At 72.7% G+C, this 55,505-nt stretch carries 56 protein-coding genes (1 of these 56 only partly in view); 35 read left to right on the top strand and 21 right to left on the bottom strand.

The window, feature by feature from the left end; genetic code table 11:
* Nucleotides 1-1,691, top strand: partial view of a mechanosensitive ion channel family protein gene (locus Aiant_RS45595; RefSeq protein WP_229830679.1) — the 3' portion only. It extends 502 nt beyond the left edge of the window; the window shows 1,691 of its 2,193 coding nt (coding positions 503-2,193); its start codon lies beyond the left edge, outside the window; it ends in the stop codon at nt 1,689-1,691.
* A 177-nt stretch (nt 1,692-1,868) separates the two neighbouring features.
* Here Aiant_RS45595 and Aiant_RS11350 read toward each other — a convergent pair whose 3' ends face one another.
* Nucleotides 1,869-2,225 (bottom strand): DUF6401 family natural product biosynthesis protein, encoded by a 357-nt coding sequence (locus Aiant_RS11350; RefSeq protein ID WP_189333244.1) that lies wholly within the window; start codon nt 2,223-2,225, stop codon nt 1,869-1,871.
* 372 nt (nt 2,226-2,597) lie between these two features.
* Here Aiant_RS11350 and Aiant_RS11345 point away from each other — a divergent pair, with 372 nt between their 5' ends.
* On the top strand, nt 2,598-2,963 hold the full coding sequence (locus Aiant_RS11345; RefSeq protein ID WP_229830681.1) for a hypothetical protein: 366 nt from the start codon (nt 2,598-2,600) through the stop codon (nt 2,961-2,963).
* Nucleotides 2,964-3,057: 94 nt separating this feature from the next.
* Here the strand turns inward: Aiant_RS11345 and Aiant_RS11340 are convergent, their stop codons facing one another.
* Nucleotides 3,058-3,267 carry a hypothetical protein gene (locus Aiant_RS11340; protein WP_189333245.1) on the bottom strand — a complete coding sequence of 70 codons (210 nt, stop codon included), beginning with the start codon at nt 3,265-3,267 and terminating at the stop codon, nt 3,058-3,060.
* A gap of 127 nt (nt 3,268-3,394) precedes the next feature.
* On the opposite strand from Aiant_RS11340, the gene Aiant_RS11335 reads away from it, so the two are divergent.
* Nucleotides 3,395-4,186 (top strand): hypothetical protein, encoded by a 792-nt coding sequence (locus Aiant_RS11335; RefSeq protein WP_229830683.1) that lies wholly within the window; start codon nt 3,395-3,397, stop codon nt 4,184-4,186.
* Between the two features lie 144 nt (nt 4,187-4,330).
* Here the strand turns inward: Aiant_RS11335 and Aiant_RS11330 are convergent, their stop codons facing one another.
* From Aiant_RS11330 to Aiant_RS11320, 3 genes are all read right to left on the bottom strand, one after another.
* Nucleotides 4,331-4,513 carry a hypothetical protein gene (locus Aiant_RS11330; RefSeq protein WP_189333246.1) on the bottom strand — a complete coding sequence of 61 codons (183 nt, stop codon included), beginning with the start codon at nt 4,511-4,513 and terminating at the stop codon, nt 4,331-4,333.
* A gap of 125 nt (nt 4,514-4,638) precedes the next feature.
* Nucleotides 4,639-5,103 carry an SRPBCC family protein gene (locus Aiant_RS11325; protein WP_189333247.1) on the bottom strand — a complete coding sequence of 155 codons (465 nt, stop codon included), beginning with the start codon at nt 5,101-5,103 and terminating at the stop codon, nt 4,639-4,641.
* On the bottom strand, nt 5,100-5,498 hold the full coding sequence (locus Aiant_RS11320; protein WP_189333248.1) for a DUF2795 domain-containing protein: 399 nt from the start codon (nt 5,496-5,498) through the stop codon (nt 5,100-5,102). The genes Aiant_RS11325 and Aiant_RS11320 overlap by 4 nt, the downstream gene beginning before the upstream one ends.
* A gap of 52 nt (nt 5,499-5,550) precedes the next feature.
* Between Aiant_RS11320 and Aiant_RS11315 the strand changes: the two genes are divergently transcribed.
* Complete coding sequence (locus Aiant_RS11315) at nt 5,551-7,140, top strand: phytoene desaturase family protein (RefSeq protein WP_229830685.1); 1,590 nt, start codon at nt 5,551-5,553, stop codon at nt 7,138-7,140.
* Here Aiant_RS11315 and Aiant_RS11310 read toward each other — a convergent pair.
* Together Aiant_RS11310 and Aiant_RS11305 are read right to left on the bottom strand one after the other, a co-directional pair.
* Nucleotides 7,131-7,559, bottom strand: coding sequence for an SRPBCC family protein (locus tag Aiant_RS11310; protein ID WP_306415837.1), 429 nt, complete (start codon nt 7,557-7,559; stop codon nt 7,131-7,133). The two genes, Aiant_RS11315 and Aiant_RS11310, sit on opposite strands and share 10 nt — an antisense overlap.
* A 50-nt stretch (nt 7,560-7,609) precedes the next feature.
* Nucleotides 7,610-7,792, bottom strand: coding sequence for a hypothetical protein (locus Aiant_RS11305; RefSeq protein WP_189333251.1), 183 nt, complete (start codon nt 7,790-7,792; stop codon nt 7,610-7,612).
* Nucleotides 7,793-8,042: 250 nt separating this feature from the next.
* Here Aiant_RS11305 and Aiant_RS11300 point away from each other — a divergent pair, with 250 nt between their 5' ends.
* The 7 genes from Aiant_RS11300 (at nt 8,043) to Aiant_RS11270 (ending at nt 14,098) form a co-directional block, all read left to right on the top strand.
* Nucleotides 8,043-8,264: a hypothetical protein gene (locus Aiant_RS11300; RefSeq protein ID WP_229830687.1), complete on the top strand. Its 222-nt coding sequence runs from the start codon at nt 8,043-8,045 to the stop codon at nt 8,262-8,264.
* Between the two features lie 14 nt (nt 8,265-8,278).
* Nucleotides 8,279-9,157: a helix-turn-helix domain-containing protein gene (locus Aiant_RS11295; RefSeq protein ID WP_189333252.1), complete on the top strand. Its 879-nt coding sequence runs from the start codon at nt 8,279-8,281 to the stop codon at nt 9,155-9,157.
* 83 nt (nt 9,158-9,240) lie between these two features.
* Complete coding sequence (locus Aiant_RS11290) at nt 9,241-10,431, top strand: glycosyltransferase (RefSeq protein ID WP_189333253.1); 1,191 nt, start codon at nt 9,241-9,243, stop codon at nt 10,429-10,431.
* Nucleotides 10,432-10,519: 88 nt separating this feature from the next.
* Nucleotides 10,520-11,422: an ABC transporter ATP-binding protein gene (locus tag Aiant_RS11285; RefSeq protein ID WP_189333254.1), complete on the top strand. Its 903-nt coding sequence runs from the start codon at nt 10,520-10,522 to the stop codon at nt 11,420-11,422.
* 2 nt (nt 11,423-11,424) lie between these two features.
* Entirely contained in the window at nt 11,425-12,165 is a 741-nt protein-coding gene (locus Aiant_RS11280; protein ID WP_189333255.1) for an ABC transporter permease, read from the top strand.
* 32 nt (nt 12,166-12,197) lie between these two features.
* Entirely contained in the window at nt 12,198-13,460 is a 1,263-nt protein-coding gene (locus tag Aiant_RS11275; RefSeq protein ID WP_189333256.1) for a sensor histidine kinase, read from the top strand.
* Nucleotides 13,457-14,098, top strand: coding sequence for a response regulator (locus Aiant_RS11270; RefSeq protein WP_189333257.1), 642 nt, complete (start codon nt 13,457-13,459; stop codon nt 14,096-14,098). The genes Aiant_RS11275 and Aiant_RS11270 overlap by 4 nt, the downstream gene beginning before the upstream one ends.
* On the opposite strand, the gene Aiant_RS11265 is transcribed toward Aiant_RS11270, so the two are convergent.
* The 3 genes from Aiant_RS11265 to Aiant_RS11255 all read right to left on the bottom strand — a co-directional run bounded on the left by Aiant_RS11265 (nt 14,095) and on the right by Aiant_RS11255 (nt 17,722).
* A complete protein-coding gene (locus Aiant_RS11265) occupies nt 14,095-14,433 on the bottom strand; it encodes a hypothetical protein (RefSeq protein ID WP_189333258.1) in 339 nt (112 codons plus the stop codon). The two genes, Aiant_RS11270 and Aiant_RS11265, sit on opposite strands and share 4 nt — an antisense overlap.
* 69 nt (nt 14,434-14,502) lie before the next feature.
* On the bottom strand, nt 14,503-15,165 hold the full coding sequence (locus Aiant_RS11260; protein WP_229830690.1) for an MBL fold metallo-hydrolase: 663 nt from the start codon (nt 15,163-15,165) through the stop codon (nt 14,503-14,505).
* 13 nt (nt 15,166-15,178) lie between these two features.
* Nucleotides 15,179-17,722, bottom strand: coding sequence for an ATP-binding protein (locus tag Aiant_RS11255; RefSeq protein WP_189333259.1), 2,544 nt, complete (start codon nt 17,720-17,722; stop codon nt 15,179-15,181).
* Between the two features lie 97 nt (nt 17,723-17,819).
* On the opposite strand from Aiant_RS11255, the gene Aiant_RS11250 reads away from it, so the two are divergent.
* The 4 genes from Aiant_RS11250 (at nt 17,820) to Aiant_RS11235 (ending at nt 23,902) form a co-directional block, all read left to right on the top strand.
* The gene (locus Aiant_RS11250) at nt 17,820-18,869 is read left to right on the top strand and encodes a class I SAM-dependent methyltransferase (protein ID WP_189333260.1); all 1,050 of its coding nucleotides are present in this window, start codon (nt 17,820-17,822) and stop codon (nt 18,867-18,869) included.
* Nucleotides 18,870-18,978: 109 nt separating this feature from the next.
* A complete protein-coding gene (locus Aiant_RS11245; protein WP_189333261.1) occupies nt 18,979-19,482 on the top strand; it encodes a hypothetical protein in 504 nt (167 codons plus the stop codon).
* A 77-nt stretch (nt 19,483-19,559) separates the two neighbouring features.
* The gene (locus Aiant_RS11240) at nt 19,560-19,859 is read left to right on the top strand and encodes a CU044_2847 family protein (protein ID WP_189333262.1); all 300 of its coding nucleotides are present in this window, start codon (nt 19,560-19,562) and stop codon (nt 19,857-19,859) included.
* On the top strand, nt 19,856-23,902 hold the full coding sequence (locus Aiant_RS11235; RefSeq protein WP_189333263.1) for an AAA family ATPase: 4,047 nt from the start codon (nt 19,856-19,858) through the stop codon (nt 23,900-23,902). Before Aiant_RS11240 ends, Aiant_RS11235 begins: the two co-directional genes overlap by 4 nt.
* Here the strand turns inward: Aiant_RS11235 and Aiant_RS11230 are convergent.
* Nucleotides 23,893-25,014, bottom strand: a complete 1,122-nt coding sequence (locus tag Aiant_RS11230) for an FAD-dependent monooxygenase (RefSeq protein ID WP_189333264.1) — start codon at nt 25,012-25,014, stop codon at nt 23,893-23,895. The two genes, Aiant_RS11235 and Aiant_RS11230, sit on opposite strands and share 10 nt — an antisense overlap.
* Nucleotides 25,015-25,040: 26 nt before the next feature.
* Between Aiant_RS11230 and Aiant_RS11225 the strand changes: the two genes are divergently transcribed.
* Both Aiant_RS11225 and Aiant_RS11220 read left to right on the top strand, forming a co-directional pair.
* Nucleotides 25,041-25,937: an AraC family transcriptional regulator gene (locus tag Aiant_RS11225; RefSeq protein ID WP_229830692.1), complete on the top strand. Its 897-nt coding sequence runs from the start codon at nt 25,041-25,043 to the stop codon at nt 25,935-25,937.
* On the top strand, nt 25,930-26,337 hold the full coding sequence (locus Aiant_RS11220; RefSeq protein ID WP_189333265.1) for a VOC family protein: 408 nt from the start codon (nt 25,930-25,932) through the stop codon (nt 26,335-26,337). Before Aiant_RS11225 ends, Aiant_RS11220 begins: the two co-directional genes overlap by 8 nt.
* A gap of 89 nt (nt 26,338-26,426) precedes the next feature.
* Here the strand turns inward: Aiant_RS11220 and Aiant_RS11215 are convergent, their stop codons facing one another.
* Together Aiant_RS11215 and Aiant_RS46470 are read right to left on the bottom strand one after the other, a co-directional pair.
* Nucleotides 26,427-28,064, bottom strand: a complete 1,638-nt coding sequence (locus Aiant_RS11215) for a RecQ family ATP-dependent DNA helicase (RefSeq protein ID WP_189333266.1) — start codon at nt 28,062-28,064, stop codon at nt 26,427-26,429.
* An 18-nt stretch (nt 28,065-28,082) separates the two neighbouring features.
* A complete protein-coding gene (locus Aiant_RS46470) occupies nt 28,083-28,211 on the bottom strand; it encodes a hypothetical protein (RefSeq protein WP_268248820.1) in 129 nt (42 codons plus the stop codon).
* Nucleotides 28,212-28,352: 141 nt separating this feature from the next.
* Here Aiant_RS46470 and Aiant_RS11210 point away from each other — a divergent pair, with 141 nt between their 5' ends.
* On the top strand, nt 28,353-29,894 hold the full coding sequence (locus tag Aiant_RS11210) for a glycoside hydrolase family 3 protein (protein WP_189333267.1): 1,542 nt from the start codon (nt 28,353-28,355) through the stop codon (nt 29,892-29,894).
* Nucleotides 29,895-30,045: 151 nt separating this feature from the next.
* On the opposite strand, the gene Aiant_RS11205 is transcribed toward Aiant_RS11210, so the two are convergent.
* Nucleotides 30,046-30,333 (bottom strand): GNAT family N-acetyltransferase, encoded by a 288-nt coding sequence (locus Aiant_RS11205; RefSeq protein ID WP_189333268.1) that lies wholly within the window; start codon nt 30,331-30,333, stop codon nt 30,046-30,048.
* A 53-nt stretch (nt 30,334-30,386) separates the two neighbouring features.
* On the opposite strand from Aiant_RS11205, the gene Aiant_RS11200 reads away from it, so the two are divergent.
* The 7 genes from Aiant_RS11200 to Aiant_RS11170 all read left to right on the top strand — a co-directional run bounded on the left by Aiant_RS11200 (nt 30,387) and on the right by Aiant_RS11170 (nt 34,447).
* Nucleotides 30,387-30,722 carry a hypothetical protein gene (locus tag Aiant_RS11200; RefSeq protein WP_425322666.1) on the top strand — a complete coding sequence of 112 codons (336 nt, stop codon included), beginning with the start codon at nt 30,387-30,389 and terminating at the stop codon, nt 30,720-30,722.
* Between the two features lie 43 nt (nt 30,723-30,765).
* The gene (locus Aiant_RS11195) at nt 30,766-31,590 is read left to right on the top strand and encodes a DUF1206 domain-containing protein (RefSeq protein WP_189333269.1); all 825 of its coding nucleotides are present in this window, start codon (nt 30,766-30,768) and stop codon (nt 31,588-31,590) included.
* Between the two features lie 122 nt (nt 31,591-31,712).
* The gene (locus Aiant_RS11190; RefSeq protein ID WP_229830694.1) at nt 31,713-32,909 is read left to right on the top strand and encodes a mechanosensitive ion channel family protein; all 1,197 of its coding nucleotides are present in this window, start codon (nt 31,713-31,715) and stop codon (nt 32,907-32,909) included.
* A gap of 34 nt (nt 32,910-32,943) precedes the next feature.
* On the top strand, nt 32,944-33,375 hold the full coding sequence (locus Aiant_RS11185) for a phage holin family protein (protein WP_189333270.1): 432 nt from the start codon (nt 32,944-32,946) through the stop codon (nt 33,373-33,375).
* Nucleotides 33,372-33,626: a DUF3618 domain-containing protein gene (locus Aiant_RS11180; RefSeq protein ID WP_189333271.1), complete on the top strand. Its 255-nt coding sequence runs from the start codon at nt 33,372-33,374 to the stop codon at nt 33,624-33,626. Before Aiant_RS11185 ends, Aiant_RS11180 begins: the two co-directional genes overlap by 4 nt.
* The gene (locus tag Aiant_RS11175) at nt 33,626-33,898 is read left to right on the top strand and encodes a DUF4235 domain-containing protein (protein WP_189333272.1); all 273 of its coding nucleotides are present in this window, start codon (nt 33,626-33,628) and stop codon (nt 33,896-33,898) included. The genes Aiant_RS11180 and Aiant_RS11175 overlap by 1 nt, the downstream gene beginning before the upstream one ends.
* A 345-nt stretch (nt 33,899-34,243) precedes the next feature.
* Nucleotides 34,244-34,447: a cold-shock protein gene (locus Aiant_RS11170; RefSeq protein WP_011905669.1), complete on the top strand. Its 204-nt coding sequence runs from the start codon at nt 34,244-34,246 to the stop codon at nt 34,445-34,447.
* Between the two features lie 260 nt (nt 34,448-34,707).
* On the opposite strand, the gene Aiant_RS11165 is transcribed toward Aiant_RS11170, so the two are convergent.
* Nucleotides 34,708-34,956 carry a hypothetical protein gene (locus tag Aiant_RS11165; protein WP_189333273.1) on the bottom strand — a complete coding sequence of 83 codons (249 nt, stop codon included), beginning with the start codon at nt 34,954-34,956 and terminating at the stop codon, nt 34,708-34,710.
* Nucleotides 34,950-35,927 carry an aldo/keto reductase gene (locus tag Aiant_RS11160; protein WP_189333274.1) on the bottom strand — a complete coding sequence of 326 codons (978 nt, stop codon included), beginning with the start codon at nt 35,925-35,927 and terminating at the stop codon, nt 34,950-34,952. Before Aiant_RS11160 ends, Aiant_RS11165 begins: the two co-directional genes overlap by 7 nt.
* Nucleotides 35,928-36,014: 87 nt before the next feature.
* Between Aiant_RS11160 and Aiant_RS11155 the strand changes: the two genes are divergently transcribed.
* Both Aiant_RS11155 and Aiant_RS11150 read left to right on the top strand, forming a co-directional pair.
* Nucleotides 36,015-36,776 carry a trans-aconitate 2-methyltransferase gene (locus Aiant_RS11155; RefSeq protein ID WP_189333275.1) on the top strand — a complete coding sequence of 254 codons (762 nt, stop codon included), beginning with the start codon at nt 36,015-36,017 and terminating at the stop codon, nt 36,774-36,776.
* Nucleotides 36,777-37,277: 501 nt separating this feature from the next.
* A complete protein-coding gene (locus tag Aiant_RS11150) occupies nt 37,278-38,303 on the top strand; it encodes an adenosine deaminase (RefSeq protein ID WP_189333276.1) in 1,026 nt (341 codons plus the stop codon).
* A 786-nt stretch (nt 38,304-39,089) separates the two neighbouring features.
* On the opposite strand, the gene Aiant_RS11145 is transcribed toward Aiant_RS11150, so the two are convergent.
* From Aiant_RS11145 to Aiant_RS11130, 4 genes are all read right to left on the bottom strand, one after another.
* Nucleotides 39,090-39,233, bottom strand: a complete 144-nt coding sequence (locus tag Aiant_RS11145; RefSeq protein ID WP_189333277.1) for a hypothetical protein — start codon at nt 39,231-39,233, stop codon at nt 39,090-39,092.
* A 61-nt stretch (nt 39,234-39,294) separates the two neighbouring features.
* On the bottom strand, nt 39,295-41,445 hold the full coding sequence (locus Aiant_RS11140) for an RICIN domain-containing protein (RefSeq protein WP_229830697.1): 2,151 nt from the start codon (nt 41,443-41,445) through the stop codon (nt 39,295-39,297).
* 322 nt (nt 41,446-41,767) lie between these two features.
* Complete coding sequence (locus Aiant_RS11135) at nt 41,768-43,153, bottom strand: HAMP domain-containing sensor histidine kinase (protein WP_189333279.1); 1,386 nt, start codon at nt 43,151-43,153, stop codon at nt 41,768-41,770.
* 2 nt (nt 43,154-43,155) lie between these two features.
* On the bottom strand, nt 43,156-43,845 hold the full coding sequence (locus Aiant_RS11130) for a response regulator transcription factor (protein ID WP_189333280.1): 690 nt from the start codon (nt 43,843-43,845) through the stop codon (nt 43,156-43,158).
* A gap of 96 nt (nt 43,846-43,941) precedes the next feature.
* Between Aiant_RS11130 and Aiant_RS11125 the strand changes: the two genes are divergently transcribed.
* From Aiant_RS11125 to Aiant_RS11110, 4 genes are all read left to right on the top strand, one after another.
* Nucleotides 43,942-44,856 (top strand): ADP-ribosylglycohydrolase family protein, encoded by a 915-nt coding sequence (locus tag Aiant_RS11125; protein WP_189333281.1) that lies wholly within the window; start codon nt 43,942-43,944, stop codon nt 44,854-44,856.
* Nucleotides 44,857-44,910: 54 nt separating this feature from the next.
* A complete protein-coding gene (gene thrS, locus Aiant_RS11120; RefSeq protein WP_189333282.1) occupies nt 44,911-46,908 on the top strand; it encodes a threonine--tRNA ligase in 1,998 nt (665 codons plus the stop codon).
* A 79-nt stretch (nt 46,909-46,987) separates the two neighbouring features.
* Nucleotides 46,988-48,976 (top strand): GGDEF domain-containing protein, encoded by a 1,989-nt coding sequence (locus Aiant_RS11115; protein ID WP_189333283.1) that lies wholly within the window; start codon nt 46,988-46,990, stop codon nt 48,974-48,976.
* A 41-nt stretch (nt 48,977-49,017) separates the two neighbouring features.
* Complete coding sequence (locus tag Aiant_RS11110; protein ID WP_189333492.1) at nt 49,018-49,482, top strand: HIT family protein; 465 nt, start codon at nt 49,018-49,020, stop codon at nt 49,480-49,482.
* Here the strand turns inward: Aiant_RS11110 and Aiant_RS11105 are convergent.
* Nucleotides 49,463-51,616: an elongation factor G-like protein EF-G2 gene (locus Aiant_RS11105; RefSeq protein WP_189333284.1), complete on the bottom strand. Its 2,154-nt coding sequence runs from the start codon at nt 51,614-51,616 to the stop codon at nt 49,463-49,465. The two genes, Aiant_RS11110 and Aiant_RS11105, sit on opposite strands and share 20 nt — an antisense overlap.
* A 176-nt stretch (nt 51,617-51,792) precedes the next feature.
* Between Aiant_RS11105 and pgsA the strand changes: the two genes are divergently transcribed.
* Genes pgsA through Aiant_RS11085 form a run of 4 tightly spaced genes read left to right on the top strand, consistent with a single transcriptional unit; the run spans nt 51,793 to nt 55,005 of the window.
* A complete protein-coding gene (pgsA, locus tag Aiant_RS11100; protein WP_189333285.1) occupies nt 51,793-52,413 on the top strand; it encodes a phosphatidylinositol phosphate synthase in 621 nt (206 codons plus the stop codon).
* On the top strand, nt 52,410-53,276 hold the full coding sequence (locus tag Aiant_RS11095; RefSeq protein ID WP_189333286.1) for a phosphatidylinositol mannoside acyltransferase: 867 nt from the start codon (nt 52,410-52,412) through the stop codon (nt 53,274-53,276). Before pgsA ends, Aiant_RS11095 begins: the two co-directional genes overlap by 4 nt.
* 9 nt (nt 53,277-53,285) lie before the next feature.
* A complete protein-coding gene (locus Aiant_RS11090) occupies nt 53,286-54,422 on the top strand; it encodes a glycosyltransferase family 4 protein (protein ID WP_189333287.1) in 1,137 nt (378 codons plus the stop codon).
* 43 nt (nt 54,423-54,465) lie between these two features.
* Entirely contained in the window at nt 54,466-55,005 is a 540-nt protein-coding gene (locus Aiant_RS11085; RefSeq protein WP_189333288.1) for a hypothetical protein, read from the top strand.
* Nucleotides 55,006-55,505 lie beyond the last annotated feature (500 nt).

Genomic DNA, 55,505 nt, shown 5'->3' with positions numbered 1-55,505 from the left:
AGGTCGGCATCGCGACCACGGTCACCCGCCCGTTGCTGATCACGGTGCTGGTCACCGTGGCCGGCGTGATCATCGTGGGGGTGGGCGGCGGTCTCGTCCGGCCGATGCAGCAGCGCTGGGAGGGGTGGCTGGACCGGGCGGCGGTGGAGTCGGCGGCGATCCGGGAGCAGGCGCGGGCGTTCGCCGAGGAGCGTGCCCGGCAGGCGGAGGCGCGGGCCGAGGCGGAGCGCCGGGCCGAGGAGGCGCGGAAGGCGGAGGAGGCACGCCGGGCCGAGGAGGCGCGGAAGGCGGAGGAGGCACGGCGGGCCGAGGAGGACCGGAAAGCGGAGGAAGCGCGTCGCGCCGAGCAGGAGCGGAAGGCGGAGGAGGCGCGTCGTCTCGCGGAGGCCAAGCAGGCCGAGGAGGCACGCCAGGCTGCGGCGGCTCGGCGGGCCGAGGAGGAGCGGCGCGCGGAGGAGACCCGGCAGGCCGAGGAGCGGCGGCGGGCCGAGGAGGCTCGGCGGGCGGAGATCGAGCGGCGGCAGCGGGAGGCCTGGGCCGCTGACCAGCGCCGGGCGGCTGCGGCGCAGGGCTATGCGGCACGACCCGATGACGAGACCCAGGTGATCCCGTCGCCGGGCGAGGACGGGCTGCATTTCATTCCGGGCTTCGGCCGGACGGCGGGTTACGGCGGGTCCGCGGGCACGCCCTCCGCTTCCCCGGGGTCTCCGGATGTGTCGCGCGCTGAGGAGTCGACGGATCCCGGGCCGCTCGGGACGCCCGGCGAGACCGCGGTGATCACGCCGGGGGTGCGGCCGGTGTGGTCGGACTACCACGGTGGTGAGCCGGCGTCGGATTCCACCGGCCAGCCGCGTGGCGAGACTCCGGAGGGCCGGGGCGACGGCGAGCCGCCGACGACATCGTTCGGACAGGTGTCCGGAGGCGGTGGACGGCTGGCGGGGACGCCGCTTGACGCGGACGCCGAGCCCGGGTCGGCGTCCGCGGGAAGTGGCGGGTCCGCCGTCCCACCGAACGACGACACGACGGTGCCGACTGTCCTGCTGGGTGGTGCCGCGGCTGGGGCTGGCGAGGCGGCGAAGACAGTGCCGGCCGGCGATGCGGAGGGGGCGGCGGGTGCGGATTCGACCGGCTCCGGGAGTGTGCGCGATCAGGGTGGCGCTGAGCAGGAGGAGACCGCGGGGATCACGGAGGGTTCGCAGCACGGCGAGGCTGCGGTGATCACGCAGGACGAGGCCGTGGTGCTTCCGCAGGGCTCGGAGCAGGAGGAGAGCGCGGTGCTTCCGCAGGGCTCGGAGCAGGAGGAGGGCGCGGTGCTTCCACAGGGTTCGGGGCAGGGGGAGGCGGTGGTGCTTCCGCCGGACTCGGGGCAGGAGGAGGCGGTGGCGCTTCCGCCGGACTCGGAGCAGGAGGAGGCCGCGGTGATGGGGCGGGGCTCGGAGGAGACGACGACGGTGATTCCGCCGGGCCTGGCGCAGGAGGAGACTGCGGTGATCACGCAGGGCTCGGAGGAGACGACCACGGTGATTCCGTCGCCGGGCCCGGACCGGGCGCTGGTGATCGACGAGACCGGGGACGGTGATCGCACCCAGGTGGTCTCGTTGCCCGGGCAGGACCAGACGACTCAGGAGGTTCCGGGGCATCCCGGCGACGACGATCCGACGATCCCGTCGTCCCGCCCGGCCGGCGGATGACGCGGACTGCCGGGGAACGCGAGGGGCCGGCACCGCGGTGCGGTGCCGGCCCTGTGGGCTTCGGGCTGGTCGTGGCTGATCAGACCGGTGGTTCGGCCGGGTGATCGGTTGGCCGGCCCGTGCCGGGTTCGCCGTCGGCAGGGCTGGTGAAAGGTCTGGCGGAAGCGGCCGGGCCGGTCAGGCCGGGGTGGGCAGGGTGCGGGCGAGCATGCAGACCGCGAGGAGACGGCGGAGGACCCAGTCGTTCTCGGACCAGTCGATCTCGCCCTCGGGGGCGATCCAGCCGTGCTGGTAGGCCGCGTCGCGGACGCCCTCGGCGTAAGCGGCGAGCAGGATCGGGGTCAGCGGGCGGGTGTCCGCGTCGAGGCTGTCCCGGACGCCGGCGGCGTGCTGGTCGATCACGGACATAAGGCCGGGGGAGGACTGGGTGGCGGCGAGGCCGCTGACCCCGACGGCGGCGGTGAGGTCGGCGAGCGAGGCGTGCGCGGAGCGGAGGGCGGCGCGGGCGGCGGCGTTGCTGAACAGACCATTCATGAGAAGAAAAGTTAGAGACCGCAAGGTAGCCAACGGTTCTCCCTAACGGTGCAGCTCGGTTGAACTCGCCGCTGTTCGGAGCCGCGCGAAGCGGGTATGAGCGGGGTCCGAGAGAGGGGAGAGGGTGCGATGGCGAGTGCGACGAGCGGCGGACCGGGGGCGGGGAACGCCGGGGCGAGCGCGGGGAACCGCGGGCCGGGCGCAGGGAACGGCGCGTCCGGCGGCGCGGGTGCGGGGGACCGCGGGCCGGGCGCAGGGAACGGCGCGTCCGGCGGCGCGGGTGCGGGGGACGGCGGGCTCGGTGCCCGGGACGGCGGGCCGGATCGGGGGCATCGGCGGCCGGCGGGGCTGGACGACGTGACGGTGCAGGCGTTGGGGAAGTTGAGTGAGGCCCTGGAGACGGTGGAGCGGGTTCGGGGGCATCTGTACTCGATGCATCAGCTGACCGGGACGGCCGACTTCATGCTGGACGAGGCCGTCTCGCTGTTCATGCAGGGTGGGCACACCGCGATCGCGGAACGGATCGAGCGGGAGCTGATCGGGCGGAACGTGGTGCCGGGGCGGTGGACGTTCCAGCTCGTCGAGGAGTACGACGACGGGTATTACCGCGAGTTCCGGCAGATGGAGCAGGACGCCCGGGACGAGCTCGCGGGCGGCCGGCGGCATCTTTACGAGGCGGAACTCAAGGAACGCCGCCGCACCCACGGCCGTCGTGGCCACGAGGCGCTGCCCGGTTGAGGCTGGGCGGAATCGGACACGGAGACCGAGCCGCCGCGGCGGTGGGCGGCACGCGGCAGGGCCGCGGCGGGGTGCGGCTGGGCGGGGTGGAGGGTTACTCCGGGTAGTCGGCCGGCTTCGGGCGGCGGCGCTGGGTGTCGTCGGCCAGGATGACCGTGGCGACCACCAGGGCTACGACGACGGCGAAGAACCAGGAGGCGTCATCGATGAGCCTCGCGGCCAGCGGGGCCTGGAAGGCAGCCAGGAGGAAACCCAGCCACGCGAAGCGGCGCTGACGTTCAGACAGGAATCCGGCAGATCGCACCCGGAAATTCTGGCGCGATAAGTCCGGATCGCCGTCACCCGTTCGGCCGATTCTGCGTTGTCCGATGGTGCCCTCAGCATTGCGTCGAAGTCGCTCAATTTCCGCCGCGGTCGGGGTGTTGGTGCTGGTGGGAGCGGTGCTGGGGTGGACGTTCCGGGAGTCCGGGCGGGTTGCGGCACCTCCGGCGCCGGAGCCGGCCCGGCACGAGTGGGTGCAGACCGGTCCGCTACCGGATGCGGGCGCCGGCCGGCCGGATCCGGGCGGCGAGCGGCGGGATCGGGGCGGCGGCCGGCGGGATCGGGGCGGCGAGCGCCTGGGGTGGGGCAGCGCGCGGCTGACCGTGAGCGACGCGGCCAGCCTGGTGCGGGTGGAGACGGCGGCGTTGCCGGGGCTGCTCTATCGGGTCAGTTCGGCGCCGGACGCCGGGGTCGCGCCGGTGGTCGTCCGGCGCGGCGAGCGGGTCGCGGTGCGGCTGCGGGCTACCGGGAGTGACGGGCTCGACGAGGTCCGGATCGTGCTGAACCGGGACGTCCGCTGGGACATCCGGCTGCCGGCCGGTGCCGGGGAGCAGCGGCTGAATCTGCGTGGCGGCCGGGTGAGCCGGGTGGTTCTCGGCGCCTCCGGACTCGCCGAGATGTGGCTGCCGGATCCGGCCGGCACGGTGCCGGTGACCTTCGCCGGTGGGGTGGGGACGGTGGTCGTCACGGCCGGGACGCCGGCGCCGTTCCGGATCGTGCTGGACGGTGGGGCCGGCGAGGTGGACACCCCGTGGATCACCACCAACGGCACGCCGGGCGGCGCGATCCTCCAGGAGGCCGGGTGGCGCCGGACCGCCGACCGCTACGCGGTCCGCGCGGCGGACGGGTTGGGCAGTGTGATCCTCCGGCGACATCTGCCGGTGCGCCACCGCAGGGGCTGAGCCCGCCACCGCCCGCCGCGCCGGCGCACGAACTCGAGCCGGGGCGGGCATCGTGGCCCGGGGTGCGCCCGGCCGGGACGACGGCGAAGACCGTGTGATCGGGCGCGCCGGTGGGAGGGGGCGGGCCGATGGCGGGCATCTCCATCACTGGGGCCCGGTCAGGCCGGTGGTGCTGGGACGGGCTTCCCGATCGTCGGGCTGCCGCCCGGTTTCGTTGTCGCTGGGATCGTTCTGGCCGTCGGTGTCCCACGAGGCCATCGCGCGGTTCAGCTCGCTGAGCGGGAGCTTCTCCTCGTCGCGCCAGGCGCCTTCAGGTTGTTCGGTCATGACCCTCGCGTACCCGGTGACGGACGGCCGAAACGATTCGCGGGGCGGGTGCTGCGGCCGTACCGTAATCGGGTTTCGGGAATGGAAACGGCCGCTCCGGAGAGCGGCCGTGACCTTGCGGTGGGTCAGATTCCGGGGCGGTCCACCTTGCCGCGCCAGGCGCCGGTGGTGATGCCGCCGCGGCTCTCGATGAACTCCTTGAAGCGGTGCAGGTCGCCCTTGACCCGGCGGTCGACCATGCCGAGCTTGTCGCCGGCGGTCTCGACGAAGCCCTGCGGGTCGAAGTCGAGCTGCACGGTGACCCGGGTGTGCGTGTCGTCCAGGCGGTGGAAGGTCACCACGCCCGCTTGCTTCTCGCCGTCCGTGGCGGTCCAGGCGACGCGCTCGTCCGGGAGTTGCTCGGTGATCTGGGCGTCGAACTCGCGCTCGATCCCGGCGATCTTGGTCTTCCAGTGCATGTGGGTGTCGTCCAGCTGCTGGATCTCCTCCACGCCCTCCATGAAGCGCGGGAACTCCTCGAACTGGGTCCACTGGTCGTAGCAGGTGCGGACCGGGACGTTGACGTCAACGAACTCGGTGACCGTGCTCACGCCGTTCCTCCTTCACTCGCTCGCCACGCTTCGGCGGCGTTCTCGAACGTCCTGTCCCCGGGCAGCGCCGCGATCCGTCGCAGCACCTCGTCCGGGGCGTTCATGGCCCGTGCCGACGCGTCCAGCGCGGACCGGTCGCCCGGGAAGGCGGTCCGGCCCAGGAAACTCCCGAACCGGCTGAACGCCTCGCCCTGGGCGCTGCCCACGCCGTTCGGGATGCCCCGGCCGAAGTCTCCGTTCGGTGCCACGGTGACTTGCGGCTGGTCCTCACCGGCCGGCTCGGGCGTGTGCGACTCGTCGGCGCGTGACCCGGCCGGACCTCGGAAGATGCCCCGAACCTCCTGGGCCATCTGTTCGTCCAGCACCGCGCCGTGCTTGCTGTTTCCCCGTTCCATGATTCAGGGGTGCCCTCGCGGTTGGGGCCTAAACGTGGCTAACGTGCGGAAGGTGGACACGGTTGATGCGATTGTCGTCGGCGCCGGGCACAACGGGCTGGTGGCGGCGAACCTGCTGGCGGACGCCGGCTGGACGGTGCGGGTGCTGGAGACCTCCGGTGAGCCCGGCGGTGCGGTGCGTTCCGGGGAGGTGACCGCGCCGGGCTACCTGTCCGACCTGTTCAGCGCGTTCTATCCGCTGGGCTACGCCTCGCCGGTGCTGCGCGAGCTGGGACTGGACCGGCACGGGCTGGCCTGGACGCATGCCCCGGCCGTGCTCAGTCACCTGCTCCCGGACGGGCGGGCCGCGACGATCAGCCGGGACCTGGCGGAGACCATGGCGTCGATGGAGACGTTCGCGGCCGGGGACGGCGAACGGTGGCGGAACGCGTACCGGGACTGGGCGGCCGTCTCCGACCGCATGCTGGAGGTGATCCTGCGGCCGTTCCCGCCGGTCCGGGCCGGTCTCGGCCTGGCCCGGCAGCTGGGCCCCGGTGACGCCCTCCGGCTGGGCCGGCGGCTGGTGCTGTCCGCGCGGGAGCTGGGCTCGGAGCTGTTCAGCGGGGAGGGCGCCCGGGTGGCGCTGGCCGGTTGCGCTCTGCACACCGACCTGTCCCCGGAGGAGGCCGGCGGCGGGGTGTACGGCTGGCTGCTCACCATGCTCGGCCAGCAGGTCGGCTGGCCGGCGCCGGTCGGTGGGGCGGGCGAGCTGACCGCGGCCCTGGTCCGGCGGCTGCGGTCGCGCGGCGGGGAGATCGTGTATCGGGCGCCGGTGCGCCGGGTGCTGGTGGCGCGCGGGCGCGCGATGGGCGTTCGGACCGCGGACGGGCGGGACTGGCGGGCCACCCGGGCGGTGGTGGCCGACGTGCCGGCGCCGGCGCTGTTCCTGGACCTGGTCGGGGAGCGGTGGCTGCCCGGGCGGATGGTGGAGGACCTGGCGCACTTCCGGTGGGACGGTGCGACGGTGAAGGTGGACTGGGCCCTGGACGGGCCGATCCCGTGGAAGAACGCGGCGGTCGGCGGGGCCGGGACGGTGCACCTGGGCGCGGACCTGAACGGGTTGACGCGATACTCCGGGAAGATCGCCACCGGGGAGGTGCCGGAGGATCCGTTCCTGCTGCTCGGGCAGATGACCACGACTGATCAGAGCCGGTCACCGGCCGGGACCGAGACGGCCTGGGCGTACACCCATCTGCCGCATCGGGCGCAGTGGCCGGCCGACGAGATCGCGGCGCACGTCGAGCGGATCGAGGCGGTGATCGAGGAGCAGGCGCCCGGGTTCCGGAGCCGGGTCGTGGGGCGGCACGTGTTCGCGCCCGGCGATCTGGAGCGGGAGAACCCGTCGCTGGTCGGCGGTGCGCTCGGGGGCGGGACGTCGGCGGCGTTCCAGCAGCTGTTCTTCCGGCCGGTGCCCGGGCTGGGCCGGGCGGACACACCGGTGGACCGGCTGTATCTGAGCAGCTCGTCGGCACATCCGGGTGGTGGCGTGCACGGGGCGCCCGGGGCCAACGCGGCGCGGGCGGCACTGGCCCGGGACAGGGGGCTGACCGGTGCGGCGTACCGGGGGCTGGTGGAGCGGGCCCAGCGGGTGATCTACCGCTGAGCCTCCGCCAGGTCGGCGAGCCGGCGCAGCGCCTCGACGTTGCGCTGGTGCAGCAGCAGGTCGTTGACCTTGTTGCGGATCCAGAGCAGCGGGCCGGACTCGAAGTCCTCGTGCATCACCACTCGGGTCCCGCCGGAGGACTCCGGCTCCAGGACGATGTCGACGACGGCCTCGCCGAGCGGCCAGAGGCCGGCCCGGATCTTCAGCTCGCGGTCCGGGACGCACTCCAGCACGGTCGACGAGTCGTGCAGGGAGAACGGCCAGGGGCCGACCTTGTGGTGCAGTCTCGAACCGGGGCCGGGCCAGTCCTGCTCGACGTCGCGGATGTGGGTGGTGCCGACCACCCAGTCGCTGTACGACCAGCCGTCGGCGAGGATGGCGAAGACCTGGGCGGGCGGGGCGTTCACGGTACGCGTCACGGTTGCCACGGCACCGATGTACCCGGCGCGCGGCCGGTCAATCGGATGTCTCACCAGGCCAGTGCGGCGGCGATGATCAGGACCACGGCGGCGCCGACGGAGAAGCCGACGACGGCGATCGCGGTGGCCGCTCGGATGATCTCGCGGAGCGGGGCGAGCGCCTGCTTGAGCGAGTGCAGGGCCAGGCCGAGGCTGAGGCCGGCGATCACGAGGTAGAGCAGGGCCGCGTTCATGATCACTCCCGGTGGGCCGAAGGGGGCTCCTGATGTGAATATCGGCCGACCGTCCGCTGCATATCAACGAATATTCATCCATTGCGAAAAGGGCAAACGTCGTGAATGATCTGCTACCTGGCAACGAGGCAGGTGGCGGAGCGCCCGGATGGGTGAATATTCTGACTACTGTCGTGTGGTTTTCGATTCCGGCCCGTTGTCAGAAGAGACGTCGTAACTTCGGATCATGGAAATAGGGACTTTTCGCGAAATGACTGACTCTTCTGGGCCGCAGCCGATCGAGGCGGAGATGATCGCCGGGGTGTGTGCCACCGGCACCTGCCCGACGGTGTACCGGACCGCGCAGGGTTCGCTGGTCGTGCAAGGCTATGCGGTCCCCGGCGGGGTCGCCGGTGTCGATCTGCCGGAAGGGGAGTCGTTTGTCGAGATCCCGCTGGAGCTCCTGCTGGACGCGGCGCGCCGGGTGGCCTGACCGGGGGCCGGCCGATGGCTGATCCCCTGGCCCCGTCCGGTGACACCGATCCACGCGCGCTCGGCCTCGCTCTCCGCGCCGCCCGCAAGAGCAGCGGGCTGACCGGTTCGGAGCTCGCGCGGCGGGCGGGGATGAGCCAGGCCAAGATCTCCCGCCTGGAGACGGGTGTGACGCTCGCCGACCCGGCGGACGTGCGTGCGCTCGCCGGTGCGATGGCGCTGCCGCAGGACCGGGCCGACGCGCTGGTGTCCCAGGCGGAACGAGCCCAGCAGCTGCTGACGGACCTCCGGCCGGAGCCCCGTGACCTGCCGGAGCTGCAGGACGCGATCCACCGCGCCGAACGGGAGAGCACCGAGATCCGGATCTTCAATCCCGCCCTGGTGCCCGGCCTCATGCAGACGAGCAGCTACGCCCGGGGAGTGATCACCACCCTGGGCGCGCTGAGCGCGGCCGACCCCACGGCGCCGGAGACCCGGCAGAACCTGCTCGCCGCGGTGTCGCGGCGGATCGCCCGGCAGGAGATCCTCGGGGTGCCCGGCAAGACGTTCTCGTTCGTCGTCACCGAGTCGGTGCTGGGGACCGGCGTGGGAACTCCGGAGGACATGCTGGTGCAGATCCGGCAGATCCGGCAGGTCGCCGCCCTGCCCAACGTCAGCTTCCGCATCCTGCCGGCACGTGCCTTCGTCACCGACTTCGCCCTGCACCCGTTCGAGGTGATCGACAGCCGCGTGGTGATGATGGACCTGTTCAACACCTCGTTGACGGTGCAGGGCCGGGCGGACGTCCGGCTGTATCGGAACCTCTTCGCGCGGCTCGAGCAGGCGGCGACCGCCGACGTCGAGGCGCTGCTGGACGAGTACACCGAGTATTACCGGCGGCAGGTGGGTCGCTGACCGGATGTTTACGCTGGAGGTCGACGGGCAACGACATCTGCCGTTGTCACCGCTTGCCTTCGCCCGCTGAGGAGAGCCCGCCCGTGCGCATTGCGATGATCTCCGAGCACGCCAGCCCGCTCGGCGTGGGCGACCAGCACGCCCACGTCGCCGACCTGTCCACCGCGCTCGCCGATCTCGGGCACGAGGTGCGGGTCTACACCCGCCGCACCGATCCGGACGTGGCCGAGGTCGTTCCGGTCGCCGACGGGGTGCGGGTGGTGCACGTGCCGGCCGGCCCGGCGCGCCCGCTGCCGGACGAGGAGCTGCTGCCGCACATGGCGGAGTTCGCCCGGCTGCTCAGCGAGCAGTGGCGGGGCGACGGCTGGACGCCGGACGTGGCGCACGCGCACTTCTGGACCAGCGGCCTGGCCGCGGTGACCGCCGCCAAGCAGATCGACATCCCGGTGGTGCAGTCGTTCCACGAGATCGGCGCGATCGACCCGTACCGCGCCGGACCGTCCCGCACCGGTTACGAGCGGGCGCTCGGCCGGGCCGTCGACCGGGTGGTCGCGCAGAGCCAGGACGAGGTGCTCGGCCTGGTCCGGATCGGGGTGCCCCGGGCCCAGCTGACCGTGGTCCCGGCCGGCGTGGACAGCCAGCGGTTCACTCCGGAGGGCCCGGCCGTGCCGCGCGACCCGGAGCGGCCGCGCATCCTCTCGGTCGGCAAGCTGGTCGAGCACAAGGGCTTCGGCGACGTCATCCAGGCGATGCGCTACGTCCCCGGCGCCGAGGTGGTGGTGGTCGGCGGCCCGCCGGCCGACCAGCTCACCGCCGACCCGGGCGCCAAGTCGCTGCGCGCGCTCGCCGAGCGGTTCCAGGTCGCCGACCGGCTCCGGCTGGTCGGCGCGGTCCCGCACCGGGACATGCCGAGCTGGTATCGCTCCGCCGACCTGCTGGTCGCCGCGCCCTGGCAGGAGCAGTTCGAGCGGTCCGCGCTGGAGGCGATGGCCTGCGGCGTGCCGATCGTCGGGACCGCGGTGGGCGGGCTGACCGAGACCGTGGTCGACGGCCTGACCGGTGACCTGGTGCCGGCCCGGGACCCGCGGGCGCTCGGCGGCGCGGTCCGCCGCCTGATCAACGACAAGGTGCGGCGTTTCACGTACGCCACGGCGGCGCTGGACCGGGCCCGGCAGGCGTACTCCTGGAAGCGCGTCGCCGCCCAGATCGGCTCGGTCTACTCGGCGGTGACCGGCCTGCGCCGGACCAGCGCCGAGCCGGAGGCGGTGGGGTAGTCGTAGGCGGCCATCCACCGGTTGGTGGATGGCGACGATCGCTCGCTGGTCGATTCGGGCACCCCGGGCGATCCGTGACGCTGGACGCATGGCAGTCATCGAGGTCAGCAACCTCACCAAGCGTTACGGGGACACCGTCGCGGTCCGCGACGTGTCGCTCGCCGTCGAGGACGGCGAGATCTTCGGCATCCTGGGACCGAACGGCGCCGGCAAGACGACCACCGTCGAGTGCGTCGCCGGCCTGCGGGCCCCGGACGGCGGCACGATCCGCGTGCTGGGCCGCGCTCCGCGCGATCCCTCGCTGCGGGCCGAGGTCGGCGTGCAACTCCAGGAGTCCCAGCTCCAGGAGAAATTGACGGTACGCGAGGCGCTGGAGCTCTACAGCGCGTTCTACCGGGCGCCGCGCGGCTGGCGCGAGCTCGCCGGGGAGCTGGGCCTGGACGGGAAGCTGCGCACGGCGTACGGAAAGCTCTCCGGTGGTCAGAAACAACGCCTCTCGATCGCGCTCGCGCTGATCGGCAACCCGCGGATCGCCGTCCTGGACGAGCTGACCACCGGCCTGGACCCGCAGGCCCGCCGGGACACCTGGGGCCTGATCGAGTCGGTCCGGGACCGTGGCGTCACCGTCGTGCTGGTCACCCACTTCATGGAGGAGGCCGAGCGGCTCTGCGACCGGATCGCGGTGATCGACAAGGGCGCGGTGGTCGCCCTGGACACCCCGGCCGGCCTGGTCGAGCGGACCCAGACCGAGCAGGTCATCCGGTTCCGCCCATCGGCTCCGCTGGACGACGCCCTGCTCACCGTCCTGCCCGAGGTGCGCGAGGTGCGGCGCCACGGCGACCTGGTCGAGGTGGCCGGCGCCGGCAACCTGCTCTACGCGGTCACCTCGGTGCTCGCCGTCCACCGGATCGTCGCCGGTGACCTGCGCGTCGAGCAGGCCAGCCTCGACGACGCCTTCGTCCGCCTGACCGGCAACGGGACCCAGGAGTGACCATGAACGTCTTCGTCAAGCTCACCCGGACCGAGCTCAAGCTGTACCTGCGCGAGCCGGTCGCGGTCTTCTTCGCCCTGCTCTTCCCGACCATCCTGGTCGTCATCCTGGGCTGCATCCCGGCGTTCCGCGAGCCGTCCCCGGAGCTCGGCGGCGCCCGCACCATCGACGTCTACGTCGGCATCGCGATCGCGCTGAGCCTGGCGATGGTGGGTCTGCAGAGCATGCCCATGGCGCTGGCCACGTACCGGGAGCGCGGGGTGCTGCGCCGCTTCGCCACCACCCCGGTCCGGCCGATCACGCTGCTCGGCGCCCAGCTGACCGCGATGGTGCTGATCGCCCTCGCCTCGTCCGTGCTCTGCGTCGCGGTCGGCTACCTGGCCTTCGACGTCCCGCCGGCCGGCAACCTCCTGGGGTTCCTGCTCGCGTTCCTGCTCACCGCGGCCGGCGTGTTCGCGATCGGGCTGCTGATCGCGGCCGTGGCGCCGAGCGGCAAGGCCGGCAACGCGATCGGCACCCTGCTCTTCTTCCCGTCGATGTTCTTCGCCGGCCTGTGGCTGCCCCGCGAGTTCATGCCGGACGTCGTGCAGCGGATCGGCGACTACACGCCGCTGGGCGCCGGCGAGCGGGCCCTGCACGAGGCGATGGGCGGCAGCTGGCCGAACGCGCTCTCCTCGGTCGTGCTGCTCGGCTATCTGGTCCTGTTCGGACTCGGCGCCGCGCGCCTGTTCCGCTGGACCTGAAAGACTGGGCTCGGACGACCGGGGAGGCATCGATGGACGGCAGGACCGGGAGCGCGGTGCGCACCGACTGGAGCGAGCACCGCCTGCTCGGCGTGGCCGGTGGCCTGCTGGCCGCCTCGACCCTGCTGGCGGTGGTGACCCGGTCCATCCCGCTGCCGATGCAGTCGCTGCCGACCACCTTCGCGGTCGCCGCCGCCACGGCCACGCTGCTCGGGATCTGGCGCCTGGCGCCGGCCGCCGGCAAGCGGCACCCGGCGGTGTCGGTGCTGTTCTTCGCGGTCTTCATCGGCCTGGCCGCGCTGCTGGTGTGGTGCCACCCGCTCTACGGCTTCTTCGTCTGGACCGGCTACCTCTTCACCGTCTACACGCTGCCCGGCTGGTGGCGGCTGCTCGGCGCGGCGTCGGTCGCGTTCGTCACCGCGGCCTCCCAGTCCGGCGGGTTCGCGACCCTGCGGACCGGCGGCGGCGCGGCCCTCTTCGGCTTCCTGTTCCTCTGCAACGCCGGCATCTCCATCGCGATGACCCGGATGGAGAGCGTCAAGGAGCTCACGGCGATCCGTCGCAACGAGATCATCGACGCGCTCGCCGAGGCGAACGCGAAGCTGGAGACGGCCCTCAGGGAGAACGCCGGCCTGCACGCCCAGCTGCTGGCCCAGGCGCGGGAGGCGGGCGTGCTGGACGAGCGGCAGCGGATGGCCGGGGAGATCCACGACGTGCTGGCCCAGGGCCTGACCGGCATCGTCACCCAGCTGGAGGCCGCCGAGGCGCACCCCGGCGAGCGGGACCGGCACCTGGCCGCGGCGAAACGCCTGGCCCGGGAGAGCCTGACCGAGGCCCGCCGGTCGGTGCGGGCGCTGCGCCCGCACCACCTGGACGACGCGGGACTGCCGGACGCGCTCGGCGAGGTGGTCGAGAGCTGGTCCGGTCTGCACGGCGTCCGTGCCGACCTGATCACCACCGGCCCCGCGCGGCGGTTGCTTCCGGAGATCGAGACGACCCTCCTGCGGACGGCCCAGGAGGCGCTGGCCAACGTCGCCCGGCACGCCAACGCCGACCGGGTCGGACTGACGCTCTGCTACATGGAGGACATGGTGACCTTGGACGTCCGCGACGACGGCGACGGCTTCGACCCGGACGAGCCACGGGAGCTGACCGAGAGCGGCGGGTTCGGGCTGGGCGGGATCCGTGAGCGGCTCGTCCGGATCGCCGGCTCCCTGGAGGTCGAGTCGGAACCGGGCGGCGGCACCGCGCTGTCGGTCTGCGTCCCGGCGATCGGGCTCGGGGGTGCCGGGTGATCGGGCTGCTCATCGTCGACGACCACCCGGTGGTCCGGGACGGGCTGCGCGGCATCTTCAGCGGGGACGACCGGTTCACCGTGCTGGGCGAGGCGGGGAACGGGCAGGAGGCGCTCGCGGTGGCCGCCACGGTCGGCCCGGACGTGATCCTGATGGACCTGCGGATGCCGGTGCTGGACGGGGTGAGCACCATCCGGGCGCTCAAGGCGGCGGGGTCGCCGGCCCGGGTGCTGGTCCTCACCACGTTCGACACCGACCGCGACGTGCTGCCGGCGGTCAAGGCCGGGGCGACCGGTTACCTGCTCAAGGACGCGCCGCGCGAGGAGCTGTTCCGGGCGGTGGTGGCCGCCCACCGCGGGGAGTCGGTGCTGTCGCCGTCGGTGGCGGGGCGGCTGATGGGGCGGCTGCGGGCGCCGGCCGGGGAGAAGGAGCCGTTGAGCCAGCGGGAGCTGGAGGTGCTGACCCTGATCGCGCGGGGGTGCAGCAACCGGGAGACGGCCGGGAAGCTGTTCATCAGCGAGGCGACGGTGAAGACGCATCTGCTGCACGCGTACGCGAAATTGGGTGTCCGCGACCGGGCCGCCGCCGTCGCCGCGGCCTTCGAACGCGGCCTGCTGGGCCGCGAGGAGCGAGGCTAGCCGAGCGGCCCGCGCGGTGACCGGGCCGCATCCGGTTCCGGCTGCCGGTCGGGTCCGGTCAGGAGGACCAGGGACTCGGCCGGCTCGGACTCCTCGGTCTCGGGGTCGCCGTGCGCCACTCTCCTCCCCTCGAGCAGGCGCGCAGCGCCGAACAGCACCGCGCCGACGCAGAGCACCTGGCCGGAGAAGACGAAGGCGTGCCCGGCGAGATCGGCCCGGTCCTTGGCCACCAGCAGGGTGACCAGCAGGACGATCCCGGACCCGACCGATCCGATCACGCCGACCGCCACCATCACGGAGGCCAGACCGCGGACACCCCTGCCGAGCGAGCCCATCACGCCCCCTTTGATCGACCGTGACGCATGAGGATAGTGATGCGCCACAGGCCCATTGTCGCCGGACCGTCAGGTCGCCGCCTCCCGGAAGCGCGCCGCCGCCCCGCCGGAGATCGGCCGGCCGTGCCCGAAGACCGCGTGCCCGAAGTCGCGCTCGGCCAGCCGGGCCAGACTTTCCGCAGCCCGCGCCGGGTCCTCGGCGGCCCGCGGGGCGGTCACCCGGCCGTCCGCAACGGTCGCGGCGTCCCCGGCGAACAGCACCCCGCCGGCCCGGTCCAGCAGGAACGACAGGTGCCCGCGGGTGTGCCCGGGCGTGTGCAGCGCGGTGAACCCGGGCACCGGCTCGGCGCCGTCACCGACCACCTTGTCTACCTTGGTCGGCTCGACCTTGGCGAGCCGGCGGAACAGGAAGCGCCGCAGCCGGCCCTCCGGCTCCGGCGCCTGCTCCGAGCCGGCCACGTGGAACGCCTCGGCGCCGTGCGCGACCAGCGTGGCGCCGGTCCGGGCGCGCAGGTCGGCCGCGCTGCCCGCGTGGTCGGGGTGGTGGTGGGTGAGCAGGATGGCCCGCACCTCGCCGAGCGACCGGCCGACGCCCTTGAGCGCGCGCTCGATCACCGGTGCCTGGCGGGGCAGTCCGGTGTCGACCAGGACCAGCCCGTCGTCCGTGACGACCAGGTGCACATTGACGATTCCGAGGCGGAGCTCGAAGACTCCGTCGACCACTTCCCGCACGCCGGAAAGTGTCTCAGGAGCGGTGCCGGTACCACGTGACCGCCTCCCGGCGGTCGCGCACACCCAGCTTGGCCAGCACCGCGGCCACGTGGGCGTCGACGGTGCGGACCGACAGGACCAGCTCGGTGGCGATCTCCGGGTTGCTGTGCCCGGCCGCGAGCAGGCGCAACACCTCCAGCTGCCGCCCGGTCAGCCCGGCCGGGTTGTCCCGGGTGGCCGGGCGGGGGCCGCGCGGGACCCCGGTGACCCCGCGGTCGCGCAGTCGCTGCCGCAGCCGCCGGGCCAGCGGGACGGCGCCCATCGCGTCCAGGTCGGCCACCGCGGCGAGCAGGTCGGCCGGGTCGTCGCTGTGACTGAGAGCGACGGCTGCTTCGTACCGGAAACCGGTTGTGATCCACCCGGCGGCCGCCGCCCGGACCGCACCGTCGGTCTGGAGCCGGTAGAAGTGCGATTTCTCCGGCAGCGGGACCGCCGCGCCGAGCCGCAGCAGCCAGTAGCCGAAGCCCTCCTCGCGGAAGACCGGCCGATAGGCCGGCGCGAGCCGGGCCGCGGCCGTGTGGTCACCGCGCAACCAGGCCGCCTCCGCCATGGCCGCGCCGGCCGGGCCGACCCGCTGCGCCTCACCGATCGTGAGGGCCACCGACCAGGCCTCGCCGATCAGCGCCTCGGCGCCCGGACGGCCGCTGCGCAGCCGGGCCAGTCCCTGCACGACCAGCGCCGTGCAGCGCATGTTGGGCGGCGCGTCGAGCGCCCAGGCGGCCTCGCGCTCGGCGTCCGCCCACTCGGCGCGGGCCAGGTGCAACCGGCCCCGGCCCAGGTGCAGGTAGCGCAGGAAGCCCAGCACCTCGTTGCGCTCGCAGTAGTCGATCGCCTCGGTCAGCACCCCCGCGGCCTCGCCGATGCGCAGATAGTCGATCAGCATCCAGGAGATGTTCGTGTAGGCGCGGGCGGCGTGGTCGACCTCGCGGGCGGCCAGTGCCACGGCCAGGCTCTCGTCCAGCAGCGCCCGGCCCCGGTCCGGCTCGCCGGCCTCCCAGCGGGCGAACCCGACGTTGTTCAGCGCGTGCGCCAGCACCCCGTCCGCGCCGGCCGAGCGGGCCAGCGCGATCGCCCGGTCGCCGGCCTCGATCGCCTCGGCCGCCTGCCCGTTGAGCACGTGCAGCTGGGCCTGGTTGCTGAGGCCGAAGGCGAGCGCGGCCGGGTCGCCCGCGGCGGCCAGCACCGACACCGCCTCGTCCGCGCACCGCTCCGCCTCCGGTCGCTCGCCGGCCCACCAGTGCAGCCGGGACAGCCGGCGCAGGGCCAGCCCGAGCGCGGCCGGATCGGCCAGTTCCCGGCGCAGCGCCAGGGCGGCACGCTGCTCGGTCACCGCCCGGGACGCGTCGGCCAGCAGGTAGAGCTCCTCGGCGTACCCCTCCAGCAGGTCCGCTCGCGGACCCGGCGGGAAGGCCGCGGCCCGGTCCAGCGCGAGCCGGTAGTGCGCCGCCGCCTCGCGATGCGCGCCGGCCCCGGCCGCCTCGGCCGCGGCGGCCGGCGCCCACCGGATGATCAGATCGTCGTCCCCGGCCTCGGCCGCGTGGTGTACCAGCCGCGACAGGTCAACCCCGCCGCGGTCGCGGAGGGCGGCGACCACCCTCTGGTTCGCCACGATCTTTTCGTACGCCGTGAGCACCGCCACCACGGCCCGCCGGGTCAGCTCGTGCCGGAACGCCACCCGTCCCGGTGCCACCAGCAGCAGCCCGCGCCGCTCCGCCTCGGCCAGCGTGCCCAGCCCGCCCGGCACCACCGCCTCGACCAGCCACCGCTCCACCGCGTTCGGCACCACCGCGAGCGTCCCCAGCGCCGCCCGGCAGCCGTCGTCGAGCCCCAGCAGCCGGGCGTGCACCGCCTCGGTCACGGTGGCCGGCACCGCCTCCGCGTCGCCCGCGCCGAGCACCTCGGTGACGAAGAACGGGTTGCCCGCGGTGACCGAGAAGACCCGCTCGGCGTCCAGCCCGTGGTCGCCGACCAGGGCCTTGACCGCGTCCGCCGAGAGCCGGGACAGCGGCAGCCGGTGCACCGGGGCCGCCCTCGCGAGCACCTGGTGCAGGTGGTGCCCGGCGTCCACCTCGTCGTCCCGGTAGGTCAGCACCAGCACCACCGGCAGCGTGGCGATCCGCCGGACCAGGAAGTGCAGCACGTCCAGGGTGGCCTCGTCGGCCCAGTGCACGTCCTCGACGACCAGCACCGTGGGATGCCCCGGCCAGTCCAGCTCGGCCCGGAGCGCCTCCAGCACCCGGCCCCGGTCGCCGGACGCGAGGGCCGCGGTCAGCCCGGTGCCGACCCGGCCGGTCAGGTCCCGCAGCGGGCCCAGCACCCGGGGCGTGGCCAGGTCGTCGCACCACCCGGTGAGCAGCCGCCCCTCGGCCGGCAGCACCGAGCGCACCGCGGCGGCCACACTGGACTTGCCGATCCCGGCCTCGCCGGTGACCAGCACGACCGAGCCCTGCCCGGCGCGTGCCCGCCGGGCGGCGGCGGCCAGCTCGGCGAGTTCGTGGTCGCGCTCCAGCAGCGCCATGGGCGCGAGTCTAGATGCGGATTTAGGTAGGCCCGGCCGCCGAGCTAGGTAGCCGACACCGATTTCCCCGCTGCGGCGCGTCCGTAGAAACGAGTGCATGGATGAGAACAAGCTGATGGAGTTCGTGCACACGTTCGTCGGCGACCTGGGCGCCACCATCGCCGCCGGTGGGGTGGTGCTCGGTGACCGGCTCGGCCTGTACCGCGGGCTGACCGCCGGCCCGGCGCTGCCCGAGGAACTGGCCGAGCGGACCGGGACCGCGCCCCGATACGTCGAGGAGTGGCTGCGCGGCCAGGCGGCCGGCGGCTACGTCACCTACGACCCGGCCACCGGGCGGTACTCGCTCACCGAGGAGCAGGCGTTCGCGCTGACCGACCCGGACGGGCCGATCTTCGCGCCCGGCGCGTTCCAGCTCGCGCTCGGCGCGCTGCGCGCCCAGCCGCGGATCGAGGACGCGTTCCGGTCCGGGCAGGGGGTGGGCTGGCACCAGCACGACGAGGACGTGTTCACCGGGTGCGAGCGGTTCTTCCGGCCCGGGTACAGCGCCAACCTGGTCACCGACTGGCTGCCGGCGCTCGACGGGGTGGTGCCGCGCCTGGAACGGGGGGCGCGCGTCGCGGACGTGGGCTGCGGGCACGGGGCGTCGACCGTGCTGATGGCGAGCGCGTACCCGGCCTCCGCGTTCGCCGGCTCGGACCTGCACGCCGGGTCGATCGACCAGGCGCGCAAGCGGGCCGCCGACGCCGGGCTGGACTCCCGCGTCACCTTCGAGGCGGCCGGCGCCCAGACCTTCACCGGCGGCCCGTACGACCTGGTCACCACGTTCGACGCGCTGCACGACATGGGCGACCCGCTGGGCGCCGCCCGGCACGTGCGCTCCCAGCTGGCCCCGGACGGCACCTGGATGATCGTGGAGCCGGCCGCCGGGAACACGGTCGAGGCCAACCTGAACCCGGTCGGACGGGTCTACTACTCGTTCTCCGCCTACCTGTGCGTGCCGAACGCGCTCTCCCAGGAGGGCGGCTACTCGCTGGGCGCGCAGGCCGGCGAGGAGCCGATCCGGCGGCTGGCCGCGGACGCCGGGTTCACCCGGTTCCGCCGTGCGGCCGAGACCCCGTTCAACATCGTCTACGAGGCCCGGCCCTGAACTATTTACCAACCGGAAAGATCGGGTAGAGGGGTGGTGGGAGGTCATCGGCCCGGCGGTGCGAAAGAATGCGCTGTCGGCTGCCGACGAAAGCGAAAGGAAACCCCGAGTGACGGACGAACCGCTCTACGCCAAGCTGGGCTTCACCGACGCCGAGTGGGGGCTGCTGGTCGGCCTCCCGCACGCGGTGCTCACCGCGGCGAGTGCCGCCACCCACGACAGTGCCCGCAAGACCCGGGCCGAGAGCGCGGCCGGACTGAGCCGCATCTCGGACGCCCGCGCCTCGGCGAGCACCCTGGTCACCGCGGTCGCCACGGCCGCCGTGGCCGAGGCCGGCGACCCGGAGCTCGGCGAGGAACCGCCGGTCATCGAGCCGGCCGACCCCGCCGGGTATGCCAGCGACGTTCTCGGCCGGGCGGCCGAGGCGGCCTCGCTGCTGTCGGCGAAGGCCTCGGTGGCCGACGCCGAGACCTACCGGCACTGGCTGCTGGAGATCACCGACGCGGTGGTCGGCGCCGCCTCGACCGGTGGCCTGCTCGGCATCGGCGCCGAGACGGTCACCGAGGACGAGCGGAGCTTCCGCGACCACCTGGCCGGCGCGCTGGCCGCCTGACCACCGGTGAGCCCGGGGCCAGCGCCCCGGGCTCACCGATGGTTAGCATGTGGGTCTCTCGGCGTGAGGAGACCTCGATGTCGCAGGTGGTCCGGTACACAGTCGACGACGGCACGGTCGTGCAGTTCGAGGTCGACCCGCCGGACGGATTCGAGCAGGCCTCCGCCGAGCGGATCGCCGGCCAGGTCCGCGCCGCGGTCGGCCCGGCCGTGGAGGCCGCCCGCGAGGTCCTCGACCGGGTGAAGGCACATGCCCCGGACGAGGTCGAGGTGAAATTCGGCATCAAGGTCACCGGCACCGCGAACTGGCTGGTGGCCAAGGCCGCGACCGAGGGGAACTTCGAGGTCACCCTGAAGTGGCAGCCCGGTAAGCGATGACCGGCGCGTCCGTCCCCGACGACACCTGGACCCTCGCGGTGCACGGGTCGCAGCGGGACGGACCGGGCGGGTTCGCGCCACTCGGGACGGCCGTGGCGATCGACACGCGGCGCGCGCTGACCTGCGCCCACGTGGTGCCGGACGGGGAGATCTGGGTCTCGTTCCCGAAAACCCTGCTGTGGGACGTACGCCACCGGGTGTCGCGAGTGGAGTGCCATCCGGGTGATCGGGCCATCGCGGACGTGGCGGTGCTGCACTTCGACCAGGACCTGCCGGTCGAGGTGGAGCCGGCCCGGCTGCGCGCGCCGGCGCCCCGGCTGCTGCGGAGTCTGCGCTGGTGGGCGTTCGGGTTCCCGGTCAGCAGCCGGCTGCACGGCAACGACGCCGAGGGCGTGATCGGCACCGTCCTGTCCCACGGCTGCGTGCGGCTCGACACCGATTCGGCCTATCCCGTCGAGGAGGGCTTCTCCGGGGCCGGCCTGTGGGTGAGCGAGTACGCCGCGGTCGTCGGCATCGTCGGCCGGGCCCGCAGCAGCTCGGCGAAGATCCGGCCGGGCGACGCGCAGGCGCTGACCCTGGCCCAGGCCGACGTCTTCCTCCCCGCCGCGAAACTGCGGGTGCTGGTCGACTGGCGGGCGGCCGACGCGGGCCCGGTGGCCCTGGCATCGTGGGGCTGGAAACTCGCGGCCGACCCGGACGCGGCGCGGCACTTCGACTCGCGGGCCCGCGGGGTGACGACCGCGGCCGAGCGGGGCAACCGATTCCGCGGGCGGGGCGCGGCGCTCCGGGCGATCGTCGACTGGCTGGGCCGCCCGGCGCCCGACCGGCGGGTGCTGGTGGTGACCGGATCACCCGGGGTGGGGAAGTCCGCGGTCCTCGGACGGATCGTGACCACCGCCGACGCCGAGTTGCGCCGGCGGCTGCCGTCCGGCGACACCGGGGTGCGGGCCGTGACCGGGTCGGTGGCCTGCGCGGTGCACGCGAAGGGCAAGACCGCGCACGAGGTGGCGGTGGAGATCGCCACGGCGGCGTCGGCGGCCCTGCCGGCGCGGCCGGAGGCGCTCGCCGAGTCGGTCGCGGACCGCCTGGAGGATCGGCCCGGGCGGTTCAACGTGGTGATCGACGCGCTGGACGAGGCGGACAGCGCGGACGAGGCGCGGGCGATCCTGAGCAAGGTGGTGCTGCCCCTGGTGCAGGCGTGCGCGGGGCGCGGGGTGCAGGTGGTGGTCGGCACCCGCCGCCACGACAGCCGGGGCAGCCTGCTGGACGGGCTCGCCGGGATGACCGAGCTGCTGGATCTGGACGACCCGCAGTGGTTCCAACTGGCCGACCTGCGGGAGTACACGCTGGCGACGCTGCGGATGGACGGCGATCCGCGGCCCGGCAACCCCTATGACGAGCCGGGGAACTCGTCGGCCGCGCTGGCCGTCGCGGACCGGATCGCCGAGCTGGCCGAGGGGAACTTCCTCGTCGCCGGGCTGGAGGCGCGCCGCCACGGGATGTATGCGACCCGGCCCGCCGACCCGAACGCGGTGATGCTGACGCCGACGGTGCACGCCGCGCTCTCCACGTATCTGTCGGTGCTGCCGCGGGTGGAGGATGTCCCGGCGGAGTTGGTGCTGGGTCCGCTGGGCTACGCGGAGTCTCCGGGTTGGACGATCGCGCTGTGGCAGGCCGCCATCGGGGCGCTCGGTGGCCGGGTCGGCGTGGACGCGCTGGCCGCCTTCGCCCGGTCGGCGGCGGCGAACTTCCTGGTGGAGACGTCGGATGAGGGCGGCGAGCCGGTGTTCCGGCTGTTCCACCAGGCGCTCAACGACGCGCTGCTGAGCCTGCGTGACGTCCGCGCTGACGAACGCGCGCTGACCGGTGTGTTCGCCGAGTTCGGGCGGGCCGGTGGCTGGGACCGGGCGCCGGCGTACCTGCTGCGGTCGCTGCCGGGCCACGCCGCCCGGGCCGAGCTGGTCGACGACCTGCTCGCGGACGACGACTACCTGCTGCACGCCGACCTGCTGCGACTGATCCCGGCCGCCGCCGACGCGCGCACCAAGAACGGGCAGGACCGGGCTCAGCTGTTGCGGCTGACGCCGCAGGCGTTCGGGGCGTCGCCACCCGAGCGGGCGGCGCTGCTCAGTGTCACCCAGGCCTTGCAGGGCGACGCCGCGACGATCGGCCATCCCCGGATGCCGTACCGGGCTGTCTGGGGACGTGCCGCTCCCCGGGTCGAACATGCCGCGCTGGAGGGGCACAGCGACTGGACCAGGGCGTTGTGCGCCCTCGATGTCGAGGGCCGGACCCTGCTCGCCTCCGGCAGCGACGACGAGACGATCCGCTTGTGGGACCCGGTCTCCGGTGCGACGCAAGCCGTTCTGGGGGCCGATGGCTTCGTGTACGGCCTGTGCGGGATCCGGGTCGGTGATCGGACGCTGGTCGCTGCCGCCGCCACCGGCACGACCGTCGAACTGTGGAACCCTCGGACCGGTACGGCCGACATCCTGCTCGATGGCCATACCGGTCTGGTGAACGCGGTCTGCGCGATAGCGATCGCGGGTCCGGAATTGCTGGCGTCGGCGAGCGACGACGGCACGATCCGGCTGTGGGACCCGGCGACCGCGGCGACGCATGCCGTGCTGACCGGCCACGACGGTCCGGTGAACGCGGTCTGTGCGCTTCCGGCCGCCGACGGCGTGCTGGTCGCCTCGGCCGGCGACGACGGGACAGTTCGGCTGTGGGACCCGATCACCGGTGCCGTGCGCGCCGTGCTGAACGGCCATGAGGGGGGAGCGCTCGCGGTGTGCCCGGTGCGGCACGACGGCCGGACGCTGCTCGCGTCCGGTGGCGAGGACGGCATCGTGCGGCTGTGGGATCCGGCCACCGGGACGGCCGGCACCGTCCTGCTCGGCCATGACCGCAGAATCATGGCGTTGTGCCAGGTGCCGACTCGGGACGGCGACCTGCTGGCCTCGGGCGGTGGCGATCGGACGATCCGGCTCTGGGACCTGTCCACCGCCACGATCCGCGCGGAACTGCCGGGGCACACGGACTGGGTCCGCGCGCTGTGCCCGGTGCGGGCCGGTGGCCGGACCCTGCTCGCCTCCGCGAGCGACGACTGGACGGTCCGGCTGTGGGATCCCGAGCCGGGGGCCGTCCGAGCGGCCCTGGAGAGCCAGGACATCTCCGCCGTGTGCGCGGTTCGCGCCGGTGATCGATCTCTGGTGGCCACCACCGACTCCAGGCTGACATTGCACCTCTGGGATGCGGCGACCGGTGCCTCGATTCCCGTGGCGGAGCAGGAGGGATGGTTCGCCTTCGCACTGTGCGCGGTTTCGCCCGGTGACGAGCCGCTCGTCTGCGTCGCCGAGAGCGGACCGGTGCGGATCTGGGATCCGGTGCGCGACCGGACGGTCCGCTTGCTGCAAGGGCACACCGGCGACGTGACCGCGGTCTGCCCGGTCAACCTCGGCGGCCGGCCCATGGTCGCCTCCGCCGGCATCGATCAGACGATCCGGCTGTGGGACACGATGACCGGCGACCTGCATGCCGCTGCACCGATCCCCGATGCCGGCATGGTGAGAGCGATCTGCGAGGTGCCGGTCGCCGGCCGGACCGCTGTCGCCTTCGTCATGGGCAGCGGGCTCCGGCTGTGGCACCCGGACACCGGCCGGATACAGGACGTGGCGGACGAGTTCGAGGAAGTGGACAGGGCGCTGTGCGCCGTGTCGTTCGACGGCCGGTCGTTGCTCGCCTATGCGGATATGAGCAGGTCGATCCGGCTGTGGGACCCGGTCACCGGCACCGCGTACGCGTCCCTGTCGGGCCACAACGAAGAGGTGACCGCGCTCGGTTCCCTGACGATCGGCGGCCGGACGCTGCTCGTCTCCGCGAGCGCCGACCGGACCGTCCGGCTGTGGGATCTGGCCACCCACCACTCCACCGACATCGCGATCCACTGCCCGGTGAACTGTTGCGCGACCGTGGGAGAGAGCCTGGCGATCGGAACCAGCAGCGGCCTGCTGATGATCCAGCCGTCGGCGGACTACGCCTGATCCGGTGGGCGCCAGCTGAGGATCGGATCCATCTGGCGCAGGATCAGGTCCGGGCCGAGCCGGCCGGCCAGGGACATCCCGGTGTTCCGCAGCCACTCGGCGACCGGGTTGGCCAAGCCCGCCATCCGGGTGACCCGGCGCGACGCCTGTGCCACGGCCGTCGTCCGCGGCACCCGCTCGGCGGAGTATCGCGGCAGGTCCATCGCGTGGGCGGCCAGCACCGCGGCGTCCTCGATCGCCTGGCACGCGCCCTGCCCCAGATTCGGGGTCATCGCGTGCGCCGCGTCTCCCAGCAACGCCACCCGGCCTTGATGGAAGCTCGGCAGCGGCCGCTCCAGACACCTGATGTCCGTCCGGGTCACCGACGAAGCCGCCGCGATCAGCGACGGGATCGGCTCGTGCCAGGAACCGAAGTGCCGGGCCAGCTCGGCGAGCTCGTCCTCCGCCCGGCCGCCCGCCTCCGCCGGGGCGGTCGCGTAGCAGTACACCCGGCCGTCGCCGAGCACCACGACCCCGAAGACCTTCCCGGAACCCCAGGTCTCACTCGGCGTCACGGTTCCGCCCGGATGCGGTACCACGAGACGCCAGCTGGTCAGCCCGGTATACGTGGCGCCGGGGTGATCCGGGAACAGCCTCCGGCGTACCGGGGAATTGATCCCGTCGGCCGCGACCACCAGATCGGCCGTCAGCGGACCAGCATCCGTGACCACCGTCCCGCTCTCCGGGTCGACGTCCGAAACCGATCGGCCAAGGTGGAGCGCCCCGGGCGTCAGCCCGGACGCCAGCACCTCCACCAGCGTCGCTCGATGCACCGCGATCACCGGATCGCCGAACCGCTCAGCGGCCCGATCCCCGTCGCTGCGGGCGATCCAAGCGCCGTCGGGCCGCCGGATCCCGGCCGTCCCGCCGATCCCGGACAGTCCGCGCAGCCTGTCGCCGAGACCGAAAGTGTCCAGTGTGCGCAGTGCGTTGGGCGCGACCGCCAGCCCGGCGCCGACCTGCTCCAGCGCGGGTGCCCGCTCGCACACCGTCACCTCCCAGCCGCGCCGCTGGAGAGCCACCCCGGCGGCCAGGCCACCGACCCCCGCCCCGATCACCGTCGCCCGCGCCATGTCCCCGATCCTGCCATGCTGGACGGGTGCCGATCGTCGACGAGTACGCGCAGGGCCGCCCGGCGCCGCCGCTGCGGGGACAGGTCGCGTTCTACTCCGGTTACCGGCAGCGGGGCCTGCCGCCCGGCCGGCATCGGGGGCTGCCGTCGCCCTACCTCACGCTGATCTTCACGATGGACGAGCCGTTGGTGATCGCCGAGCATCCGGACGCCCGGCAGGCGCCGGGCGCCTACGGCGCGCTGCTCGGCGGGCTGCACCTGCGGCCGGCGACGATCACGCACGACGGGCGGCAGTCGGGTGTGCAGGTGGCGCTGCACCCGCACGGCTGCCGTGAGCTGCTCGGCCTGCCCGCCGGTGACCTGGCCGGCCTCGACGTGGACCTGGCCGCCGTGCTGGGCGACGCGCCCGTCGCGGCGATCCGGGAGCGGCTCTGCGCGGCGCCGGACTGGCCGGCCCGTTTCGCGATCCTGGACGCGGTGTTCGGTTCGCTGCGCCACGCCCGGGCGGCCCGCTCCCACCTCGCGCTGTCCTCCGGCGGCTCGCCGCATCCGGCCCGGGACGGCGCCGAGCGGGTCGGGTACGTCTGGGCGGCGCTGCGCCGGGGCGGCCCCGTCTCGATCGCCGACCTGGCCGCGCAGGTCGGCTGGACGCCGCGGCACCTCACCGACCGGTTCCGCGCCGAGCTGGGCCTGCGCCCCAAGGAGGCGGCCCGGGTCGCTCGCTTCGACCGGGCCCGCCGCGCCCTGCGCCCCGGTGTCCGCCTCGCCGCGCTGGCCGCCGAGCACGGCTACGCCGACCAGTCCCACCTGGTCCGGGATTTCCAGGCGTTCGCCGGGTGCGCGCCGTCGCGCTGGTTGTCGGACGAGTTCGGTTTCGTCCAAGCCGCGGCCGCCGCCGGCGACCACGATGGCATCCATGACTGATCAGAAGACAGCACCGCCCCCGCAGGTCTGGCCCACGCTGCGGGCGACCGACGCCCGCGCCCTGATCCGCTTCCTGGTGGACGCGTTCGGTTTCGAGGAGACGGCCGTCCACGGTTCCGGTGACCGCGTCGACCACGCCGAGCTGGCCTGGCCACCGGGCGGCGGCATCATGCTCGGCTCGGTCCGCGACGACGACAACCCGTGGCGCCTGGACCCGGGCACGTTCGGCGCCTACGTGGTCACCGACGAGCCGGACAAGCTCTTCGAACGGGCCCGCGCCGCCGGGGCGACGATCGTCCGGGAGCCGGCCGACACCGATTACGGCTCCCGCGACTTCGCCGTCCGCGACCCGGAGGGCAACCTCTGGTCCTTCGGCACCTACCGCGGCGAGCCCCGCTGATCGGTTCCGGCCCGCCGGCCCTCGAGACCGCTGCTTTCCGGTACGGCCTGAGCGCTCAAGTCGTACCGGAAAGGGGTTGTGCTCGTGGTTCAGGCGGCGGTCAGCAACTGTTGCTCGACGACGACGGGCACGCTCAGCGTCTTGTAGCCGACCGAGTCGAAGAGGACGGTCATCTTCTCCTCCTCGTAGCCCATCACCATGCCGGTGCCCCACTCGCCGTGCCGGACCTGGCTGTGCACCGGGAACGGGCCCTCCGCCTCGGCCGCGCTGACCGCCTCGGCGCTGCCGTCCGCGCAGTTGTCGCAGTGGCCGCAGTTGCGGCGGATCTCCTCGCCGAAGTAGGCGAGCAGCGTCTCGGTGCGGCACTGCCGGCTCTCGGCGAAGCCGCGCATCATGTCGGTGCGGGATTTGATCACGGCCTGCTGCCGTTCGTGTTCCGCGACGGCGGCCTTGACGGCCGCGGCCGGCAGCGGTGCGCCGGGCGGTGCCACCAGTTTGTTGCCCTTTTCGGTACGCACGGCGCCTGCCTGTTCGAGCAGCGCCAGATACTGTCCGAGCCGGCGCTGACCGATCCCGGTCGCCTTCTGCAACGCGGTCTTGGTCGTCGGTCCCTTGTGCAGCGCCTTGGCCAGCTCGCGCAGCTCGTCCGGGTCCGGCCCGCCGCCGTTGAAGAAGCGCTGGATCGCCTCGTCCTCGGCCCGCCAGAGCAGCAGCACCCGGCCCGGCTCGCCGTCCCGTCCGGCCCGCCCGATCTCCTGGAAGTAGCTGTCCGGCGAGTCGGGCAGCGCCATGTGCGCCACCCAGCGGATGTTCGGCTTGTCGATGCCCATGCCGAACGCCGAGGTGGCCACCATGATCTCCACCCGGTCCTCGGTGAAGTCCTCGTGCCGTTGCTCGCGCAGCCCGGCCGCCATCCCGCCGTGGTAGTACTCCGCGGAGTACCCGGCCTCGGTCAGCTTGGCGGCCAGTTCCTCGGCCGCGCGGCGGGTGGCGACGTAGACGATGCCCGGCCGCTGCCCCTCGTCCAGCAGCGTGGTCAGCCGCCGCCACCGGTACGCCTCGTCCGGGCAGTGGGTGACCTCGACGAACAGGTTCGGCCGGTCCAGCCCGGAGACGTGGATCTCCGGATTGCGCAGCCGGAGCCGGGCGATGATGTCCTCGCGGACCGGCGGTGACGCGGTCGCGGTCAGCGCCAGCACCGGCGGCCGGCCCAACTCCTTGATCATGTCGCCGAGGGCCAGGAAGTCCGGCCGGAAGTCGGGACCCCAGGCCGAGATGCAGTGCGCCTCGTCGATCGCGACCAGGCCGGGCTTGAGCGACTTCACCTCGGCCAGCCGTTCCGGGTTGGCCAGCTGCTCCGGGGTGATGAAGAGGAACTCGGCCCGGCCGGCCCGGATCTCCTCGATCGCGGCCTGCTGCTCGCGGGGCGTCTCGGCGGAGCTGACCCGGACCGCGCGCACCTTCGGGTCGTTGCGCTCGTTGAGCGCGGCGATCTGGTCCTGCTGGAGGGCCAGCAGCGGGGAGACGACCACGGTCGGGCCGGGCAGCAGCACCGCCGGGATCTGGTAGATCGCCGACTTGCCGGCGCCGGTGGGGAGCACCACCAGGGCGTCCTTGCGGCGCAGCACGGCGCGCATCGGCTTGAACTGGCCGGGTCGCAGGGACGGCCACCCGAAGTGGGTGCGGGCCACCTTACGCAGGCGGGGGCCGTAGATCGGGAGTCTCATCGGGGCGCCTGTGTACCCCTATTTGCCGCGGAACATGCGGCGGATCGCCCAGAGCAAGAAGATCACGGCCAGCGCGACGCCGAGCAGCTTGACGGCGTGCACCTGCGACCAGTCGACGGTGGCTTCCGCGAGGGGGGTGAGCGGCACGACGCCACTCTACCGACCATTCGCCTGAGCTAATAGAAAGGTTTGTTGACTAATGTGTGTGGCGGGTGTGACCATAGGTCCCCGAACGGGGGAGAACGTTCACATAGACGTTCGCGCACGTAGACGGAGGTACGGGGGATCATGTCCAAGCACGGCGAATTGCCGGAACTTGCCGCTGCGGTTCTCCAGCCGGGCTTCGTCGGCACCTCCGCGCCCGACTGGGTCCGTCGCTGGCTCGGCGCCGGCCTCGGCGGGGTGGCGCTCTTCGCGCGGAACGTCGAATCGCCCGAGCAGGTCGCCGCGCTCACCGCGCAGCTGCGCGCCGAACGGGCCGACGTCATCGTGGCCATCGACGAGGAGGCCGGGGACGTCACCCGGTTCGAGTCCCGGCTGGGCAGCTCCCGCCCGGGCAACCTGGCGCTCGGCGCGATCGACGACCCGGAGCTGACCGAGGCGGTCGCCCGGGACCTGGGCCGGGACCTGGCCGCGGCCGGCATCACGCTGGACTACGCGCCGGACGCCGACGTCAACAACAACCCGGACAACCCGGTCATCGGGGTACGCGCGTTCGGCGCCGAGCCGCTGCTGGTGGCGCGGCACACGGCCGCTTTCACCCGGGGGATCCAGGCGTACGGCGTGGCCGCCTGCGCCAAGCACTTCCCCGGGCACGGCGACACCGCCGTCGACTCGCACCACGACGTGCCGCTGATCACCCAGAGCCTCGCCGAGCTGGCCGCCATCGAGCTGATCCCGTTCCAGGCCGCGATCGCCGCCGGCACCCGGGTGGTGATGACCGGGCACCTGCTCGTCCCGGCGTACGACGACAGCCTCCCCGCCACCCTCAGCCCGCGGATCCTCACCGGGCTGCTGCGCGAGGAGCTCGGCTTCGACGGGCTGATCGTCACCGACGGGATCGAGATGCAGGGCGTACGCCGCCGCTTCGGCCTGGAGGGTGCCACCGTGCGTGCCCTGGTCGCCGGAGTGGACGCGATCTGCGTGGGCGGCGACCACGCCGACGAGGAGACCGCGCTCCGGCTCCGGGACGCGATCGTCGCCGCGGTGCGCTCCGGTGAGCTGCCCGAGGAGCGGCTGCGGGACGCGGTCGCCCGGGTGCGGGCGCTCGGCGACTGGACCATGCGTACCCAGCGGGAGGCCGGCGTCGTCCACGGCGCCCGGCCCACCTCGCAGATCGGCTCGGACATCGGGTTCGCCGCGGCCCGCCGCGCGGTCCGGGTCACCCGGTCCGCGGGCGCGCCGGAACTGCCGATCGCCGGTGTCCCGCACGTCGTCGAGTTCGCGCCGCCGCGGAACATCGCGATCGGCAGCGAGACGCCGTGGGGGATCGGCGCGCCGCTCGCCGGGCTGCTGCCCGGCACCACCTCGGTCCGGTTCGACGCGGACGACCTGGCGGCACTCGGCGACCCGGTCGGCACGCTGCTGGCCGGCGCGGCCGGGCGGCCGCTCGTGCTGGTGGTCCGGGACGTGCACCGGCACCGGTGGATCGAGGACACCCTGGACCGGGTGCTCGAGGTACGCCCGGACGCGATCGTGGTGGAGATGGGCATCCCGATCAAGGTGGTCGGCGGCGTGCACCTGGCGACGTTCGGCGCGACCCGCGCGTGCGGGCAGGCCGCGGCGGAACTGATCGCGGGCGCGGTCGTGCCGGAGCCGATCGCCGCCTGACGCTCCGCGACCCCACCCGCGCCGCCAATGGGGGTGCATGCGCGGGTGGGGTCGCGGCGCTTCCCGGTTGTCCACAGGGGTCGTGCGGGATCTTGGCGATTGCGGGCAGACTGGTTGATGGGCTGGCGCCCCCTGGGCGGGCGGGGACTGATCAGTTGGCGACCAGGTCGGTGTATTCCGGGTGTTCGGTCAGGTAGTGGGCGAAGAACGGGCAGGACGGCACGATCCGCTGCCCACGGGAGCGGATCAGGTCCAGCGTCTGGCGCGCCAGCTCCCCCGCCAGGCCGCGCCCCCGCATGTCCGGGTGGGTCTCGGTGTGCAGCACGTCCACCACGTCGGTGCCGCGCAGCCGATAGCTGGCCAGCGCCGCCACCTCGCCGTCCACCAGCAGTTCGAATCGGTGCGCCGCGGTGTTGTCGTGGACCGGGTACTCGCTCACGAACAGCCTCCTCCAGGTTGATCCACAGCGTACGGTTGCTGATACTCCGTACCGTGAAAAGGGTGTTGATCTTCATGCCTCGCCGCCGCGCCGCCGCCCTCCTGGTCTCCGCCGCCCTCGGGGCGGCCCTGCTCACCGGGTGCAGTGACGACGTGAGCTGCGGCGTCGACCAGTGCACGGTCACCCTCCAGCGCGACACCAACGCCAGCGTCGAGGTGCTCGGGGTGGAGGCCGAGTTCGTCAGCGCCGACGACGACACGGTCACCCTGGAGGTGGCCGGCCAGCAGGTCACCCTGACCAAGGGGCAGCAGGCGGTCGAGGTCGGCGGACTCCAGTTCTCCCTGTCGAGCGTGACGAAGAGCGCGATCCAGGTACAGGTCTCGAAATAGCACGCGAGTTTGGCGGAGGGCCCGTCCGGTCACATTGAGGGGCATGTCCTCCACCACCTCGAACGTCAAATATCACGCGTCGCGCGCGGCGGACAGCAAGCCCTTGGAGTTCCTGGCCCGGGGCGGCTTCGTCGGGTACGGCATCATCCACCTGCTCTTCGCCTGGATCGCCCTCCAGGTCGCCCTCGGCAGCTCGGGCAAGGAGAGCGACCAGTCCGGCGCGCTCCAGGAGCTGGCCAGCCGCCCGTTCGGCAAGACGCTGCTGGTGATCATCGCGATCGGCCTGTTCGCCATGGCGCTCTGGCAGCTCTTCGAGGCGGTCGTCGGGGAGAGCGGCGAGCGGACCAAGAGCGCGATCGCCGAGCGGGTCATCTCCGGGATCCGGGCGGTCCTCTACGTCTACCTGGGCTGGATCGCGATCAAAGTGGTCCAGGGCGCGAACGCTTCGATGGGCGACAACTCGGAGAGCAAGTCGGCCGGGCTGATGCAGTCCGGTGGCGGCCGCTTCCTGGTCGGCCTGGTCGGCGTCGTGGTCGTCGGCGTCGGGATCGGGATCTTCGTCTACGGCTTCAAGCGCAAGTTCACCAAGCACCTGAACACCCAGCAGATGCCGCAGACCACCCGGCAGCCGATCATCCGGCTGGGCATGGGCGGCTACATGGCCAAGGGTGTCGCCTACGCGATCGCCGGGATCCTCTTCGTCACCGCGGCGGCGACCTTCGACCCGAACAAGGCGCGCGGCCTGGACGCGGCCCTGAAGACGCTGGCCGGCCACCCGTGGGGCGTCTGGCTGCTGGGCCTGATCGCGCTGGGTATCGCGGCCTTCGGGGTGTACTGCATGGCACAGGCGAAGTACCGCAAGATCTGACAGACACTCCGCGACGGCGGGTGTGAGCTGTATCCGACATCCGCCAGAACGGGTGTGTGCCCGGCACCAACCAGGGCAAGTTGGAGCGCTGGCACAACACTCGACCGTGGAGAGGAAAGTCCGTGTCCAGCGTTCTGACCGCCGTGCTCGGGGTCACGGGGGCCGCCGTCGCGGCCGTCGTGGTCGTCGAGGCGGCGCACCGGGTGATGCTCCGGGTCGGCCGCCGGTCGGCGCTCGCCGCCGAGCTGGCCAAGACCATGCACCGCCCGTTCCTGGTCACCGCCACACTCGTCGCCGTCCAGCAGGCGATCCGGGTGTTCGCCGGGGACTTCCCGGGCCGGTCCGGCGTGGTGCACGCGCTGGTGCTGCTCTGCATCGCCTCGTTCGGCTGGCTGGTGGCCGCGTTGCTGCTGGTGTGTGAGGACCTGGCGCTGGCCCGGTGGCGCACCGACGTACCGGACAATCTGCGCCGCCGGCGGCTCAAGACCCAGGTGGTGATGCTGCGCCGGGTCACCGTGGCGGCCATCGTGGTCCTGACCGCCGGCGTCATGCTGATGACGTTCCCGGACATCCGGGCGCTGGGCGCCAGCGTGCTCGCCTCGGCGGGACTGGTCAGCGTGATCGCGGCGCTCGCCGCGCAGAGCACGCTCGGCAACGTCTTCGCCGGGATCCAGCTGGCGTTCAGCGACGCGATCCGGGTGGACGACGTGGTCGTGGTGGAGCAGGAGTGGGGGCGGATCGAGGAGATCACGCTGACCTACGTCGCGGTGCAGATCTGGGATGACCGGCGGCTCATCCTGCCCACCTCGTATTTCACCACCAAGCCGTTCCAGAACTGGACCCGGTCCAGTTCGGCGGTGCTCGGCACGGCGGAGATCGACGTGGACTGGTCCACCCCGATCGAGCCGCTGCGCGCCGAGCTGCGCCGGGTCTGCGAGGGATCCGAGCTGTGGGACCAGCGGGTCTGCGTGCTCCAGGTGACCGAGGCGATCGGCGGGATGATCCGGCTGCGGGCCCTGATCAGCGCGGCCGACGCGGGCGCCCTGTGGGATCTGCGCTGCCTGGTCCGGGAGCAGCTGGTCGGCTGGATGTGGGAGAACCAGCGTGGCGGCCTGCCCCGGATGCGCGCCCAGCTGGACGAGATGGACGACGGGGTGGCGCGGGTGCGGCAGTCTCGGAGGGCGGACGTCTCCCCGGACTCCCGGGTGTTCAGCGGCGGTGACGACGCGGAGGCGCGGGGCGCGGCCTTCGGGGGCGCGGAGGGGCACGGTGACACTGTTCCGACCGCTGCCGGAGTTTCAGGATTGAGCGGCAGGTGAACAGGGCATAAACGACACAGCGAAAGGGGGAACGATGGCCGATCTGCTCAACGGGCGGGCGACCCGACCGTTGTCCGAGCAGTCCACCGCGGAGCTGGTGCAGCGCGCCGGCGAACAGCTCAGCAAACTGGTCCGGGACGAGTTGACCCTGGCCAAGGCCGAGCTCGCGGAGAAGGGTAAACACGCCGGGATCGGCGCCGGCCTGTTCGGCGGCGCGGGCGTGTTCGCCGGATACGGTGTGGGTGCCCTGATCGCGACCGCGATCATCGCCCTGAGCCTGGTCTGGCCGCTCTGGCTGGCCGGCCTGACGGTCACCGTGGCGGTCTTCCTGATCGCCGGCGTCCTGGCGCTGATCGGCCGCTCCCAGTTCCGCCGGGCCACGCCGGCCGAGCCGCAGGCCGCGATCGAGGGCTTGAAAGCCGATGTCGACGAGGTCAAGAGCGCGGTGGAGCGTGGACGGGCATGAGCGAAAGTAACGGGACTACCGCCAAACCGGATCTGGTGGCGTTGCGCGCCGAGATCAAGCAGACCCGGGCCGAGCTGGGCGACACCGTGCAGGCCCTGGCGGCCCGCACGGACGTCAAGGCCCGTGCCCGGGAGCAGGTGGTGCAGGTCCGCGAGCGGGTCCGGGTGAATCAGACGCCGCTCGTACTGGTGGCGGCCGGGCTCGCGGCGGTTGTCGGAGTGATCCTGATCGTGCGGGGGAGGCGGCGCTGATGGGCGGAAAACTGGAGAAGGTCGCGCTCAAACCGGTGAACCTGGCCCTCGGCCTGGCCGCCGGCGCCATCGCCGGCGTGCTGTTCAAGCAGGCGTGGAAACTGGCGTCGGGACAGGACGACGCGCCGGACGCCGGCGACGAGGATCGGGGCTGGGGCGAGGTGCTCGCCGCGGCCGCCCTGCAGGGCGCGATCTTCGCGGTGGTGCGGGCCGCGGTCCATCGAGGTGGCGCGGTCGGGGCCCGGCGGCTGACCGGTCACTGGCCCGGCTAGATCATCAGGCGCATAGACAGGAGTCTTGACGGCTCCCCACTTCGTAACCATGAAGTGGGGAGCCTTTTCCATATCTGCCACGCTTTATTGGATTCCTTCGAGGGGCAGCTTTCCGGCCCGATTTTCGGGTACAGTGTGGCCAGTTTTTGCGTACGTGGTTCGCTGCTTCCGTCAGGCGGCGGGACACCGGCCCTTCCCGGGAGGGCCACGAGGTGTCGCAAAGCCGAGCGGAGGGGACGTCCTCTGAAAGGGCCGCCTCGCGGCGCCGCTGCTCGAAAACGGTCATCGGCCCCGCGCTCCGCTGCCGCGTAGGGCGGGCCGGCATTTTCAGAAGGAGAGTTCAGCATGGCGCAAGGAACCGTGAAGTGGTTCAACGCAGACAAGGGCTTCGGCTTCATCACCGTCGACGGCGGGGGTGCTGACGTGTTCGTCCACTTCTCGGCCATCCAGACGAGCGGCTACCGCACTCTGGAGGAGAACCAGCGGGTGGAGTTCGAGATCGCCCAGGGCCAGAAGGGCCCGCAGGCGGAGCAGGTTCGCCCGCTCTGAGACCAATCCGCCGGTCGCGAGGCCGGCACGCCGGCCGCCTGGCGGAGGCCGGCCTGACCGGTGGCCCCGCAACCTCGCCGGAGGGTGCGGGGCCGCTTTTGTACGGACCATTGTTCCGGCCACGTGAGCAACATTGATCGCCGGTCCGGTCGTTATGGTGTGCTGCCTGCCCAGAGGCAGTCCGCCGGGGCGACCGGGCCGTGCTGTGTCCCGGCCGCTCGGTCCGGCCCGCTCGGCGGGACCGGACCAATCGGAGCGAGTTACGCCGGCGCCCGGCCGCTGCTCCGGCGGCGCATGCCGATGATCACGAGGGCCAGGCCGAGCCCGGCGACGGCGCCGCCCACCGCGGCCCAGAACGGCTTGTCGCTCATCAGCTCGTGCTCGAACACGTTCAGCCCCTGGAGGGTCCAGACCGCGCCGAGCACGATGGCCAGCAGGCCCAGCGACATGCTCAGCCAGCCGCGCAACCGCGTCGGATCGGCCGGAGTGTCGTTTTCATTGTTCACCATTTGTCGTGCACCTGAGGGCGAATCAGCTCATCGTAGACCGCTGCGATCTTTTCCCGGGTTTCCGGCGAAAGCGGCGGAAGAGAGGCGGCGTGCGCGTTCGCGCGCGCTTGCTCGGGATTACGCGCACCCGGGATCACGACCGAGACGGCCGGCTGATCGAGGATCCAGCGCAACGCGAATTGCGCCATCGTCGCATCATCCGGAACGAGTGAGCGGAGCCGGCGGACCGCTTCCAATCCGGTCGCGAAGTCCACCCCGGAGAAGGTCTCGCCGACGTCGAACGCCTCGCCGTGCCGGTTGTAGTTGCGGTGGTCGTCCGCCGCGAACTGCGTGTGCTCGTCGTAACGCCCGGAGAGCAGGCCGCTGGCGAGCGGGACCCGGGCGATGATGCCGACCCCGGCCTCGGCGGCGGCCGGCAGCACCCGCTCGAGCGGCTTGAGCCGGAACGCGTTCAGGATGATCTGGACGCTGGCCGTGCCGGGGCGGGCGATCGCGGCGAGCGCCTCGTCCACCTTCTCCACGCTGACGCCGTAGGCGGCGATCCGCTTCTCCTGCACCAGCGTGTCGAGCGCGTCGAACACCTCGTCGCTGCTGAACACCGGCGTCGGCGGGCAGTGCAGCTGCACCAGGTCCAGGGTGTCCACCCCGAGGTTGGCGCGCGAGCGGTCGGTCCAGGCGCGGAAGTTGTCCAGCGAGTAGTTCGCCGGCTCCTGCGGCAGCCGGCGGCCCATCTTGGTGGCCACGGTCAGGCCCGGCTTGTCCTTGACGAACGAACCGACGATCTGCTCGCTGCGCCCGTCCCCGTAGACGTCGGCCGTGTCGATGAAGGTGACCCCGGCGTCGACCGCGGCCTGGAGGGTGGCGTGCGCGTCGGCCTCGCTGACGTCGCCCCAGTCGGCGCCGAGCTGCCAGGCCCCCAGGCCGATCACCGACGTGTCGCGGCCCATCCGGCGAAAGCTTCGTTTTTCCACGTGGTGACCCTACCGCTCGCCTGTTATCTTCAAAAAAAACGTACGTACGGTTTAGAATTCGACACCTACCTTTCAATGAGGTGTGCCATGTGGGATCCCGCCGTCTACCGCCGCTTCGGCACCGAGCGCTCCCGTCCGTTCTTCGACCTCGTCGCCCGGATCGGCGCGACCGCCCCGCGAGCCGTGACCGACCTGGGCTGCGGCCCCGGCGAGCTGACCCGCACCCTCGCCGAGCGCTGGCCGGACGCCCGAGTGACCGGCGTCGACTCCTCACCCGAGATGATCGAGAAGGCGGCCGCCGACCCGGGCGACGTCACGTTCCGCCTCGGCGACATCGCCTCCTGGCAGCCCGGGCCGGACACCGACGTGCTGGTCACCAACGCCGCCCTGCAATGGGTGCCCGGCCACCAGCGGATGCTCAGCCGCTGGGCGACCGAGCTCCCGGCCGGCGCCTGGCTCGCGATGCAGGTGCCCGGCAACTTCGACGCCCCGTCGCACCGCCTGCTCCGCGCCACCGCGACCGGCTACGGCGTGGCCCACGTGCTGCGCGAGGCCCCGGTCGACGACCCGGCGGACTACGCGGCCCGGCTCACCGCGGCCGGCGCCGCGGTCGACGCCTGGGAAACGACGTACCTGCACCTGCTGCCGCTCTCCGGCCCCGACCACCCGGTCCTGCGCTGGATCGAGGGCACCGCCCTGCGCCCGGTCCGCGCCGCCCTCGACGAGGATGCCTGGACCGCCTTCCGCACCGAACTGGCGGCCAGGATCGCCGAGGCCTACCCGGCCCGCGGCGACGTGGTCCCGTTCCCGTTCCGCCGCATCTTCGTGGTGGCCCGCACCGCGTCATAGGCCCGGCCCGGCTGGTGCTGGTGGCCGTATTCGGGCTCGGGGTAGGGCCGCGGGTGCCAGCTCGACAGTCACGGGCTGGTGCTGGTGGCCCTATCCGGGCTCGGTACAGGGCCATGGGTGCCAGCTCGGCGGTCACGGGCTGGTGCTGGTGGCCGTATTCGGGTTCGGGGTAGGGCTGTGGGTGCCAGCTCGAGTGTCACGGGCTGGTGCTGGTGGCCCTATGCGGGTTCGGGGTAGGGCTGTGGGTGCCAGCCCGATAATCGCGGCTGACCTGGTGGCCTTGTTCGGGGCGGGACGACCGTGGCGAGCAACAGGGGAACACCGGTTGGGGATGCGAGCACGCCAGCGGTATACCGGGAAGCGGCACCGCTGCGGGCCGCACGCCGTCGAGGAGCGGCCGCTACCCCTCGGGGAGGGTGGGTCATGGTCGAGGGCAACGCCCTGCGCCCGGTCGCCTAGTTTCTAGGGGATTGGTATCGCTGCCGACCGAGGAGACGACCCGTGACGGATCTGACGGCGTTCATTGCCGGGCTGCCCAAAGCTGAACTGCACGTACATCATGTGGGGTCGGCTTCGCCGCGGATCGTGGCTGAGCTTGCTGCCCGGCATGAGGGCAGTTCGCCGGTGCCGGCTGATCCGGAGGCACTGGCGAAGTACTTCGAGTTCCGGGACTTCGCCCACTTCATCGAGATCTATCTGAGCGTGGTGGACCTGATCCGGGACGCCGAGGACGTCCGGCTGCTCACCTACGAGATCGGGCGGGAGCTGAGCCGGCAGCGTGTGCGGTATGCGGAGTTGACGGTCACGCCGTATTCGAGCGTGAAGCGGGGGATTCCGGCGCCGGCGTTCTGTGAGGCGATCGAGGACGCGCGGACCGGCGCGCGGCGGGACTTCGGTGTCGATCTGGCCTGGTGCTTCGACATCCCGGGGGAGGCGGGGCTGCCGTCGGCCGAGGAGACCCTGCGGATCGCGCTGGAGGAGCGGCCGGACGGGCTGATCAGTTTCGGGCTGGGCGGGCCGGAGATCGGGGTGCCGCGGCCGCAGTTCAAGCCGTATTTCGACAAGGCCCGGGCGGCCGGGCTGCACAGTGTCCCGCATGCCGGGGAGACGACCGGGCCGGAGACGATCTGGGACGCGATCCGGGAGCTGGGCGCCGAGCGGATCGGGCACGGCATCGCGGCGGCCCAGGACGAGCGGCTGATGGCCTACCTGGCGGAGCACCAGATCCCGCTGGAGGTCTGTCCCACGTCGAACCTGCGCACCCGCGCCGTCGCCGACCTCGCCGAGCACCCGATCGGCAGGCTCGCCGCGGCCGGCGTCCCGTTCAGCGTCAACTCCGACGACCCGCCGATGTTCGGCACCACGCTGGAACACGAGTACGCGGTCGCCGCCGACCTGCTGGGCCTCGACCGGGCAGGCGTGGCCGACCTGGCCCGCGCGGCGGTCCGTCACAGCTTCCTGTCCACCCACGGCAAGGCCGAACTCATCGCCGAAATCGACGCCTACGCCACCGACTCGACCCGCTGACGTGCACGCCGGCGCTACCGAGCCGACGCGCTGACGTATGTACCGGGCGGCTGCGGCGATCCGCTAAGGCGTGCGCCGGCTCCGCCCCGATGCCGGGCTGAGGTTTCCGGTGACACCCGCGGACAGTGAAGACATCCCATGTGCCGGGGGCGTCAAGCGGCTCGGCCCGATCCCCGTCTGCCCTGGGGCGCTGGAGGCGAGCCGGGAGTGTCCGGCTGGTCCTGGTGGCCCTATCCGGGCAGCGGATAGGGCGTTGGAGACCAGCCGGGGGTGTCGGGCTGGTGCTGGTGGCCCTTTCCGGGCATGGGATAGGGCGCTGGGTGCCAGCCGGGGATTGTCGGGCTGGTCTTGGTGGCCCTATCCGGGCAGCGGATAGGGCGTTGGGGGCCAGGCGGGGGTGTCGGGCTGGTGCTGGTGGCCCTTTCCGGGCATGGGATAGGGCGCTGGGTGCCAGCCGGGGATTGTCGGGCTGGTCTTGGTGGCCCTATCCGGGCAGCGGATAGGGCGTTGGAGGCCAGCTGGGGGTGTCGGGCTGGTTCTGGTGGCCCTTTCCGGGCGGCGGGTAGGGCGCTGGGGGCCAGCTCGGGGGTTGATCTCCGGAACCAGCCACGGGCAATGAAGAGGCCGGCGATTGGTTTGGACGCGTCAGCGGCCAGATCGCCGGCCTCGGCCCGCGCGGGAGCATGCGATCCGCACCCCAGCGGACCTGCGTATATGAAGGTCTTGAAGTTGATCTTGGGGCGGGACGGATGCCGCACAGCGTGCAGCGGTGGGAACGGAGAGGCGCTATGGGTAGAGGGGGTCTTGCCAGCACGCGACCATGACGATCGTGCCGATCGTGAGGATGGCCAGCCAGCGGATCAGGCGTCGGCGGAACCGGGCCGGATCCTCCTCCGGCTCGGTCTCCGGCCTGCTCAGCAGATCGGGCATCGCTTTCCTCCTGTCTGTGCTGAGGGACGGTGAGGCGGTGTGTCCCGAGGGGACGGCGAGATCAGCTCGGGACGGCCGTCCAGCTCTGGTGCCGTTGCCCGGTGTCCGGCTCCAGGGTCAGCACGCGGTGCCAGCCGAAGCGCTGGCTGCCGACGCCGACGGCCAGGTCGCCGGTGCCGTTGCGGAGCGTGAAACCGAAGTTGGACGCCTGGAGCCGCCACTGGGTGCCGGCGCTCTTGCAGTCGCCCTGCACCAGCGGCGCACCGGCCACCGCGCTGCCGCCGAGCGGCAGCAGGCACTTGCCGCTGGCCCGGGAGACGAGCGTGTAGCTGCCCTCGTCGGCCGCCGGGACCAGCTGCCACTGCTGCTGGTTGCCGCCGTCGGCCGGGCCGAGGGTGGCCGGCGTGCCGTCGGCCGTGCGGGCCGCGTAGAGGTCGGCCGCGCCGCCGGTCATCGAGTTGGTCAGGACGAAGTACGAGTTCTGCACCGGGCGGGCCGCCGGGGCGGTCCGCGCCGTGCCGGTCGCGTGGTAGCGCTGCGTCTTGCTGGTGATCTCCACCTTGTAGGTGGCGTCCGGTTTCAGGCCGATCAGCCGGGCCCGGGTCGCCTTCGTGGTGGCCACCGGTTCGCCGTCCACCTCGACCTGGTACGTCGCGTCGTCGGACGCGGCGCTCCAGATCAGCCGGACCGACATGCTGGTCGCGTCGCGGATCTCCAGCGCGGCCTGCACGTCGGAGGCGCCGGTGGGCGGCTGGGGCGCGCCGGCGTCCTGGTCGCCGGAGCCGTTGGCGCCGTTCTCGGCGCGCGGCTGGAAGGCGGCCGGCTCGACCGCCACCTGCGCGCCGGGTGCGGCGCTCACGCCGGGCAGCGGCGCGGTCGGCGCCGACACGCTCGGCGAGGGACTGGCCGGGGTGTCGCCGGCCGGGGCGCTGGTGCTCGGGCTGGGGGAGGCCGAGCTGGGCGACGGGTCGGGCGTGGCCGGTGCGGTGGTGGCCGGCGGCGGGGCGTCCCGGGTCGGGTCCGGGTCGACCGCGCCGGGCACGTCCGGGATGTCGTCGCCGCCGTCGCTGCGCAGCAGGAAGTCGCTGAGCGCCACGTTCCAGTGGGTGTCCAGGTAGCTGCCGGGCTTCGGGTTGGTGTTGAAGTAGTCGTCGTGGCCGCAGTCCAGCCGCACCTCGTGCGACTTGGGGCAGGCCTGGCGGACCGTGCGGTTCGCCCGGTCGGCGCCGCAGAGCAGGTCGTAGTCGTCCAGGCAGCCGCCCGCGCCGGTGCCGTTCGGCGCGCCGTTGAGCACCGCGCCGAGCACGTGGGTCAGTTCGTGCGCGGCCATCACCGAGCTCCAGCAGCCGGCGTCGACCCGGGCGTAGGACGGGCCGGCGTTGTTCCGGTTGGTCCGGCCGGCGCGCTTGTCGTCGACGTAGGTGCCGATGCCGCAGTAGACGTTGGTGTCGGCGAACATGAGGTATTTGCGGTCGGTCCGGTTGTAGCCGAGGTCGCCGAGCGCCTTGACGGTGCTGGCGAACGAGTCGAGTGCGCCGGCCGGCAGCTCCACCTCGGAGACGGCGACCGTGCAGTCCGGCGTGGTCACGTAGCGCACGTGCCGGGAGCCACCGGTCTCCCCGGCGCTGGCGTCGTAGATCGCGTCGACGCCGCCGGACCAGGTGCGGAACGAGTTGACGTACTTGGCGTACCGGCTGGCCGTGCCGGCCGAGTACAGGTACAGCGCCTGCACCCGCTTGCCGCTCTGCCCGTCGCTCTCGCAGGGCACGCCGTCCGGGCCGAGCACGAAGTCGGCGTTGCCCGGGGCCGGGTCCGGGATGAGCGCCGGCGCCTCCGGGGTGAGCGCGCTGCCACCCAGGTCGCGGGCGATCTCGGCGTCCGCCGGGACCTTCGAGGAGGCCACCCGGACGGTCGACGGGAGCTTGGTGGCGGCGGTGACCGGGGCGACGTCCTTGCGGACCGACAGGCCGGTGGGCACCCGGTCCGGGCCGTGCGTGCACGTCTCGTCGAAGAGCACGTACGACCCGGCGCAGAGCGCGTTGGCGGCGGCCGGTTTCAGGCCCTCGTAGACCAGGCCCTGGTCGGGCGCGTCGGAGGGCAGCGCGGTGAGCGCGAACCTGCCGGGACTGTCGGGGACGGAGCTGCCGATCACGCTGGGGCCGACCACACCGCCGACGCCGAGCAGGGCCACGCCGAGAGCCACCGGAAGCATCCGGGTGGTGACGGAGCGTGGCGGTTGCCCCCGGTCAGCTCCGGCGCGGCGCCGCCCGGCGGGCGACCCACGGAACGCTGACCGGCGATGAGCGGGCAAAGCGACTCCTCGTCGAGCTGGTACGCGGTGGGAGGGGGCCATGGGGTGCCCGCCTCCCACCACGCCTGGACTCCGCCGGCCGCGGCGATGGGGACGTGCGGTAAGCGAGCCGGGGAGCCGGATGGGATCGGAGGGAACACTGCCAGGCCTGGCGAGCCAGGGGAACACTCTTAAAACAGATCTAAGCAACTTCTGTTCCGTACGGGGGAAGGGGCTTGCGGGATCAGCTGGGGCGTCGTCCCAGCCGGCCACGGCCGACCAGTCCGAAACGACTCGGTGTCTTGGGGGTGGCCTCGGCGTCGGCGATCAGCATGACCACGCTGGCGCCGCCCATGGTGGCCCGGTCCAGGCTGACCGAGCCGCCGGTGGACTGGGTCAGCCGGCGGGCGATGTCCAGGCCCAGGCCGGTCGAGCCCTGCTGGCTCTGGCCGCGGCGCAGCGCTTTCTCCGGGTCGGGGATGCCCGGGCCGGCGTCGTCGACCCGCAGTGCCACCCAGCCGTCCCGGCGGGAGAGCGCCACCTCGAACGCGGTGCCCTGCGGGGTGTACCGGAACACGTTGCCGAGGATCGCGTCCAGCGCGGCGGCCAGCTCGGCGCGGGCCACCGGGACCGGGATCCGCATCTGCGCGCCGACCACCCGGTACTGCCTGTTCTGGTCGCCGGCCAGCGCCGACCAGAACGTCATCCGCTCCCGGACCACCTCGCTGGCGTCGCACAGACCCTCCTCGGGCGCGGCGGCCACCTGGGCGGCGACCGCCTGCCGGGTGGTGTTGATCAGGGAGTTGACCTCGCCCTCGAGGGTGGCGATGGCCTGCCGGATGCGCCGGATGCCGCGCCGCCGGTCCACCTCGTCGGCGGTCAGGTCGATGATCTGGGTGTCGTCCGGGTCGAGCGCCTCGGCGTCCAGGCGCAGCGCGGTGAGCGGGGTGCGCAGCCGGTGCGACAGGTCGGCGACCAGCTCGCGCTCGTCGGTGCGGGAGGTGACCAGGCGGTCGGCCATCCGGTTGAACGCGTAACCGGCCTCGGCCAGCTCGCGCGGGCCGGACGGGGAGATGCGCACGTCCAGGTCGCCGTCGCCGACCGCGAGGGCCGCCCCGACCAGGTTGTTGGCCGAGGTGACGGTGTTGCGGGCGAGCCGGTCGACCACGATCACCGACCCGCCGACCAGGATCACGGCCAGGCCGAGCAGCAGCCACCAGTCGCGGGCGGTGTTCGTGTTGAGCTCGGCGTTCGGCACGAACGCCTCGACCACCCAGGACTTGCCGCCCGCGGTGACCGGCTGGAGCCGGACCATGCCGCCCGGCACGCCGATGACGCTGGCCTCGGGCTTGCTCGCGGCCTGGTCGATCTGCTGGGCGCTGGCCCGGCCACCGTCGCTGGGCGCCAGTCCGGGAACGTGCACCACCGGGTTGCCGGCCTCGGCGATCGCGGCGGCCACGCCTTTCTGCCCGGCGCCGGCGACGATCGCGCCGGCCACCGTGGAGGTCCTCTGAGCAGCCTCGGCGAGCGCCTCGTCGCGGTGGTCGGAACGCAGGCCCCAGCCCAGCGGGATCAGGAAGACCAGTGCGGCGACGGCGGTGGTGGCAGCGGTCGTGTACGCCAGCCGCAACCTCAGTCCGGCGCCACCAACCGGAATCCGACCCCCCGCACGGTGCGCAGGTAGCGGGGCTTCGCCGCGGACTCGCCCAGTTTCCGGCGGAGCCAGTACAAATGCACGTCGATGGTCTGGTCCTCGCCGACCGATGGCTGTCGCCATACCTCCTCCAACAGCTCACGACGGGAAACCACCCGGCCCGGGCGGGCGGCGAGGTACGCCAGCAGGTCGAACTCCTTGCGGGTCAGAGCAAGTGGCTGGTCGCCGAGGGTAGCGCTCCGCTCGCCCACGTCAACCCGCAAGTCGCCCACCTCGTGGACGGCGGGCTGGGCGGCACGGCTGGCCCGGCCGACCCGGCGGAGCACGGTGGCGATCCGCGCGTCCAGGTGAGCGCCGGTGAACGGTTTCACCATGTAGTCGTCGGCGCCGGCCCGGAGCAGGCGCACGACGGTCTGCTCGTCGTCACGCGCGGTGGCGATGATGATCGGCACGTCGGTGATGCCCCGCAGCATCCGCAGCGCGTCCGACCCGTCCAGGTCGGGCAGCCCGAGGTCGAGCACGACGAGGTCGGGGGTCTCCGCGGCGACCCGCCGGAGAGCCTCCAGCGCGGTGCCGACGGCGTGCACGGCGTGCCCCCGGTCGGCGAGCGAACGGAGCATGGCGCCGCGCACGACGTGATCGTCCTCGACGAGCAACACCGTGGCCATGCGAAGACCGTACCGACTCCGGCGGGCAGAACCTAAAGGGTCATGGAACGAGATGCTTTGATGACACTCAGTGATGGAATACGATCCGAAGTACCGATGTCTTTCACACTCTTCCCCGGTACGCGACTCGCGTTGGCGTGCGAGAGCCTGGCCGGCCTCAGTGTCGGCGACGCCCTCGGCGCCCAGTACTTCATGCCCGGCAACAAGCCCGCCGACCTGCTCGAGGGCCGCACTCCGGACCCGCCCTGGGACTGGACCGACGACACCGAGCAGGCGTGCTGCCTGGTGGCGACGCTCGCCCAGGGCGACTTCGACCGGGACGCCTTCGCGGCCCGCCTCGGTGCGGTCTTCGAGCCCTATCGGGGCTACGGCCCGGGGGCGGTGGTCATGCTCCGGCAGATCCGCGAGGGGCTGCCCTGGCCGATCGCGGCCGCCGCGGCGTTCAACGGGCAGGGCTCGTGCGGCAACGGCGCGGCCATGCGCGCGGCGCCGCTGGGCGCCTGGCACGCCGACTCGCTCCAGCACGCCGCGGTCCAGGGCGCCCGGGCCGCCGAGGTGACCCACGCGCACCCGGAGGGGATCGCGGGCGGGGTGGCGGTGGCGGTGGCCGCCGCGTTCGCCGCCGCCGCCCGGCTCGACGGGTTACGGCCCGAGCCGGGACAGTTGCTGCGCGCGACGGCGCTGCACACCGCGCCGAGCGTGGTCCGCGACGGGCTCGGTGAGGCGGTCCCGGTCAAGGGCGTCGAGGAGGCCGCGGCCCGGCTGGGCAGCGGGGGACAGGCGACCGCGCAGGACACCGTGCCGTTCGCGCTCTGGGTGGCCGACCGATACCTGGACGACTATCCGGCGGCCGTGGCGGCGTGCGTGGTGGCCGGCGGGGACGTGGACACCACCGCGGCGATCGCCGGGGGAGTGGTGGCGGCGTACACCGGGGCCGACGGGATCCCGGGTGACTGGCTCGCCGCCCGGGAACCGCTTCCGGCGTGGCTTGCCGCCGCGAGCGGAGAGTAATCCGCAGGCGGATAGCATCAGGACACCACGTCACTTTCTGAATGGAGAATCACCGTGTCTGCACCCCGGGTACCCGCTGCGGCCGACCCACTAGTCGTCCCGGCCGGGACTACGGCGGCCGACGCGGTGGCGGCCGCCGGGCTCCCGGCCACCGGGCCGAAAGCGGTCGTCGTGGTCCGCGAGGCCGACGGCCGGCTGCGTGACCTGCACTGGACGCCCGCCGCCGACACCGAGGTCGTCCCGGTCGCGATCGACTCCCCGGACGGTCTGGACGTGCTGCGGCACTCGACCGCGCACGTGCTCGCGCAGGCCGTGCAGGACGTCTTCCCGGAGGCGAAGCTGGGCATCGGCCCGCCGATCCGGGACGGTTTCTACTACGACTTCGACGTGGAGAAACCGTTCCAGCCGGAGGACCTGACGAAGCTCGAGAAGCGGATGCAGGAGATCGTCAAGGCCGGGCAGACGTTCCACCGCCGGGAGTACTCGTCGCTCGACGAGGCCAAGGCGGAGCTGCACGCCGAGCCGTTCAAGCTGGAGCTGGTCGACATCAAGGGTGACGTCGACGAGGAGGCCGCGGCGGTCGGCGCCGGCGAGCTGACCCATTACGACAACCTGGACAGGGACGGCAAGCGCGTCTGGGGCGACCTCTGCCGGGGACCGCACCTGCCGTCGACCCGGCTGATCCCGGCGTTCAAGCTGATGCGCTCGGCCGCCGCCTACTGGCGCGGGTCCGAGAAGAACCCCCAACTTCAAAGGATTTACGGTACGGCCTGGCCGTCGCGGGACGAGCTCAAGGCGTACCTTAATCGTCTTGCCGAAGCCGAGCGCCGGGACCACCGCAAGCTGGGCACCGAGCTGGATCTGTTCTCCTTCCCCGATGAGATCGGGTCGGGTCTCGTGGTCTTCCACCCGAAGGGTGGCGTGATCAAGCGCGAGATGGAGGACTACGTCCGGGCCCGCCACATCGAGGAGGGCTTCCAGTACGTCGGCAGCCCGCACATCACCAAGGAAGGGCTGTTCCACACCTCGGGACACCTGCCCTACTACAAGGACACGATGTTCCCCCCGATGGAGCTGGAGGGGGCGAACTACTACCTCAAGGCGATGAACTGCCCGATGCACAACCTGATCTTCAGGTCGCGCGGGCGGTCCTACCGTGAGCTGCCGATGCGGCTGTTCGAGTTCGGCACGGTCTACCGCTACGAGAAGTCCGGCGTGGTGCACGGCCTGACCCGGGTGCGCGGCCTGACCCAGGACGACTCGCACTCCTACGTCACCGCCGAGCAGGCCCCGGGCGAGATCAAGCACCTGCTGAACTTCGTCCGCTCGCTGCTCGACGACTTCGGACTGGACGACTACTACCTGGAGCTGTCGACCCGGGACCCGCAGAGCGACAAGTTCATCGGCACGGACGAGCAGTGGGAGACCGCGACCGGCGTCCTGGAGCAGGTGGCCAAGGAGTCCGGGCTGGAACTGGTGCTCGACCCGGGCGGCGCGGCGTTCTACGGCCCGAAGATCAGCGTGCAGGCCAAGGACGCGATCGGCCGCACCTGGCAGATGTCCACCATTCAGTACGACTTCAACATGCCGGCCCGGTTCGGCCTGGAGTACCAGGCGGCCGACGGCAGCCGGCAGGAGCCGGTGATGATCCACTCGGCGAAGTTCGGGTCGATCGAGCGGTTCTTCGGCGTGCTGGTCGAGCACTACGCGGGCGCGTTCCCGGCCTGGCTGGCGCCGGTGCAGGTGGTCGGCATCCCGATCCGCGACGACCACGCCGACTATCTGGCCGAGTTCGTCGCGCGGTTGCGCAAGGAGGGCATCCGGGCCGAGGTGGACTACTCCACCGACCGGATGCAGAAGAAGATCCGGACCGCGCAGCAGCAGAAGATCCCGTTCATGGCGATCGCCGGCGACGACGACGTGAACGGCGGCACCGTGTCGTTCCGGTACCGGGACGGCTCCCAGCGCAACGGCGTCTCGATCGACGAGGCCGTCGCGCACGTCGTCGAGGTGGTTCGCTCCCGGGTCAACACCGGCCCCTCGGCGGTCTGATCTCAGTTCCCGCTCCCGTCGGCCGACGTGACGGAGGTACAGGCCTCCGCGCGCGCGGCGGCGGGAGCGGGGAGGTGCCATGCCGGTCGCTCTGCTGGGGATCGGGCTCTCGGCGATCTGGTTCGTGCTGCACCTGACCGGCATCGGCGGCTGGCACCTCCAGGTCGTCGGCTACCGCGTGTTCGCCCCGCTGCTCTCCGCCGTGCCGGCCTGGCTCGCCTGGCGGGCCGCCCGGCGCGCACCGGGCCCGGGCGCGCGGCGGCACCTGCGGGTGATGGCGGCCGCCTGGGTGGCGATGACCGCCTCGTCGGTGTACTCGCTCGGCGAGCTGGTGGTGCACCACGACCTGCGCTACCCGACGCCGTACCCGGCGGTGCAGATCCTCGACCTGCTCACCCTGGTGCTGGTGCTGGCCGGGTTGCTGCTGGTCCCGGTCCGGACCCGGTGGGCGGCCAGCCGGCTGCGGCTCGGCCTGGACATGGCCACCGTGCTGCTGGCCGGGGCGATCTTCCTCTGGTACTTCACGGTCGAGCCGAACCTGGGCGCCAACGACACCTTCCTGACCGTGACGCTGTTCGTGCAGAGCGGCGGGGTGCTGGTCGTGCTCTTCGCGATCGCCCGGCTGGCGCTCGCCGGGGTGGCCGAGGTGAGCCGTGTCGCGCTGGGCTGCTACGCCGCGGCCGGGGTGGTGAACGTACTGCTGAGCGTGATGCAGCAGGCGATCACGGACCCGGCCCGGCTGCACTGGCCGCTGGCCATGTGGCCGCTGTTCACGCTGCTGCTGACCGCCGGGACGCTGGCGGCTTCGTCGCCTTCCGCCCGGGCGTCGCGGACCGGGCAGAAACCGTCCAGCATGATGCCGTACGCCGCCGTCGTGGCCACCGACGCACTGCTGGTGCACGCGCTGGTCAGTGCCTTGGACGCGCGGGCCTGGGCGGTGCTGGCCGGGGCGATCACGCTGACCGGGCTGGTGGTGACCCGGCAGATCGTCGGGGTCCGGGACAACGCCCGGCTGGTCGTCCGGCTCGACGCCAGCCTGCACGCGCAGCGCCGGGCGATGGCGCGGGAGCAGCTGCTCAGCGATCTCGGGACCACGCTGCTGCGGACCACCGACGTGGACCGGGTGCACGAGCTGGCGGCGGACGGGGCGGCCACGGTGCTGGCCGAGTGCGCGGGGGTGCGTACCGCGATCCTGACGGTGGACCCGGAGGACCCGCGGAGCTGGATCGTGGCGTACGCGGCCGGGGAGCGGGCCGGTGACCTGATCGGCGGCCGGCTGCCGGACGAGGCGATCCCGGCGGCGCTGCTGGGCCGGCTCGCGGCCGGCGAGGTGATCTCCGCGCCGGGGATCGCCGACCTGGGCCTGACCGGTCCGGAGTCGGCCGCGAACCGGCCGGTGATCATGCTGCCGCTGGTCAACGGGGACCGGTTCTTCGGGCTGCTGTCGGTGGCCGCGGACACCGAGCCGCCGCAGGACGTGGTGAAGTCGCTGCTCACCCTGCGCACCCAGATCTCGCTGGCGCTGGTCGGGCTGGCGCTCACCGCCGAGCTGACCACCCAGGCGATGCACGACGGGCTCACCGGGCTGGGCAACCGGACCATGCTCAAGGACCGGCTGACCGCGGCGATCGCCCGGTCGCAGCGGCACGGGCGGCCGGTCGGGGTGCTGCTGCTGGACCTGAACGGGTTCAAGCCGGTGAACGACACGTACGGGCACGACGCCGGGGACGCGCTGCTCAAGGTGGTGGCCGACCGGCTGCGCACCTGCGTGCGGACCGAGGACACGGTGGCCCGGCTCGGCGGCGACGAGTTCGTGATCGTGGCCGAGGACCTGCGCGCGGTGGCCGACGCCCTGGTGATCGCGGACCGAGTGGTGGCCGCGCTGAACGAGACCGTGCTGGTCGGCGAGCATCCGCTGTCCACCCCGGCGAGCATCGGGATCGCCCTGTCCGTGGCCGGGCAGAGCCCGGACGACGTGCTGCGCAACGCGGACGCGGCGATGTACGTGGCCAAGCGGGCCGGTGGCGGCCGCTATCACGTCCACTCGGACGGTAATGTTCGGGCGTGACCGACCCCGACGGCCTCGAACGACTGTGGACCCCGCACCGGATGACCTACATCGACGGGATCGACACGCCCCAGGGCTGCGCGTTCTGCCTGGCGCCCGGGCTGCCCGAGGCGGAGACCCTGGTGGTGGCCCGGGGCGAGCTGGTCTACGCGGTGCTCAACCTCTACCCGTACAACCCGGGACACCTGATGGTCTGCCCGTATCGGCACGTCGCGGACTACACCGACCTGACCGAGGAGGAGACGGTCGAGGTGGCGGCGTTCACGCGGACGGCGATGCGGGTGATCCGCTCGGTGAGCCGGCCGCACGGCTTCAACCTGGGGATGAACCAGGGCGCGGTGGCCGGCGCCGGCATCGCCGCCCACCTGCACCAGCACGTGGTGCCCCGGTGGGGCGGCGACGCCAACTTCATGCCGGTGATCGGCCAGACCAAGGTGCTCCCGCAGCTGCTCGCCGACACCCGCCTGATGCTGTCGAAAGCCTGGCCTAGCCGGCGGCCTTCTTGACCGCCTCGGCCAGGTGCGCCGGCATCGGCTCGTGCCGGACGTAGGTGCGGGAGAACGTGCCCGCCCCGGAGGAGAGCGCGCGCAGCTCGACCGCGTACCGGACCAGCTCGGTCGCCGGCACCTCGGCCCGGACCAGGCTGTGCCCGCCGTCCGCCTCGGACTCGGTGCCGAGTGGCCGGCCGCGCCGGCCGGACAGGTCGCTCATCACCGCGCCGACATAGGTGTCCGGCACCCGCACCACGATCTCGTCGACCGGCTCCAGCAGCGTCACCTGCCCGGCGGCGGCCGCCTCCTTCAAGGCCAGGGCGCCGGCGGTCTGGAACGCCGCGTCCGACGAGTCCACGCTGTGCGCCTTGCCGTCGAAGAGGGTGACCTTCAGGTCGATGACCGGGTAACCGGCCACGATGCCCTTCTCCAGCTGGGCGCGGACGCCCTTCTCCACCGACGGGATGTAGTTGTGTGGCACGGCGCCGCCGACCACCCGGTTGACGAACTCGAAGCCGGAGCCCCGCGGCAGCGGCTCCACCTCGATGTCGCAAACGGCATACTGCCCGTGGCCGCCGGACTGCTTCACGTGCCGGCCGTGCCCCTTGGCCGGCCCGCCGAACGTCTCGCGCAGCGCCACCTTGACCGGCTCGGTGTCCAGCTCGACGCCGCCCGCGCGGAGCCGGTCCAGCACCACGTCGGCGTGTGACTCGCCCATCGTCCAGAGCACCAGCTGGTGGGTGTCGGCGTTGCGCTCCAGGCGCAGCGTCGGGTCACCGGCCACCAGCCGGGCCAGGTTTTTCGCCAGCGCGTCCTCGTCCGAGCGGGTCTTGGCGACCACCGCGATCGGCAGCAGCGGCTCGGGCATCGACCAGGGCGCCATCAGCAGCGGGTCGTCCTTGCCGGAGAGCGTGTCGCCGGTCTCGGCGGACCCGGACTTGGTGATCGCGCAGATGTCGCCGGCGACACAGGAGCCGACCTCGCGCAGCGTGGCGCCGAGCGGGGTGTAGATGTGCGCGACCCGCTCGTCGGCGTCGTGGTCCGGGTGGCCGCGCTCGGCCAGGCCGTGCCCGGAGACGTGCAGCGTCTGGTCCGGGCGCAGGGTGCCGGAGAAGACCCGGACCAGCGAGACCCGGCCGACGTGCCGGTCGATCGTGGTGCGCACCACCTCGGCCACCACCGGGCCGTCGGGGTCGCAGGTCAGCGGCGGCCGGGCCGTGCCGTCCACACCGGTGACCACCGGCAGGTCGTGCTCCAGCGGCGACGGGAAACTGGTGACCAGGCCGTCGAGCAGCGCGTCGAGGCCGACGCCGGTGCCCGCACAGACCGGGATGACGGGGTAGAAGTTGCCCCGCGCGACCGCCTTCTCCAGGTCCGGGATCAGCGCGTCGGTGTCGATCAGCTCGCCACCGATGTACCGGTCCATCAGGGTCTCGTCCTCGCTCTCCGCGATGATCCCCTCGATGAGCTGGTTCCGGTCGTCGGCGATCGGGTTGAGGTGCTCCGGCTCGGCGCTCTTCAACACCGGCGGGTAGCCCTGCGAATAGTCCAGCACCTTCAGCGTGACCAGGCCGATCAGGCCGACGATGGACTGCCCGTCGTCGCCCAGCATCGGCTGGTAGACCGGCATCACGTTCTCGCCGAACGCGTCCTGGCAGTCCTGGAGCACCTGCTCGTAGTCGGCGCGGGGGTGGTCCAGCCGGGTGATCGCCACGGCCCGGGGCATGCCGACCGCGGCGCACTCCTCCCAGAGCGCGATGGTGGCGTCGTCCACACCGTCCACCGCGGAGACCACGAACAGCGCCGCGTCCGCCGCGCGCAGTCCGGCCCGCAGCTCACCGACGAAGTCGGCGAACCCCGGCGTGTCCAACAGGTTGATCTTGACGTCCTGGTGCGAGAGCGGGGCGCAGGCCAGCGCCACCGACCGCTGCTGCCGCACCGCCGCCGGATCGTGATCGGTGACCGTGGTGCCGTCCGTGACGGTCCCCGCGCGCGGGATCGTGCCGGTGGCGGCGAGCAGCGCCTCCACCAGCGTCGTCTTCCCGGCGCCGGAGTGACCCACCAGCACCACGTTGCGAACTCTGCCGGGCTCTGTCACCACCGGCGCGGCCGCGCCGGCTTGCCCCTTCTCCGAAGTCTTCTGCGCCATGCCGAGCGCTCCCTACGTTTCCGGTCCATTACGCCGCTGTTCTACAAATCCCACACCCGGGGCTGTCCCGGTCGCAAGGACCGAGAGACACCAGATCGTGCCGGATGGTGACGATCCGGCGAACCCGGGGGCGAGCCGTACCACCACCAGGCCCGCGCCGATATGGTGGGACGGCCATGGCAAAGATCGTCCAAGTAACGGCCCGTGCCGTCGTCTCGTACGGCGTCAACCCGGTCGCACGTTTCCTACTCCGGATCGGCGTCTCACCCGACGCCGTCACGATCGCGGGCACCGTCGGGGTGCTGATCGGTTCGTACTTCGGTGCGAAGGGTCAGCTTCTTTGGGGCACCGTGATCGTAACCGCCTGTGCCCTCACCGATGTGCTCGACGGGACAATGGCCCGTCTTCGCGGCGGTTCGAGCAAATTCGGGGCACTTCTCGACTCGTCGATGGACCGGATCGCCGACGGCGCCGTGTTCGGTGCGGTCACCTACTACCTGGCCACCGAGGGCAATCCGTACAACGGGGTGATCGCCGCCCTGATCAGCCTGGTCTTCGGCCAGGTCGTGTCGTACGTGAAGGCCCGCGCCCAGTCCCTCGGCCTGAACGCCGACGTCGGCATCGCCGAGCGCCTGGAGCGGCTGCTCATCGTGGGCGTCGGCGGCCTGCTCGGCGCCGCCGGGCTGGACTGGGGCCTGCCCGCCGCGCTCTGGGTGCTCGCCGCCCTCTCGGTGATCACCGCCGCCCAGCGGCTGATCCACGCGCGCGCCACCGAGCCCGAGGTCGCGGTCGAGTGAAGGACCAGCTGACCACGCTCGGGTTCACGGCCGGGTGGCGCCTCGTGCGGGCGCTGCCGCTGCCGGTGGCCCGGGCGCTCTTCACCCGGGTCGCCGACCGCGCCTGGCGCAAGAACGGCCCGGCCACCCAGCGGCTGCGCCGCAACTACCAGCAGGTGGTCGGCCCGGACATGCCGGAGACCCTGGTCCGTGACGGCCTGCGCTCCTACGCCCGGTACTGGATGGAGGCGTTCCGCCTGCCGTCGCAGACCCGGGAGCAGAACGCGGCCGGCTTCTGCATGCTCGGCGAGTCCTACGACCAGATGAAAACCGCCGTCGCCGACGGCAACGGCCTGGTCCTGGCCCTGCCGCACGTGGCGAACTGGGACGCGGCCGCCGCCTGGGTGGTCTCCCACGACTGGCAGATGATCACCGTCGCCGAGCGGCTCAAGCCGGAGGCGGTCTTCCAGAAGTTCCTGGACTACCGGGAGAGCCTCGGCATGCGGGTGCTGCCGCTCACCGGCGGCGAGCGTCCCCCGCTCGACGTGCTCGCCGAGCACCTGGAACGGGGCTGGGTGGTGCCGCTGCTGGCCGACCGGGACCTGTCCCGCGGCGGCGTCGAGGTGGAGTTCTTCGGCGGCCGGACCCGGATGCCGGCCGGCCCGGCGATCCTCGCCATCCGCACCGGCGCCCCGCTCTACGCGGTCGACTGCTGGTACACCGAGGACCGGGTCGAGGCGGTGCTGCGCCGGATCGTCCCGCCCACCGACGGACCGCTCGACGAGCGGGTCAAGCGGACCACGCAGCTGATGGCCGACGCCTTCGCGATCGGCATCGCCGAGCACCCGCAGGACTGGCACATGCTCCAGAAACTCTGGATATAGGGGGCAGGCGTGCGGATCGGGATCGTCTCGCCCTACTCGTTCGACGTACCCGGCGGCGTGCAGAACCACATCATGGACCTGGCCGAGGCACTGATCGGTCTCGGACACCAGGTGAGCGTGCTGGCCCCTGCCGACGAGGACGCCGAACTGCCGGACTACCTGGTGCCGGCCGGGCGGGCGGTGCCGCTGCCGTACAACGGGTCGGTGGCCCGGGTCGCGTTCGGCCCGGTCTCGACCGCCCGGGTCCGCCGCTGGCTCAAGCACGGCGAGTTCGACGTGCTGCACGTGCACGAGCCGTTCACCCCCAGCCTGTCGTTCCTCGCCGTGCTCTCCGCCCGCGGCCCGGTGGTGGCCACCTTCCACACCGCGATGACCCGCTCCCGGGCCCTCGCCGTCGCGCAGAGCTTCCTCCAGCCGGTGATCGAGAAGATCACCGCGCGGATCGCGGTCAGCGAGCTCGCCCGCAAGGTGCAGGTGGAACACCTCGGCGGCGGCGCGGTGGAGATCCCCAACGGGGTCGCGGTGGCGAAATTCGCCACGGCGGCTCCGCTGCCGGGATGGCCCGGGGAGGGCGGCACGCTCGGTTTCCTCGGCCGTTTCACCGAGCCGCGCAAGGGGTTCCCGCTCTTGCGTACGGCCTTCGTCACGCTCGCCAAGGAGCGCCCCGGCCTGCGCCTGCTCGTGGCCGGCCCGGGCGACCGCGACGAGCTGTTCGACGACATCCCGGCCGGCCTGCACCCCCGGGTCGAGCACCTGGGCCTGGTCAGCGAGCCGGACAAGGCCCGGATGCTGCGCAGCGTCGACGTCTACGTGGCGCCGAACACCGGCGGCGAGAGCTTCGGCATGATCCTCACCGAGGCGATGGCGGCCGGCGCCACGATCGCGGCCAGCGACCTGGACGCGTTCCGTCGGGTATTGGACGGTGGCCGCGCCGGCGCCCTGTTCCCGAACGGTGACCAGGCCGCGCTCACCGCCCTGCTAGGCGCCCTGCTCGACGACCCGGCGCGCCGCGCTGAGCTGGCCACCTGCGCCCGCCAGGTGGTCGGTACGTTCGACTGGCCGAGTGTGGCCGCCCGGGTTCTCGAGGTCTACACGACGGCGATCGAGGCCACCGACGGGCGCGTCTTCGACGACGACGAGGCCTGATCGGCGCGGGGCAGGTGACGGTCCGACACATTCCGGCACTACGATGCCCCGCATGTGGTGGGTGGTGGGTGTCGTCGTGCTGGCCACGATCTTCTCGGCGTACCTCGGCTGGACCGCCCAGCGGGTCGAACGGGTGCACGCCCGCGCCCAGTCCGCCGAACGCGCCCTCGACGCCCACCTGCTGCGCCGCGCCGCGGCCGCCGCGGTCGTCGCCGAGCGGATCGACGCGGTCGAGCTCTACGCCGCCGCCCGGCTCGCCCTGGACGCCGAGCCGGACGAGCGCGAGTCCGCGGAGAACGACCTGACCCGCCAGTTGCGGGGCATCGACCTGGACCCGTCCGACCCGGCCACCCGCACCCTGATCGCCAGCAGCCGCCGGGTGGTGCTGGCCCGCCAGGTGCACACCGACCTGGTCCGCGACGCCCTCACCGCCCGCCGCCGCAAACTGGTCCGGGTGCTGCGCCTGCCGGGCCGCTACCCCCGCCCGCGTTACTTCGACATCGTCGAGCCGGTGATGCCGGAGCTCCCGCCGCTGCCGGCCCCTGCTCCGTCCCCGGAAGTCCTCCCGGTCCAGGCCGTCTGACCGGCGGTCGCGCAAGACCGTCCGGGCTTGCGGATCTTTTCCGGTACGACTCGCAGTCCCGTGGCAATCGGCCCGCGAGACTCCGGCCCACCCCGGACCGCAGCGCGTGTCGTGCGGGTCCGCTCGGCTCAGGCCTGGCCGTGCCCCTGAGTTGATGCGGCACGCCTTGCTGGTGCCGCGGGTTGCGGTTCGTGCCTGGTCGCGGTTTGCGTGCCGGGCCAGGGGGTTGCTGGTCACGGTCCCGGGCGCGGGTTGCGGTTCGTGCCTGGTCGCGGTTTGCGTGCCGGGCCAGGGGGTTGCTGGTCACGGTCCCGGCGGCGGGTTGCGGTTCGTGCCTGGTCGCGGTTTGCGTGCCGGGCCAGGGGGTTGCTGGTCACGGTCCCGGGCGCGGGTTGCGGTTCGTGCCTGGTCGCGGTTTGCGTGCCGGGCCAGGGGGTTGCTGGTCACGGTCCCGGCGGCGGGTTGCGGTTCGTGCCTGGTCGCGGTTTGCGTGCCGGGCC

The sequence above is a fragment of the Actinoplanes ianthinogenes genome (assembly GCF_018324205.1).
Taxonomy (GTDB): Bacteria; Actinomycetota; Actinomycetes; order Mycobacteriales; family Micromonosporaceae; genus Actinoplanes; species Actinoplanes ianthinogenes.
The sequence above is the reverse complement of the archived record's forward strand: the minus strand, read 5'-3'. Positions and strand labels throughout refer to the sequence as shown.

Excerpts from the sequence above, each read along its gene's own strand:
- Aiant_RS11320 (WP_189333248.1), bottom strand. The coding sequence starts at position 5,498 with ATGGAACGGGGAAACAGCAAGCACGGCGCGGTGCTGGACGAACAGATG.
- Aiant_RS11330 (WP_189333246.1), bottom strand. The coding sequence starts at position 4,513 with ATGACCGAACAACCTGAAGGCGCCTGGCGCGACGAGGAGAAGCTCCCG.
- Aiant_RS11235 (WP_189333263.1), top strand. The coding sequence starts at position 19,856 with ATGACCGGCGCGTCCGTCCCCGACGACACCTGGACCCTCGCGGTGCAC.
- Aiant_RS11255 (WP_189333259.1), bottom strand. The coding sequence starts at position 17,722 with ATGGCGCTGCTGGAGCGCGACCACGAACTCGCCGAGCTGGCCGCCGCC.
- Aiant_RS11185 (WP_189333270.1), top strand. The coding sequence starts at position 32,944 with ATGGCCGATCTGCTCAACGGGCGGGCGACCCGACCGTTGTCCGAGCAG.
- Aiant_RS11110 (WP_189333492.1), top strand. The coding sequence starts at position 49,018 with ATGACCTACATCGACGGGATCGACACGCCCCAGGGCTGCGCGTTCTGC.
- Aiant_RS11085 (WP_189333288.1), top strand. The coding sequence starts at position 54,466 with ATGCCCCGCATGTGGTGGGTGGTGGGTGTCGTCGTGCTGGCCACGATC.
- Aiant_RS11280 (WP_189333255.1), top strand. The coding sequence starts at position 11,425 with ATGAACGTCTTCGTCAAGCTCACCCGGACCGAGCTCAAGCTGTACCTG.
- Aiant_RS11350 (WP_189333244.1), bottom strand. The coding sequence starts at position 2,225 with ATGAATGGTCTGTTCAGCAACGCCGCCGCCCGCGCCGCCCTCCGCTCC.
- Aiant_RS11265 (WP_189333258.1), bottom strand. The coding sequence starts at position 14,433 with ATGGGCTCGCTCGGCAGGGGTGTCCGCGGTCTGGCCTCCGTGATGGTG.
- Aiant_RS11210 (WP_189333267.1), top strand. The coding sequence starts at position 28,353 with ATGTCCAAGCACGGCGAATTGCCGGAACTTGCCGCTGCGGTTCTCCAG.
- Aiant_RS11170 (WP_011905669.1), top strand. The coding sequence starts at position 34,244 with ATGGCGCAAGGAACCGTGAAGTGGTTCAACGCAGACAAGGGCTTCGGC.
- Aiant_RS11305 (WP_189333251.1), bottom strand. The coding sequence starts at position 7,792 with ATGAACGCGGCCCTGCTCTACCTCGTGATCGCCGGCCTCAGCCTCGGC.
- Aiant_RS11115 (WP_189333283.1), top strand. The coding sequence starts at position 46,988 with ATGCCGGTCGCTCTGCTGGGGATCGGGCTCTCGGCGATCTGGTTCGTG.
- Aiant_RS11145 (WP_189333277.1), bottom strand. The coding sequence starts at position 39,233 with ATGCCCGATCTGCTGAGCAGGCCGGAGACCGAGCCGGAGGAGGATCCG.
- Aiant_RS11125 (WP_189333281.1), top strand. The coding sequence starts at position 43,942 with ATGTCTTTCACACTCTTCCCCGGTACGCGACTCGCGTTGGCGTGCGAG.
- Aiant_RS11140 (WP_229830697.1), bottom strand. The coding sequence starts at position 41,445 with ATGCTTCCGGTGGCTCTCGGCGTGGCCCTGCTCGGCGTCGGCGGTGTG.
- Aiant_RS11155 (WP_189333275.1), top strand. The coding sequence starts at position 36,015 with ATGTGGGATCCCGCCGTCTACCGCCGCTTCGGCACCGAGCGCTCCCGT.
- Aiant_RS11130 (WP_189333280.1), bottom strand. The coding sequence starts at position 43,845 with ATGGCCACGGTGTTGCTCGTCGAGGACGATCACGTCGTGCGCGGCGCC.
- Aiant_RS11195 (WP_189333269.1), top strand. The coding sequence starts at position 30,766 with ATGTCCTCCACCACCTCGAACGTCAAATATCACGCGTCGCGCGCGGCG.
- Aiant_RS11250 (WP_189333260.1), top strand. The coding sequence starts at position 17,820 with ATGGATGAGAACAAGCTGATGGAGTTCGTGCACACGTTCGTCGGCGAC.
- Aiant_RS11300 (WP_229830687.1), top strand. The coding sequence starts at position 8,043 with ATGACTGACTCTTCTGGGCCGCAGCCGATCGAGGCGGAGATGATCGCC.
- Aiant_RS11105 (WP_189333284.1), bottom strand. The coding sequence starts at position 51,616 with ATGGCGCAGAAGACTTCGGAGAAGGGGCAAGCCGGCGCGGCCGCGCCG.
- pgsA (WP_189333285.1), top strand. The coding sequence starts at position 51,793 with ATGGCAAAGATCGTCCAAGTAACGGCCCGTGCCGTCGTCTCGTACGGC.
- Aiant_RS11215 (WP_189333266.1), bottom strand. The coding sequence starts at position 28,064 with ATGAGACTCCCGATCTACGGCCCCCGCCTGCGTAAGGTGGCCCGCACC.
- Aiant_RS11285 (WP_189333254.1), top strand. The coding sequence starts at position 10,520 with ATGGCAGTCATCGAGGTCAGCAACCTCACCAAGCGTTACGGGGACACC.
- Aiant_RS11165 (WP_189333273.1), bottom strand. The coding sequence starts at position 34,956 with ATGGTGAACAATGAAAACGACACTCCGGCCGATCCGACGCGGTTGCGC.
- Aiant_RS11175 (WP_189333272.1), top strand. The coding sequence starts at position 33,626 with ATGGGCGGAAAACTGGAGAAGGTCGCGCTCAAACCGGTGAACCTGGCC.
- Aiant_RS11220 (WP_189333265.1), top strand. The coding sequence starts at position 25,930 with ATGACTGATCAGAAGACAGCACCGCCCCCGCAGGTCTGGCCCACGCTG.
- Aiant_RS11230 (WP_189333264.1), bottom strand. The coding sequence starts at position 25,014 with ATGGCGCGGGCGACGGTGATCGGGGCGGGGGTCGGTGGCCTGGCCGCC.
- Aiant_RS11240 (WP_189333262.1), top strand. The coding sequence starts at position 19,560 with ATGTCGCAGGTGGTCCGGTACACAGTCGACGACGGCACGGTCGTGCAG.
- Aiant_RS11295 (WP_189333252.1), top strand. The coding sequence starts at position 8,279 with ATGGCTGATCCCCTGGCCCCGTCCGGTGACACCGATCCACGCGCGCTC.
- Aiant_RS11180 (WP_189333271.1), top strand. The coding sequence starts at position 33,372 with ATGAGCGAAAGTAACGGGACTACCGCCAAACCGGATCTGGTGGCGTTG.
- Aiant_RS11275 (WP_189333256.1), top strand. The coding sequence starts at position 12,198 with ATGGACGGCAGGACCGGGAGCGCGGTGCGCACCGACTGGAGCGAGCAC.